The 56,323-nt window shown below is 64.6% G+C and carries 54 protein-coding genes and 1 pseudogene (1 of these 55 cut by a window edge); 34 read left to right on the forward strand and 21 right to left on the reverse strand.

Annotation, left to right across the window (positions count from 1 at the left end; genetic code table 11):
- Positions 1 to 418, forward strand: a 418-nt coding sequence (locus A2X88_02615; protein OGP35356.1) for a flavoredoxin, incomplete at its 5' end; no start/stop codon positions are given.
- Positions 419 to 837: 419 nt separating this feature from the next.
- Here the strand turns inward: A2X88_02615 and A2X88_02620 are convergent.
- Complete coding sequence (locus A2X88_02620; protein ID OGP35357.1) at positions 838 to 1,266, reverse strand: hypothetical protein; 429 nt, start codon at positions 1,264 to 1,266, stop codon at positions 838 to 840.
- Positions 1,267 to 1,517: 251 nt separating this feature from the next.
- Positions 1,518 to 2,057: a DNA-binding protein gene (locus A2X88_02625; protein OGP35403.1), complete on the reverse strand. Its 540-nt coding sequence runs from the start codon at positions 2,055 to 2,057 to the stop codon at positions 1,518 to 1,520.
- Between the two features lie 612 nt (positions 2,058 to 2,669).
- On the opposite strand from A2X88_02625, the gene A2X88_02630 reads away from it, so the two are divergent.
- Genes A2X88_02630 through A2X88_02645 form a run of 4 tightly spaced genes read left to right on the forward strand, consistent with a single transcriptional unit; the run spans position 2,670 to position 6,899 of the window.
- A complete protein-coding gene (locus A2X88_02630) occupies positions 2,670 to 3,668 on the forward strand; it encodes a hypothetical protein (GenBank protein OGP35358.1) in 999 nt (332 codons plus the stop codon).
- A gap of 48 nt (positions 3,669 to 3,716) precedes the next feature.
- Positions 3,717 to 4,049, forward strand: a complete 333-nt coding sequence (locus tag A2X88_02635; GenBank protein OGP35359.1) for a nucleotide pyrophosphohydrolase — start codon at positions 3,717 to 3,719, stop codon at positions 4,047 to 4,049.
- A gap of 3 nt (positions 4,050 to 4,052) precedes the next feature.
- Positions 4,053 to 5,936: a peptidase S24 gene (locus tag A2X88_02640; protein OGP35360.1), complete on the forward strand. Its 1,884-nt coding sequence runs from the start codon at positions 4,053 to 4,055 to the stop codon at positions 5,934 to 5,936.
- Positions 5,937 to 5,987: 51 nt separating this feature from the next.
- Positions 5,988 to 6,899 carry a restriction endonuclease gene (locus A2X88_02645; protein OGP35361.1) on the forward strand — a complete coding sequence of 304 codons (912 nt, stop codon included), beginning with the start codon at positions 5,988 to 5,990 and terminating at the stop codon, positions 6,897 to 6,899.
- 562 nt (positions 6,900 to 7,461) lie between these two features.
- Here the strand turns inward: A2X88_02645 and A2X88_02650 are convergent.
- Positions 7,462 to 7,959, reverse strand: a complete 498-nt coding sequence (locus A2X88_02650) for a hypothetical protein (GenBank protein ID OGP35362.1) — start codon at positions 7,957 to 7,959, stop codon at positions 7,462 to 7,464.
- 164 nt (positions 7,960 to 8,123) lie between these two features.
- Between A2X88_02650 and A2X88_02655 the strand changes: the two genes are divergently transcribed.
- From A2X88_02655 to A2X88_02680, 6 genes are all read left to right on the forward strand, one after another.
- Positions 8,124 to 8,573 carry a hypothetical protein gene (locus tag A2X88_02655; GenBank protein OGP35363.1) on the forward strand — a complete coding sequence of 150 codons (450 nt, stop codon included), beginning with the start codon at positions 8,124 to 8,126 and terminating at the stop codon, positions 8,571 to 8,573.
- Between the two features lie 822 nt (positions 8,574 to 9,395).
- On the forward strand, positions 9,396 to 9,713 hold the full coding sequence (locus A2X88_02660) for a transcriptional regulator (protein ID OGP35364.1): 318 nt from the start codon (positions 9,396 to 9,398) through the stop codon (positions 9,711 to 9,713).
- A 170-nt stretch (positions 9,714 to 9,883) separates the two neighbouring features.
- Entirely contained in the window at positions 9,884 to 10,171 is a 288-nt protein-coding gene (locus A2X88_02665; protein OGP35365.1) for a prevent-host-death protein, read from the forward strand.
- Positions 10,168 to 10,584, forward strand: a complete 417-nt coding sequence (locus tag A2X88_02670; protein OGP35366.1) for a putative toxin-antitoxin system toxin component, PIN family — start codon at positions 10,168 to 10,170, stop codon at positions 10,582 to 10,584. The genes A2X88_02665 and A2X88_02670 overlap by 4 nt, the downstream gene beginning before the upstream one ends.
- A gap of 98 nt (positions 10,585 to 10,682) precedes the next feature.
- Positions 10,683 to 11,309 (forward strand): hypothetical protein, encoded by a 627-nt coding sequence (locus A2X88_02675; protein ID OGP35367.1) that lies wholly within the window; start codon positions 10,683 to 10,685, stop codon positions 11,307 to 11,309.
- On the forward strand, positions 11,306 to 11,593 hold the full coding sequence (locus A2X88_02680; protein OGP35368.1) for a hypothetical protein: 288 nt from the start codon (positions 11,306 to 11,308) through the stop codon (positions 11,591 to 11,593). The genes A2X88_02675 and A2X88_02680 overlap by 4 nt, the downstream gene beginning before the upstream one ends.
- A 949-nt stretch (positions 11,594 to 12,542) precedes the next feature.
- Here the strand turns inward: A2X88_02680 and A2X88_02685 are convergent.
- The 7 genes from A2X88_02685 to A2X88_02715 all read right to left on the reverse strand — a co-directional run bounded on the left by A2X88_02685 (position 12,543) and on the right by A2X88_02715 (position 18,759).
- Entirely contained in the window at positions 12,543 to 13,286 is a 744-nt protein-coding gene (locus A2X88_02685; protein OGP35404.1) for a short-chain dehydrogenase, read from the reverse strand.
- Positions 13,287 to 13,340: 54 nt separating this feature from the next.
- Positions 13,341 to 13,763, reverse strand: coding sequence for a hypothetical protein (locus tag A2X88_02690; GenBank protein OGP35369.1), 423 nt, complete (start codon positions 13,761 to 13,763; stop codon positions 13,341 to 13,343).
- Positions 13,764 to 14,026: 263 nt separating this feature from the next.
- Positions 14,027 to 14,812, reverse strand: coding sequence for an alpha/beta hydrolase (locus tag A2X88_02695; GenBank protein ID OGP35370.1), 786 nt, complete (start codon positions 14,810 to 14,812; stop codon positions 14,027 to 14,029).
- A gap of 28 nt (positions 14,813 to 14,840) precedes the next feature.
- A complete protein-coding gene (locus A2X88_02700; GenBank protein OGP35405.1) occupies positions 14,841 to 15,578 on the reverse strand; it encodes a succinate dehydrogenase in 738 nt (245 codons plus the stop codon).
- Positions 15,579 to 15,604: 26 nt separating this feature from the next.
- Complete coding sequence (gene sdhA, locus A2X88_02705) at positions 15,605 to 17,518, reverse strand: succinate dehydrogenase flavoprotein subunit (protein OGP35371.1); 1,914 nt, start codon at positions 17,516 to 17,518, stop codon at positions 15,605 to 15,607.
- Positions 17,519 to 17,528: 10 nt separating this feature from the next.
- Complete coding sequence (locus A2X88_02710; protein ID OGP35372.1) at positions 17,529 to 18,194, reverse strand: fumarate reductase; 666 nt, start codon at positions 18,192 to 18,194, stop codon at positions 17,529 to 17,531.
- A 250-nt stretch (positions 18,195 to 18,444) separates the two neighbouring features.
- The gene (locus A2X88_02715) at positions 18,445 to 18,759 is read right to left on the reverse strand and encodes a hypothetical protein (GenBank protein OGP35373.1); all 315 of its coding nucleotides are present in this window, start codon (positions 18,757 to 18,759) and stop codon (positions 18,445 to 18,447) included.
- A gap of 523 nt (positions 18,760 to 19,282) precedes the next feature.
- On the opposite strand from A2X88_02715, the pseudogene A2X88_02720 reads away from it, so the two are divergent.
- Both A2X88_02720 and A2X88_02725 read left to right on the forward strand, forming a co-directional pair.
- Positions 19,283 to 20,656 (forward strand): annotated as a pseudogene (locus tag A2X88_02720) (formate dehydrogenase family accessory protein FdhD).
- Entirely contained in the window at positions 20,653 to 21,183 is a 531-nt protein-coding gene (locus tag A2X88_02725; GenBank protein OGP35374.1) for a molybdopterin-guanine dinucleotide biosynthesis protein B, read from the forward strand. The pseudogene A2X88_02720 and the gene A2X88_02725 overlap by 4 nt, the downstream one beginning before the upstream one ends.
- Positions 21,184 to 21,195: 12 nt before the next feature.
- On the opposite strand, the gene A2X88_02730 is transcribed toward A2X88_02725, so the two are convergent.
- The 4 genes from A2X88_02730 to A2X88_02745 are packed head-to-tail and all read right to left on the reverse strand — an operon-like array spanning position 21,196 to position 24,603.
- Positions 21,196 to 22,392: a molybdopterin molybdenumtransferase MoeA gene (locus A2X88_02730; GenBank protein ID OGP35406.1), complete on the reverse strand. Its 1,197-nt coding sequence runs from the start codon at positions 22,390 to 22,392 to the stop codon at positions 21,196 to 21,198.
- A 10-nt stretch (positions 22,393 to 22,402) separates the two neighbouring features.
- Complete coding sequence (locus tag A2X88_02735; GenBank protein ID OGP35375.1) at positions 22,403 to 23,104, reverse strand: hypothetical protein; 702 nt, start codon at positions 23,102 to 23,104, stop codon at positions 22,403 to 22,405.
- Complete coding sequence (locus A2X88_02740) at positions 23,101 to 23,793, reverse strand: ABC transporter permease (protein OGP35376.1); 693 nt, start codon at positions 23,791 to 23,793, stop codon at positions 23,101 to 23,103. Before A2X88_02740 ends, A2X88_02735 begins: the two co-directional genes overlap by 4 nt.
- Entirely contained in the window at positions 23,794 to 24,603 is an 810-nt protein-coding gene (locus A2X88_02745) for a tungsten ABC transporter substrate-binding protein (GenBank protein ID OGP35407.1), read from the reverse strand.
- A gap of 515 nt (positions 24,604 to 25,118) precedes the next feature.
- Between A2X88_02745 and A2X88_02750 the strand changes: the two genes are divergently transcribed.
- The 3 genes from A2X88_02750 to A2X88_02760 all read left to right on the forward strand — a co-directional run bounded on the left by A2X88_02750 (position 25,119) and on the right by A2X88_02760 (position 28,311).
- Entirely contained in the window at positions 25,119 to 25,844 is a 726-nt protein-coding gene (locus tag A2X88_02750) for a hypothetical protein (protein ID OGP35377.1), read from the forward strand.
- Positions 25,845 to 25,916: 72 nt separating this feature from the next.
- Positions 25,917 to 26,963: an aldo/keto reductase gene (locus A2X88_02755; GenBank protein ID OGP35378.1), complete on the forward strand. Its 1,047-nt coding sequence runs from the start codon at positions 25,917 to 25,919 to the stop codon at positions 26,961 to 26,963.
- Between the two features lie 43 nt (positions 26,964 to 27,006).
- Positions 27,007 to 28,311 (forward strand): hypothetical protein, encoded by a 1,305-nt coding sequence (locus A2X88_02760; protein OGP35379.1) that lies wholly within the window; start codon positions 27,007 to 27,009, stop codon positions 28,309 to 28,311.
- A gap of 39 nt (positions 28,312 to 28,350) precedes the next feature.
- Here the strand turns inward: A2X88_02760 and A2X88_02765 are convergent, their stop codons facing one another.
- The gene (locus A2X88_02765) at positions 28,351 to 29,319 is read right to left on the reverse strand and encodes an NADPH:quinone reductase (protein OGP35380.1); all 969 of its coding nucleotides are present in this window, start codon (positions 29,317 to 29,319) and stop codon (positions 28,351 to 28,353) included.
- Between the two features lie 253 nt (positions 29,320 to 29,572).
- Here A2X88_02765 and A2X88_02770 point away from each other — a divergent pair, with 253 nt between their 5' ends.
- Together A2X88_02770 and A2X88_02775 are read left to right on the forward strand one after the other, a co-directional pair.
- Positions 29,573 to 30,076: a rubrerythrin gene (locus tag A2X88_02770; GenBank protein OGP35381.1), complete on the forward strand. Its 504-nt coding sequence runs from the start codon at positions 29,573 to 29,575 to the stop codon at positions 30,074 to 30,076.
- Between the two features lie 35 nt (positions 30,077 to 30,111).
- Positions 30,112 to 30,525, forward strand: coding sequence for a hypothetical protein (locus A2X88_02775; GenBank protein ID OGP35382.1), 414 nt, complete (start codon positions 30,112 to 30,114; stop codon positions 30,523 to 30,525).
- Between the two features lie 3 nt (positions 30,526 to 30,528).
- Here the strand turns inward: A2X88_02775 and A2X88_02780 are convergent, their stop codons facing one another.
- A complete protein-coding gene (locus A2X88_02780; GenBank protein OGP35383.1) occupies positions 30,529 to 31,986 on the reverse strand; it encodes a hypothetical protein in 1,458 nt (485 codons plus the stop codon).
- Between the two features lie 193 nt (positions 31,987 to 32,179).
- On the opposite strand from A2X88_02780, the gene A2X88_02785 reads away from it, so the two are divergent.
- The 8 genes from A2X88_02785 to A2X88_02820 all read left to right on the forward strand — a co-directional run bounded on the left by A2X88_02785 (position 32,180) and on the right by A2X88_02820 (position 41,080).
- Positions 32,180 to 32,500 (forward strand): hypothetical protein, encoded by a 321-nt coding sequence (locus A2X88_02785; protein ID OGP35384.1) that lies wholly within the window; start codon positions 32,180 to 32,182, stop codon positions 32,498 to 32,500.
- Positions 32,497 to 33,693 carry a glycoside hydrolase gene (locus A2X88_02790; protein OGP35385.1) on the forward strand — a complete coding sequence of 399 codons (1,197 nt, stop codon included), beginning with the start codon at positions 32,497 to 32,499 and terminating at the stop codon, positions 33,691 to 33,693. Before A2X88_02785 ends, A2X88_02790 begins: the two co-directional genes overlap by 4 nt.
- Entirely contained in the window at positions 33,690 to 34,400 is a 711-nt protein-coding gene (locus A2X88_02795) for a protein-L-isoaspartate O-methyltransferase (GenBank protein ID OGP35386.1), read from the forward strand. The genes A2X88_02790 and A2X88_02795 overlap by 4 nt, the downstream gene beginning before the upstream one ends.
- Complete coding sequence (locus A2X88_02800; protein OGP35387.1) at positions 34,360 to 36,774, forward strand: hypothetical protein; 2,415 nt, start codon at positions 34,360 to 34,362, stop codon at positions 36,772 to 36,774. The genes A2X88_02795 and A2X88_02800 overlap by 41 nt, the downstream gene beginning before the upstream one ends.
- 220 nt (positions 36,775 to 36,994) lie before the next feature.
- Positions 36,995 to 38,422 (forward strand): trehalose-6-phosphate synthase, encoded by a 1,428-nt coding sequence (locus A2X88_02805; GenBank protein OGP35408.1) that lies wholly within the window; start codon positions 36,995 to 36,997, stop codon positions 38,420 to 38,422.
- Positions 38,419 to 39,195, forward strand: a complete 777-nt coding sequence (locus A2X88_02810; GenBank protein OGP35388.1) for a trehalose-phosphatase — start codon at positions 38,419 to 38,421, stop codon at positions 39,193 to 39,195. Before A2X88_02805 ends, A2X88_02810 begins: the two co-directional genes overlap by 4 nt.
- Entirely contained in the window at positions 39,186 to 39,845 is a 660-nt protein-coding gene (locus A2X88_02815) for a hypothetical protein (protein OGP35389.1), read from the forward strand. Before A2X88_02810 ends, A2X88_02815 begins: the two co-directional genes overlap by 10 nt.
- Positions 39,842 to 41,080 (forward strand): glycosyl transferase family 1, encoded by a 1,239-nt coding sequence (locus tag A2X88_02820; protein OGP35390.1) that lies wholly within the window; start codon positions 39,842 to 39,844, stop codon positions 41,078 to 41,080. Before A2X88_02815 ends, A2X88_02820 begins: the two co-directional genes overlap by 4 nt.
- A gap of 15 nt (positions 41,081 to 41,095) precedes the next feature.
- Here A2X88_02820 and A2X88_02825 read toward each other — a convergent pair whose 3' ends face one another.
- Both A2X88_02825 and A2X88_02830 read right to left on the reverse strand, forming a co-directional pair.
- Complete coding sequence (locus tag A2X88_02825) at positions 41,096 to 41,659, reverse strand: hypothetical protein (GenBank protein OGP35391.1); 564 nt, start codon at positions 41,657 to 41,659, stop codon at positions 41,096 to 41,098.
- Between the two features lie 175 nt (positions 41,660 to 41,834).
- On the reverse strand, positions 41,835 to 42,038 hold the full coding sequence (locus A2X88_02830) for a cold-shock protein (protein ID OGP35392.1): 204 nt from the start codon (positions 42,036 to 42,038) through the stop codon (positions 41,835 to 41,837).
- Between the two features lie 213 nt (positions 42,039 to 42,251).
- On the opposite strand from A2X88_02830, the gene A2X88_02835 reads away from it, so the two are divergent.
- Positions 42,252 to 43,310 (forward strand): mechanosensitive ion channel protein MscS, encoded by a 1,059-nt coding sequence (locus A2X88_02835; GenBank protein OGP35393.1) that lies wholly within the window; start codon positions 42,252 to 42,254, stop codon positions 43,308 to 43,310.
- Between the two features lie 27 nt (positions 43,311 to 43,337).
- Here the strand turns inward: A2X88_02835 and A2X88_02840 are convergent, their stop codons facing one another.
- Entirely contained in the window at positions 43,338 to 44,264 is a 927-nt protein-coding gene (locus A2X88_02840; GenBank protein ID OGP35394.1) for a thioredoxin-disulfide reductase, read from the reverse strand.
- Between the two features lie 290 nt (positions 44,265 to 44,554).
- On the opposite strand from A2X88_02840, the gene A2X88_02845 reads away from it, so the two are divergent.
- The 7 genes from A2X88_02845 to A2X88_02875 all read left to right on the forward strand — a co-directional run bounded on the left by A2X88_02845 (position 44,555) and on the right by A2X88_02875 (position 50,809).
- Entirely contained in the window at positions 44,555 to 44,926 is a 372-nt protein-coding gene (locus A2X88_02845; protein ID OGP35395.1) for a pyridoxamine 5'-phosphate oxidase, read from the forward strand.
- Between the two features lie 61 nt (positions 44,927 to 44,987).
- Complete coding sequence (locus A2X88_02850) at positions 44,988 to 46,103, forward strand: sorbosone dehydrogenase (GenBank protein OGP35396.1); 1,116 nt, start codon at positions 44,988 to 44,990, stop codon at positions 46,101 to 46,103.
- A gap of 81 nt (positions 46,104 to 46,184) precedes the next feature.
- Positions 46,185 to 47,330: a branched-chain amino acid ABC transporter substrate-binding protein gene (locus A2X88_02855; protein OGP35397.1), complete on the forward strand. Its 1,146-nt coding sequence runs from the start codon at positions 46,185 to 46,187 to the stop codon at positions 47,328 to 47,330.
- A 101-nt stretch (positions 47,331 to 47,431) separates the two neighbouring features.
- Positions 47,432 to 48,316 carry an ABC transporter permease gene (locus A2X88_02860; GenBank protein OGP35398.1) on the forward strand — a complete coding sequence of 295 codons (885 nt, stop codon included), beginning with the start codon at positions 47,432 to 47,434 and terminating at the stop codon, positions 48,314 to 48,316.
- Between the two features lie 5 nt (positions 48,317 to 48,321).
- Positions 48,322 to 49,287, forward strand: coding sequence for an ABC transporter (locus tag A2X88_02865; GenBank protein ID OGP35409.1), 966 nt, complete (start codon positions 48,322 to 48,324; stop codon positions 49,285 to 49,287).
- Positions 49,284 to 50,066 (forward strand): high-affinity branched-chain amino acid ABC transporter ATP-binding protein LivG, encoded by a 783-nt coding sequence (gene livG / locus A2X88_02870; protein ID OGP35399.1) that lies wholly within the window; start codon positions 49,284 to 49,286, stop codon positions 50,064 to 50,066. Before A2X88_02865 ends, livG begins: the two co-directional genes overlap by 4 nt.
- An 11-nt stretch (positions 50,067 to 50,077) precedes the next feature.
- Complete coding sequence (locus A2X88_02875; protein OGP35400.1) at positions 50,078 to 50,809, forward strand: ABC transporter ATP-binding protein; 732 nt, start codon at positions 50,078 to 50,080, stop codon at positions 50,807 to 50,809.
- A 37-nt stretch (positions 50,810 to 50,846) separates the two neighbouring features.
- Here the strand turns inward: A2X88_02875 and A2X88_02880 are convergent, their stop codons facing one another.
- Positions 50,847 to 55,862, reverse strand: coding sequence for a hypothetical protein (locus A2X88_02880; GenBank protein OGP35401.1), 5,016 nt, complete (start codon positions 55,860 to 55,862; stop codon positions 50,847 to 50,849).
- Between the two features lies 1 nt (position 55,863).
- Positions 55,864 to 56,323, reverse strand: partial view of a hypothetical protein gene (locus A2X88_02885; protein OGP35402.1) — the end only. The gene runs 2,258 nt beyond the window's last position; the window shows 460 of its 2,718 coding nt (coding positions 2,259–2,718); its start codon lies off the right edge, out of view — the gene reads right to left on this strand; the stop codon is at positions 55,864 to 55,866.

The raw sequence follows: 56,323 nt of genomic DNA on the forward strand, positions 1-56,323 counted from the left end.
GTATGGGAACATCGTGGGGCGGAAGGCGTTCACGATCAGCGTCCCCTCCGAGGCCCATGCCCGGGAAGCGGATTATATCGGCATCGTATCCGGGAAGAACGCCGACAAGTTCGCCGCCGCCGGGCTCACCCCCGTCCGGAGCATCCTCGTGGACGCACCGTACGTCGGGGAATTTCCCCTTGTCCTCGAGTGTCGGCTTCTCCATACGCTGGAGATCGGGCTGCACACCCAGTTCGTCGGGGAGATCCTGGACGTGAAGGCCGAGGAATCCGTGCTCGGCGAGAAGGGACTTCCCGACATCGAGAAGGTGAGGCCGATCCTCTTCGACCCGGAGATCAACACCTACCACGGGGTAGGAAAGCGTCTCGGACGTGCCTACTCGATCGGCAAAGCGATCGGGCAGGGAGGAATCGAATGATTCCCGTCGACATCCTCAGCGACACGACGAGCGAAGTGCTCAAAAGGCATTCGACGAATCGCTTGATGCAGCCCTGCCGGACCGGCGAGCCGAGCCGGTAGACGGATACTTGAGGGTTATGCGGTCATGTGCGCAAAAAGGAAAGAGGATTCCTTCCGGGACTTCGTGCTCGATCAGCTGCGCTCCCTGGAGGGCGTCACCTGCCGATCCATGTTCGGCGGGTACGGGCTCTACCTGGGGGCGGATTTCTTCGCCATCGTCTACGATGTATTACGAGGTCCCGGAAGAGATCGTCGAGGACGAGGAGCAGCTGGCCTCCTGGGCGAGGGAGGCTGCGGCGCGAAAAGGGAAGGGGCGCGCGCCGGTCAGGAAAAAGAAGTAAGCGGCCCCCCGACCGCGTGAAGTCACAATTTGTGACTTCACGCCATTTCGACGATTAATTTCTTGCCGACGGCATCAGCCAACTTCGACAGTTGTTTGAGCGTGGGATTGGCGACCTTTGGGTTTTCCCATGCCTGGTAGGACTGGTACGTGATGCGAAGGCGGCGTGCCACCTCTTTTTGGCTCAGTCCCAATTCAGTACGAATTTTTCGAATCATCAAAGCGATACATACCTGGGGACTGGGCTCGACCCAGCGAACGTTTTTCCCCTTCAGGGACTTCGCTTCGGGAATCGAAAAATTGCGTTCAAAGCGCACCGCAAGCCACCCGGAAAGAGCGTCTTTCGCCATTTTCAGAAGCTCTTCTTCCGTGTCTCCCTCGGTAACGCAACCGGGAAGACCGGGAAACTCCGCCCAGTATCCTCCTTCTTCGGCTTTGTGGATTTTGAGGGGATATGCAATTTTCATTTCAGGCCACCCAGCTTTCGGAGTGCTTCCAATGTTCCTTTCTTCAGATCTTTCTTCCCGTGTACCGGTACCGATATCGTCCTTGTTCCTTTTACGAGAATGTGATGGGAACCTTCTATCCGGTCCTCAACCCATCCGGCGGCCTTCAGTATTCTGACGAGCTCCTTGCCCGTCATACCTGAAGGATACAGGCTATAACCTGTATTGTCAATTCCCGGCCGAAATTCATACAAGTCCTTTCCGGCGAGGGTTCAGAACCCGATCCGCCGACCTGGAATCCTGGGCGGTTCCATGAGCGCCCGGATCGCGTCGAAGACCACGCGAAATTGGGCGTCATACGTTCCTTCGAGCGCGTCCACCTTTCGTGCCAGTTCCTCGTGGGATACGAGCATGCGCCGCATCCGGACAAACGCGCGCATGATGGCGATGTTGACTTGCACGGCGCGCGGGCTGTTGAGGACACCCGATAGCATGGCAACGCCTTGCTCCGTGAAGGCAAAAGGCAAATATTTCCGATACTTGCCTCGTCCGGGCCTCTCTAAGGTCACAATTTGTGACCTTAGAGAATGGGCTTCGTCCCGCGAGAGTTGGAACATAAAATCTACCGGGAATCGTTCCGCGTTCCGTCTGACAGCCTGATTAAAGACCTTTGTCGGCACCCTGTACAATCCCGCCAGGTCCGCATCCAGCATTACACGATGACCACGAATTATATGAATTCGTTGAGAAATATCCTCCGCCCGAATGGGTGGCTTTGATATCGCAATTTGCGATTTCAAATCGGCGCTCATGCCGGATTGCTCATCAATTCTCGTGCCCATTGGCTCCGGACGTCACGAAAACAATGAGGTTTTTTTGAGGTCACAATTTGCGACCTCAAGGTATCGCTTTCCTCCCCTTTCGGCCGGGTCGCTCACATCATTGATGGTCTCGGTGAATGCGAGGGTATTTCTTGAAGGCTGATGGCGATTCGCCATCAGTTGCGCTGAGAGGCCCCCGGATAGGTTACGGAGTCGACTTCTCTCGCTCCCATGCGACAGGGACTGTCGCATCCTCCCCGTATCCTGACCCAAAAGACGGGGGGGCAGCGGATGCCGCCGCGACGGAGGCCATTGGAACAGGGAAAACTCATGGCCGTGACGCTTGTGTGCCTCTCCTGCCGGGAGGAGCGGGTGATCCACGTTCCGCGCGAACGGGGCGCGAAGGGAAGGGCGTACTGGGAGTGCTTCGAGTGCCAGGGCCCCGGAGCGCGCTCCCAAAGGGGCGGATCAAAGGGCCTCGGGAAAGATTAAGGAAATGGCAAAGCGCGATCGAAGCCGGCGGATTCGGCGGATGTACCTTCCCGGGGGGATGCGATACATTCGTGGAGTCGGCAGTCAGACAAGTTTGCGCGGAGGGGCGCGATGGCCAAGACCAGGAGATCCTGGTCCGGGGGGGCGAAGCGGCGGACCAAGCCCCGCCCCATGACCAAGCCGGCCATGATGGACTGGGCGCTTCGGCTCCTGCGGCTCCTGAACGAGCGGAAGGTCCTCACCTCGCGGGTCGTGGCCGAGGAGTTCGGCGTGAACATCCGGACGGCCCAGCGGTACCTCCTGTACCTTTCCGCCCTGCCGTGCGTTATCGCGGACGAGGAAAAGCACAGCTACACGCTCACATCGGACTACGTGGTGAGCGACAAGATCCTGAACGTCTCCGAGATGTCGCTGGTGTGCGCCCTGATCGACTACGCGGTCCACATCTTCGGCCCCGAGCACTCCAAATTCCTCACGTCGCTCAAGAACCGGATCTTCCGGATGCCCGACGTCTACCGGATCGTCAAGGACGAGGCGATCGACATGGAGAAGGTGGCGGCCGTCCAGCTCGACCTGGAGCGGCACATCAAGAACCGCGAGGTGATCTCCTTCGGCTACCGCAAGTCCGGCAAGCGCTACACGGTGGAGCCGTACCGGATCCTCTACGCGGGCGGGTTCTGGTACCTTGCGGCGCGGCACGACGGGATGCTGAAGAAATTCCTGCTCGACATGATCGAGGGGGTGCGGCCCGCGGGGAGGAGCTACGCGGAAGTCCCCGATCCGATCCGCCAAGCCCTGGCCGAGGCGCAGACCGCCTGGTTCCACGACGCCCCGCCCGACCGGGTGACGGTGGAGTTCGACGCGGAGGTCGCCCACTTCTTCGAGCGGAAGCTCTTCTTCCCCCGCCAGGAGATCGTGGAGCGGAAGGGAAACGGCAACCTCGTCCTGGCCTTCGACGCCCACAACGAGATGGACCTGCGCGAGCACCTCGCGCGCTGGATGCCGTACTTCCGGGTCATCTCCCCGGACCGATATCGGGAGTATGTAGCCCATGTGGCAGGGGAGTGTGCGGGGAAGAACCGGGAGCAGGTCACCTATCCCTCGACTTGATGCGAGGGCAGTGATTCAATATGGGGGACCGGGCAGCGGAGGGGTTTCATGAAGTGCGATTTGGATAAACTTATTTCACGGATTCTTGAATTCCGGGATCGGCGCAACTGGGCCCAGTTCCACAACCCCAAAGACCTGGCCCTCGGGCTTTCCGTCGAAGCCGCCGAGCTCAACGAACAGTTCCTGTGGAAAAAACCGGAGGACGCTGATCCGAAGCGGGTTCGGGAAGAACTGGCCGACGTGCTCATATTCGCCCTGATGCTCCTCGAGAAGTACAAGCTCGACTTCGAGGAAATCGTCCTCGAAAAGCTTGCGGCTAACGAGGAAAAATATCCGGTGGACAAGGCCCGCAACCGCGCAGCGAAATATACCGACCTCTGACGAATGAGACTCTACGCCGGCACCTCGGGACAGTTCGTCGAAGACACGGTCCTGAACCAGATCGCCGGCAAGCTCAGGAATGCCTTCTTCGGTCATTACCGGTACAACCCGCCCCAGGCCGAAGTCCATTCGTGGCAGAACTCTCTCCGGGCCATGGCCGGGATACTCCAATACGGAGAACTGCTGGACCATGGAGTCATGCTCGAGTACCAGCTTCCTCTCACCTCCCGTCGTCTCGATTTCATGGTCACCGGAAAGGGGCAGAGCAACGCCGACAACGCGGTGATCGTCGAGCTCAAGCAGTGGGAGAAGTGCGGCCCTGCGGACGGGGAGAACGAGGTTGCCACATTCGTTGGGGGAACGACGCGGGAGGTCCTGCATCCGTCGGCGCAGGTAGGACGCTACCGGATGTACCTGTCGGATACCCATACGGCATTCCACGAGGGAAATGACCCTGTGTCCCTTGCGGCATGCGCCTATCTCCACAACTATCCCCATGATCCCGATGATGTTCTGTACGATACGAAGTTTGAAGGCGTGCTGAGAAGCGATCCGATTTTCACCATGGATGATGCTCCGGCACTCATGGGCTATCTGCAGGAGAGGCTTTGTTCCGGCCGGGGCATGGAGGTCCTGAAGCGGGTCGAAGAAAGCCGTTACCGGCCCAGCCGAAAGTTGATGGAGCACGTGGGGCAGGTCATCAACGGAAATTCCCGGTATGTCCTCCTGGATGAGCAGGTCGTCGCGTACGACAAAGTGCGCGCGTTGGCGAAGAAGGGGTTCCATGACAGGCGCAAGACCGCCATCATCATCAAGGGAGGCCCCGGGACCGGCAAATCGGTGATCGCCATCAAGCTCATGGCGGACCTGCTGCTGAACAGCTACAACGCCCACTATGCCACGGGGTCGAGGGCATTCACGGAGACGCTCCGGAACATCATCGGGAACCGGGGAGCCGTGCAGTTCAAGTACTTCAACAGCTATTCGGCCGCCCAGGCCGATGAGATCGATGTCCTGATCGCGGATGAGTCTCACCGCATCCGCAAGACCAGCGCCAGCCGCTTCACTGCCTCGGCAGATCGCTCCGACCTCGAGCAAATAGGGGAACTGTTGCGGGCCGCCAAAGTGTGCGTTTTCCTGATCGACGACGTCCAGGTAGTGCGGCCGAACGAAATCGGCTCCGTGGAGTATATCCGGCGGCACGCGCAGGCGATGAAATGCAGCATCTTCGAATACGAGCTCGAGGCACAGTTCCGCTGCAGCGGATCGGACGCCTTCGTGAACTGGATAGACAATACCCTAGGCATCCGGCGCACGGTCAACGTCCTGTGGGAAGGGAACGAGTCCTTCGACTTCGAGATCTTCGATTCACCCCAGGCGCTTGAGGGAGCCATCCGGGACAAAGCCGCTCAGGGTTACACGGCCCGGATGAGCGCCGGCTTCTGTTGGCAATGGTCGAAGCCCAGGCCGGACGGGACCCTGGTGGAGGACGTGGCGATCGGCGATTACCTGCGGCCCTGGAACGCAAGGCCGGAGGCATCCCGGCTGGCGAAGGGAATTCCCAAAGCATCGCTGTGGGCCCATCAGCCGGGGGGCATCGATCAGATCGGCTGTATCTACACGGCGCAAGGTTTCGAGTTCGATTTCGTGGGCGTCATATTCGGTGCGGACCTGATCTACAGGTTCGACCGGCAGGAGTGGGTCGGGGACAGACGTCAGTCGTACGATACCGTTGTGAAGAGATCCGGAGACAAATTCGTCAACCTGGTAAAAAACACCTACAGGGTCCTTCTTTCAAGGGGTATGAAGGGGTGTTACGTTCATTTCCTCGACAGGGAAACAGAGAACTTTTTCAGGAGCCGGATGGAGACGGGGAATCGTCCGTAGCAGAGAGCAGGAAGGGATCGTCATGAGCCCGCAGGCCAGGCGAGCGAGTGCATGAATGCATTCGTAGGGATCACCGACTGGGACTGGTTCGATCTGCTGCGCACCCGCCCGGAGCTCGAGGAGGTGAACTTCTGGCAACCTTCCGGCTCCCGCCAGTTCCGTGCCCTGAACCCCGGCGAGCTGTTCCTCTTCAAGCTGCACAGTCCGCGGAATTACATCGTCGGTGGAGGTCTCTTCGCGCATTCCAGTCTGTTGCCGATCAGCCTTGCGTGGGAGGCCTTCGGGATGGCAAACGGCGCCGCTGATCTCGTGCAGATGCGGTCCCGCGTCGAACGATATCGCCGTCAAGGGCAGGATCATTCCACTGATTACATCATCGGATGCATTCTCCTCGAGCAGCCGTTCTTCCTCCGTGAAGACCAGTGGGTTGGGGTGCCGCACGATTGGAGCCCGAACATCGTCCAGGGGCGCGGCTACGACCTGACGGTTGAACCCGGCCTGACGCTTTGGGCCCGGTTGCAGACTGCAAGAGGAGCCGCCTTGGAGGTGCGGGAAGAAGAAGCGAGGTACGGCAGGCCGATCTTGTCACTACCCCGTCTTGGCCAGGGATCCTTTCGCGTGATAGTGACGGATGCGTATGAGCGGCGTTGCGCGCTGACCAATGAGCGTACTCTTCCTGCTCTGGATGCCGCCCATATCAAGCCGTATTCGGACAGCGGCGGGCACCGGGTCGAAAACGGCCTGCTTCTGCGCAGAGACCTTCACGCCCTGTTCGACCGGGGCTACGTGACCGTGACGCCGGACCTTGTCGTCGAGGTCAGCCGCCGCATTCGGGAGGAGTTCGAGAACGGTCGTGACTATTACAGGCTGCACGGCGAACCAGTCCGTCCGCCCGGAAACCCGGTGCATCGCCCATCCGCGGAATACCTGAGATGGCACAACGAGTGCGTCTTTCGAGGATAGCGAGGCAAGATGCTGCTTTCTGTGGCGTTTCTTAACCTTGTGATGTGGATGAAGTGACGGCGGGAAATATCCCGAAAATAAATTTCGAAATGGAAGAGTAATGAACAATCCCAGCGCCTTGAGGGTAACCTGCGCCGTCATTGAAAGGGATGGCCACATTCTGGCCGCCCAGCGCAGCAAAACGATGAGCCTGCCGCTCAAATGGGAATTCCCCGGCGGCAAGGTTGGAGAGGGAGAGACTCCGGAAACCTGCCTTGTCAGGGAGATCCGGGAGGAGATGGGCGTCGATGTGGAAATCCTCCGGTCTCTGCCGGCCTCACCGTACAGGTATGCCGACAAGGCCATCGCGCTCCTCCCTTTGGTCTGTAGAATCGCCGGGGGATCCATCGAGCTCTTGGAACACAAGGAGATCTCCTGGGGAGATCTCTGGATCTCGACTGGGCCCCGGCGGACGTCCCGGTCCTCCGGTCTTATATACTCAGCCGGAAAGATTCCGCGCACCTGTAGTCATTCCGCACGGTATTTGACCGTCCGGCTGAGGGCGACGCAACCTGGCGGCGGATCAAACTCTTCTTACGGTTATATTCCCAGCGTGGTGGATGATTCGGAACTTTCCGTAACAACCGTTTCTGAAGAGCCCCGTGGCGACGGCCTTGATTCGAGCCGGAAAGCGGGTGATATCCTGGTTGCTCCATATCGCTTTGAAGGTTCGATTGTTGTCGGGTAGCAAGGTAACCGTCATGTCTCCCGGATAGCCGCCTCTCTCGCCGGTTTCGAAGGTCACTTCCTCTCCATTCATGATTTCATCCAGGTTTTCCGCGACGGCCTTTGTAAGGGAATCCGCGTAGGTGGATCGGGCGGTGGCGATGGGAATATCCGTTTCAGCCTCTTTCCGGTAGAAGTAGCGCGCCAGGGCGTACCTGACCCGGTCGGCGAGCAGGTCCAGGAATCGAGGATCGCCCCAATATTCCCGGCAGTTCATCCGGATCGCAAAGCGGGCCTTGCCACGGTCCAGTTCAAAGAACTTTTCCCCCGTTCTTGCCATCTTTCCGAGCGGCATGTTGACCAGGTGCCTGGCGGCCCGGTCCAGAGGGAAGTTTTGCGGGTCGGTTGCCCGCGCCAGTTCGTCCCAATCGGAGCGGCGCTCCGGGTTGGCGAGATACCAGTCGAGGAATTTCCGGGCTATGGCGGAGATGTCCCATTCAGTTCCGACTTGCGGCCAAGGTGTTGCGGGCGGAGATCGAGCGGTACCGGGAACGCAGCCAGGGGCCTGTGCTTCGCCGCGCGTCGGAATTGTTTGCGAGCGTGACGCAAGGGAGGTTCGCAGGTCTTGCCCCCGATTACGACGCCGGGGACACCCCCGTTCTCGTCGGTTTGCGGCCGGGAAGCGAGAAGGTTTCGGTGCAGGGGATGAGCGACGGCACTCAGGACCAGCTGTATCTCGCCCTACGGGGGGCCTCCCTCGAAAAATTCGGCGGGGAGGGCGAGCCGCTTCCGCTGCTCGTCGATGACGCCTTGGTGAACTTCGACGATATCCGGGCGAAGGCGGCGCTCAACATCATGGCGGAGCTGGCGAAGAGAACGCAGGTCATCTTCCTCACCCACCACAGTCATCTTGTCGAGCTCGCGAAGGACGCCGTCGACGCCGGCATCCTGCATCTCCAATCGCTCTGATCGGTGAAAGGCGAGTAGGGTCTCGACAACTCCAGCGTGCCGGACACAGTGGCCAGGGTCGCGTCAAAGCACTCGACAGACCTAAATTCTGAGAACCGCGGCATAGGCATACCAAATTCGCTTGCTGTTGTCCGTCTCCTGCAAGCGCGTTCAAGTTGTAGCAGTGCGGGACGGAGTCCAAGTGACACGCTGCGTCTGCACGGCCCCCGGCTGGCATTCACCGTGCAATATATTCATACAAGACAGGATTTCCTGAGGAAACCTGATGTTTGTGGGGATATACAGGATGGGTCTCGGACTCCTGGTGTTCGGTAAGTGGACCGGCAAAGGGTTACCCATTCTACTGTGCTCATGTGGGCACTCTGAATTATTCCTTGGAAGGCATTGACAACACATTCCCCCAGAGGCATAATCCGGAATGAGGTGGGCTGTCGAGTACACGAACGAGTTCGGGGCATGGTGGGATTCCCTGGGCGAAGGAGAACAGGAAAGCGTGGATGCGTCGGTCCGATTGTTGGAAGAGCTTGGTCCTGCGCTTCCGTATCCATACAGCTCGGATGTCAGGGGATCGCGTCACGGGAACATGCGTGAACTGCGGATACAACACGAGGGTGAACCATATCGTGTGCTTTATGCGTTCGATCCGCGCCGGGTTGCACTCCTGCTCATCGGAGGAAAGAAATTCGGGGATGACAGATGGTACAGGAAGTATGTCCCGAAAGCCGAAAAGATATATGACGAACACTTGAAGTCATTGGAAGAGGAGAGGAATAAGCCATGAAAAAAATCCGGACGCGTCCATATGGGGAACTAAGAGCAAAAATGTCTCCCGCGTCCAGGGCGAGGGCGGAGACGAGGGCCAAGGAGATGCTGGCCGAGATGCCGCTATACGAGCTGCGGCACGCACGGGAGATGTCCCAGAAGCATCTCGCGGAGATCCTCCGGATCAACCAGGCGTCCGTCTCGAAGCTCGAGCGAAGGACGGATATGTACATCAGCACTCTGCGGAATTTCATCGAGGCGATGGGAGGCCAACTGGAGATCAAGGCCGTCTTCCCGGATGGCGCGGTCCGGATCAGCCAGTTCGAGGAACTGGCTGAGAGCGCTCCAATCCCAGCGGGCCGAAGAATGTCGACCTGAGGCTGTTTTCTTTCCCCCCGGCTTTACTGTGAACTTCAACGAACGCATTCGCATGGTATGAACTGCAGGACACCCTGGGCCTCGCCCGGTTGCTGGGGATTATAGTCCATGTTGCCGTTGACATTGCGCAACGATCGTGTACATAATCGTTACACGATGGAGGACGCGATATGAAATTTCTGAGCGTGCGCGATTTGCGGGGAAAGGCCGCGAAAGTCTGGAAGGATCTGCCGGGAGAGAAGGAGATGGTCGTCACCAGCAACGGCCGGCCCATCGCCATTCTGTCATCGGTCGGTGAGTCGAACGTCGAGGAGTCGTTGGCGGCGATTCGCCAGGCCCGGGCCATCGCAGCGGTAGCGGCCATTCAGCGCCGGTCGGCGGAGCAGGGAACCGACAGATTGTCTTCCGAAGAGATCGATGCGGAGATCAGGGCGGTCCGGGAAAAGCGCCGCCGTTGAACATCGTCCTCGACACGAACGTCCTCGTGGCGGGCCTGTTGTCGCCGTTCGGTCCGTGCGGGGAGATCGTACGGATGGTTTCCTCCGGGGAATTGACCCTCTGTCTCGATGCCCGGATCGTGACCGAATACAGCGAAGTCCTGAAACGGCCGAAATTCCGGTTCGAAGAGGAAAAGGTCGATGCGTTACTGGATTTCATCGACCTCAGGGGGCGGACGGTGGCGTCTTCGCCCCTGCGGAAAGCCCTTCCCGATCCCGCCGACGAACCGTTCCTTGAGGTCGCAATCGCCGGGCGGGCGGCATGTCTTGTCACGGGGAACCGGGTCCATTTTCCCGGCAGGCTGCGCCAACGCGTGATGGTTCTCACGCCGCGGGAATTTCTGGACCGATACAGGAAGCGAACCGTCCTCTAAGGACGGACGAGAAAAATATCAGCAATGCTCTCTGTCGCGACAAGTTCGGAACCCTGTCCGCGATTGGCCGGAATACATGGATCGAGGGCAGGCATCCGGTGACACACGGCAAGAGCCGGTCGAAGCCGGCCGTGACGATGCAGGACGTCCGAACCCGTCTTGCGACAATGGACAAAGGCACGCTTGCCGACATGCTCGTCGATCAGGCGATGGAGGACGACCGATTGCGGCAGCGTCTGCTCATGAAGGCGGCGAGGAAAGGCCCAAAGGGGCTTGATGTGGCCACGTATCGTCGGGCCATCGACGAGGCGGTCGACGCAGGCGGTTTCGTGGATTACCGCGCCGTCGAAAAGGCGATCGAATCCGTCGACGACTCGGACGGCCACATGGGCGGAATCCTCGAACGTCTCCAGGAAATCCATCACGAGGCGTGCAAGAAGGCCAAACCCGAGCCGGAAGCGTTGGCAAGGAGGCTCTTCGAATGGGAATTGCGAACGGATTGGGATACCTTCCACGGCGCCGCGCAGACGTACGCGCGTATCCTTGGAGAGGAAGGGCTGGCGGTCTACCGGAAGCTCGCCGAGGCGGAATGGGCCAAGGTGCTGGCCGTGGGCCATGGAGGGCGGCTCCTGTTCGTCGTGATCGTGGTCAGAAAGGACATGATCCGAGTCATATCGGCGCGGGACATGAATCGGAAGGAAAGGAAGGTGTACGAGTCATCATGAAAAAAGTACCCAAATTTGCATCGGAGGCCGAAGAGAGGCGGTTCTGGGAATCTGCGGATTCGACGGAGTATGTGAACTGGAAGAAAGCGCAGCGGGTGGTTTTTCCAAATCTTAAACCATCTCTTAGGACCATCTCCGTGCGGCTTCCCGAATCAATGATTGAGGAACTGAAACTCCTGGCGAACAAGCGGGATGTTCCCTATCAGTCATTGCTCAAGATTTTCTTGGGTGAGCGGATCGAACAAGAGCTTCGGTTGGTTCATCCGAAACGGGCAAAGGCCTAACTAATCATTAAGGGATAGGTAACGGGTAACGGGTAGTTGACATTTGTACGTGAATGGAATATCTTGAAAGTAATTGTTTTATATAATAAATTCGAAATATCTGCCCCGGAGGCGAAGGAAGTTTCCCTGGCAGGGAGTTTCAACCACTGGAATACCCAGGCGAATCCGATGAAAAAGGATAAGAAGGGAACGTGGAAGGCGACTCTCTCCCTTGAAACGGGAAGATACGAGTACCGTTTTTTTGCCGACGGCAACCGGGAGAACGATCCATATTGTTCTTGCGGCGTCGCGAATGAATTCGGAGGCCAGAACTGCGTAAAGATTGTCGCGTAAGGGGTGATCGTGTTCCCTGCGTCTTCGGAAGAGGTTGACCCGTGATTCCGATGAAACTCGACCATCGTCACAAGACGGAGCCTGTTTTCCTGATAGGCCCCGGGATAGTGGGGGGCCTGTTGGAGGGATTCGCGGGGAGCTGCCGCTCACAGGAAGGCCTTGAATGGGCGGAGGAGCGCCTGAAGGGAGTTGGTTTCACAAAGCGTGAGGAAGGGAATTGGGTATCGTATCGGAGGGGAATGGATGGCTACCATCTGTATGCGGATCCACGCCCTGGCACCCGCATCAACATCTACGTGTACCCCGGAGAGAAAGTGGGTGTGAAGAGAATAAGACGATCCAGTTCTCCTTTCCCCTTTCTGGTGGGCATGCCCAATACATGGAAGCATGATCTTGAGGAAAAACTGGCGTCAAAGATCAGAAAATATTGTTACGAGTGAAGAGGGGTTCCTGCAGGGGATCTCCAGAAAGGTACTGACCTCCGGGCATATCCCTCCACAGTCCAGTTGGACGTCCCCGTTTCAGCGAGCAACGGAAATACGTTTTCTGCAGGGGCATTCCTCACGTTCCATGCCCGGGCGATGCCTCCCCGCCGAAGATCGGGGGCAGGTCAGGCTCAGGTCATGTGGATCCCGCCGCTTACCGGGAGATATGCCCCCGAGACAAACCGTGCCTCTTCGGAGGCCAGCAGGACGACCGCCCCCGCCACATCATCGGGGAGACCGATCCGCTTCAAGGGGGTGATCAGGGCGGCTGCGTCCTTTTCCTTTTTCGAGAGGAAGGCGGTGGCATCGGTCTCGGTAAGGCCCGGCGCCACCACGTTGACCCGGATCCCCTTGGGACCCAGCTCCAGGGCCAGCGATTTCATGAAGGCGTCCAGGCCGGACTTGGCCGTGCTGTGCGCGCAGAACCCTTCTCCCACAACCCGGGAGAGACCGCTGCTGATCCCGATGATGCATCCTTTTTTTCTCATCACCATCGCGGGGACCACGGCCTTGCAGCAGAAGAACGCGGCCTGCAACTCTCCCACGAGTTTCGCCTGGAAGTCCTTCCATGGAATTTTGAGGAAGGGGAGAACCGGGAACGAGATGGAGGCGTTCAGGACGAGGGTGTCGATCGGGCCCAGCGTTTCCGCCACCTTCCGGGACATCGCTTCCACCTGGTTCATGTTCCTCACGTCCGCCCGGACGGCGATCGCGTTCCCGCCTTCGTCCACGATCTCCGACACCACCTTGCGGGCGGCGTTCGCGCTCCGGAAGTAGTTCACCGCGACGGCCGCGCCGTGCCTGGCCAGCATCCTGGCCGTGGCCGCGCCGATTCCCCGGCTTGCACCGGTCACCAGGGCCACTTTGTCTTTCATCGGCATGACGGTTCCCTCCTCGTGGAACGAGTTCAGATGCGGTCCGGAAAGCGTTTACGGGCCGGACCGGGACTGATTCACCGCATGGATCAGCAGCTCCAGGGGCACGGCCCCTTCCAGGACGAATTTTTCCCCGACGACGAAGGTGGGGATCCCCGTCACGCCGGTCGCGGAGGCGATCTGTTTCTGCTTCTCCAGCCTCTCTTCGTACGCCGGGTCGCTCCAGGCGCGGTCCACCGTATCGGCGGGAAGGCCGGCTTCCGACGCGATCCGCCGAAGCACCTCTTCGTCCCCGAGGTTCTTCCCCTCCGAGAAATAGCCCCGGAACAGCCGTTCGTTCAGCTCCTCGAACCGGTCGGGATCGAGTTCCCTGGCTGCCTCCGCGAGCAAAAGCGCCTTGTGGGAATTTATCATAAACGTCCTTTCGGCGAAGACGATATCCTCCTCGGACCCCATCTGCGCGAGGGAGTCCATCATCCGCGCCCATCGTTCCGGTGGATATCCCAGGCTGGAGATGGGCGATCCTTGAGGAGGAGTGTCCGGATGGATCTCCGTGAAAACACGTTCGACCTTCAAGGGGACCCGGGTGCCCAGACGGGCGAGACGCCTCTCGCCCACGTAGCAGAACGGTCAGGTGTAGTCGGTGAAGACCCTGACCGGAAGTTCGCGAGATTCCCGCATTTCCGTATCCTCCGAAGGTAAAGGTCTTACGGTATGAGTTCTTTTCCGGAGGGAAGGATTCAGATCCGGGCGCGGACGAAGTCGGCCATCGCGGAGAGGGTGCGTTCGCGCTGGTCGCGGTGCGGGCTGTGGCCGCACCGATCGAGGACGAAGCGCCGGACGGGACCGCCGCATTGACGCTCGATCGCCTCGACCTGACGGAGGGTCCCGTACGGGTCGTCGAGCCCCTGGACCACGAGAACCGGGACCGTGACGGCGGGGAGGAACTCCTCGATGTTCCAGTCGAGAAAGCCGGGGTCCAGCCAGGCCCGGTTCCAGCCCCAGAAGGCGCAGTCGACGTTTTCGCCGTGGTGCCGGGCAAGCCTCTCCCGCAGGTCGCCGTGGAGGTACTCCTCCCGGGACTGCTCGATGGCGCGGACCGTTACCTCCTCGCAGAACACGTGCGGCGCCACGAGCAGCAGGGCGCGCACCCGGGGATCGGCTTCCGGCCGGGAGGCGTGGATCAGCGCGATGGAGCCCCCGTCGCTGTGCCCGACGAGCAGGGCCGTCCGGACGCCGGTCGCGTCGAGGACCGCGGGAAGACCGTAGAAACCCTCCTCGTGCATGTAGGTGAGCGGCCTCGGCAGCGGGACCGGGTCGGAACCGCCGTACCCGGCCCGGCTGTAGACGAGCGCGCCGCACCCCGTCTCGCGTGCGAGCGCTTCGGGAACGTCGCGCCATGTCGCCGCGCAGCCGATCCCGTCGTGCAGGAAGACCAGCGTCGGGGCGTCGCCGGGGCCGGGACCTTGCCAGGCGAACTCGATCCGGCGGCCGCCCGCGACGACGGTTTGGAAGGGGGCCCTCACGTCCGGGCCGGGTCTCCGGGAGCCGCGGTCAGACCAGCGCCTTCATATACTCCCGGTTCAGATGCGCGATGAACTTCACGTCGATCCCCTTCGGGCATGCGGCCTGGCACTCGTAGTGGTTCGAGCAGTTCCCGAAGCCGCAGTCCTGCATCGCATCGATCATGGCCTGGACCCGCTCCTTCGCCTCGATTCTCCCCTGGGGGAGGGCGGCCAGCTGGGCGACCTTGGCGCTGGTGAAGAGCATCGCCGAGCTGTTCGGGCAGGCCGCCACGCAGGCGCCGCAGCCGATGCACTCCGCGGCGTCCATGGAGTACTCCGCGTCGGGCTTCGGGATCGGCAGCGCGTTGGCGTCCGGAACCCCGCCGGTGTGCGCGGAGGTGTAGCCGCCCGCCTCGATGATACGGTCGAGGGCGTTGCGGTCGACCACGAGGTCCTTGACGACCGGAAACGCGCGGGCGCGCCACGGCTCGATGTAGATCGTGTCGCCGTCCTTGAACTTGCGCATGTGGAGCTGGCAGACCGTCGTTCGGTCCTGTCCCCCGTGGGGAACGCCGTTGATCACCTGGGAGCAGGTCCCGCAGATCCCCTCCCGGCAGTCGTGGTCGAAGACGATCGGCTCCTTCCCGCTCTTGATCAGATCCTCGTTCACCACGTCGAGCATCTCCAGGAAGGAGTGGTGCTCGGTGATCTCCCTGGCGGTGTAGGTCTCGAACCGCCCGGGGGTCTTCGAGCCGTTCTGCCGCCAGACGATCAGCGTAAGCGTCATCGTCTTGTGTTCGCTGTGTCCGCTCATTATTTGTAGCTCCTTACCGCAGGTTTGATCACCTGGAACTCGAGCGGCTCCTTGTGGAGCTCGGGGGTCTTCCCGTCGCCCGTATATCCCCAGGCGGCCACGTAGGTGAAGTTCGCGTCGTCGCGCTTGGCCTCCCCGTCCTCGTACTGGTGCTCCACGCGGAAATGGGCCCCGCAGGACTCGTCCCGGACCAGGGCGTCGCGGGCGAGCAGCTCGGCGAACTCGATCAGGTCGGCCGTCCGCCCGGCGTTCTCGAGCACCTGGTTCATCTCGGAGGGGGAGCCGGTCACCTTCACGTTGCTCCAGAACTGCTCCCGGATCTCCGGGACCTTCGAGAGCGTCTCCGTCAGCGACTCCTTGCTGCGGGCCATCCCGATGTTGTTCCACGTGACGTTCCCCAGCTTCCGCATGAAGTCGCCCGGGGTTTCCGTCCCGTTCACCGAAAGGAGCTTCTTCGTGTACGCCTTGACCTCATCGATCGACTTCCGGCACTCGGGGTGGTCTTCCTTCGCCTTCCCCGGCCTGGTCGAGACGAGGTAGGGGGCGATCGTGTAGGGAATGACGAAGTAGCCGTCCGCGAGCCCCTGCATCAGCGCGCTCGCCCCGAGCCGGTTCGCCCCGTGGACGGAGAAGTTCGCCTCCCCGAGGACGAAGAGCCCCGGGACGTTGCTCATCAGGTTGTAGTCGACCCACAGCCCGCCCATCGCGTAATGCGAGGCGGGGTAGATCCGCATCGGCACCTTGTAGCCGTCCTCGCCGGTGATCCGCTCGTACATCTCGAAGAGGTTCCCGTACCGCTCGCGGATCGTGTCTTCCCCGAGCCGCCCGATGGAATCCCGGAAATCGAGGTAGACGCCGAGGCCGCCGGGTCCCACCCCGCGCCCGTCGTCGCACTGCTCCTTGGCGGCGCGCGACGAGACGTCCCGCGGGGCGAGGTTGCCGAAGCTGGGGTACTTCCGCTCGAGGAAGTAGTCGCGGTCCTCCTCGGGGATGTCGTTGGCCGCTCTCTTTTCCCCCTGGTTCTTCGGCACCCAGATCCGGCCGTCGTTGCGCAGCGACTCCGACATGAGGGTCAGCTTCGACTGGTAGTCGCCCGCCTGCGGGATGCAGGTGGGGTGGATCTGCGTGAAGCAGGGGTTCGCGAAGAAGGCCCCCTTCTTGTAGGCCTTCCAGATCGCGGTGACGCTGCACCCCCGCGCGTTCGTGGAGAGATTGAACACGTTCCCGTAGCCCCCGGTGCAGAGGACCACGGCATCGCCCACGTGGCAGCGGATTTCCCCGGTGACCAGGTCCCGGATCGTGATCCCCTTCGCCTCGCCGTCCACCAGCACGAGGTCGAGCATCTCGGTGCGGGGGAACATCTTCACCGTTCCCAGCTTGATATTCCGGGAGAGGGCCGAGTAGGCGCCGAGCAGCAGCTGCTGTCCCGTCTGTCCCCGGGCGTAGAAGGTGCGGGAGACCTGCGCCCCGCCGAAGGAGCGATTGTCCAGGTACCCGGCGTAGTCCCGGGCGAAGGGGACTCCTTGCGCCACGCACTGGTCGATGATGTTGTTGCTCACCTGCGCCAGACGCCACACGTCCGCTTCACGGGAACGGAAGTCGCCCCCCTTGACGGTGTCGTAGAAGAGCCGGAAGATGCTGTCGCCGTCGTTGGGGTAGTTCTTCGCGGCGTTGATCCCGCCCTGCGCCGCGATGCTGTGGGCCCGGCGGGAGCTGTCCTGGTAGCAGAAGGCCTCCACGTTGTACCCCAGCTCCCCGAAGGAGGCGGCGGCCGAGGCGCCCGCCAGCCCGGTTCCCACCACGAGGATCTTGTACTGGCGCTTGTTCGCCGGGGTCACCAGCTTCATGTCGAAGCGGTGCTTGTCCCAGGTCTGTTCGATCGGTCCGGTCGGGCATTTTCCGTCGAGTATCACAGGGAACCCCCTATCTGCTCAGGATGCCGATGAGAATGAGAACGGGAATGGCGCTGTACCCCACGAAGAAGAGGGCGGAGAGCAGGTTCGCGAGCACCACGTATTTCGGCAGGGTCCGGTCGTTGGAAAGCCCCAGGGTCTGCAGGAAGCTGTGGATCCCGTGGCGGAGGTGGAGGAAGAGGACCACCATGGCGGCCACGTAGGCGGCCGTGATCGGTACGATCCGGAAGCTGCCGATCACCATCGAGAAGACGTCGCCCGGCCGGATCGCCACCGCCTCGGGGGAGATGTCCGGCGTGACCCGGAGGGTGAACTGGGCCAGGTGGTAGCCGAGGAAGGCCAGGAGCAGGGCACCCGTCCAGATCATCGTCTCGCTGGAAAAGGTGGCCTTGAGCTTCCGGTTCACCGCATACTTCTTCGGGTTCGCCGCCCAGTTCTCCAGCGTCAGCAGGATGCCGAAGAAGACGTGGATCGCCAGCATGGCGATCATGAAGAGGCGGAAGATCCAGACCAGCGGGCCCAGGCTGTGGAGCTTCTCCGCGTAAGTGTTCAGCGCGCTCGGGCCGATGAAGATGGAGGAGTTCCCGAGAAGGTGCACGATGACGAACAGGAGCATGAAGAACCCGGTGATCGCCATCAGCAGCTTCCTTGCTACGGTGTTCGAAAGTACCGACATGACTCCATCCCTTTCGCGGTATCGTGGATTTTTGCTGCCACTTCGAGCATGAATCCGGTTTGAGCCCGGGGAGGGCTGGCTACGAGAGGCGTTTCGATCCCTCCTGTATCCAGTATCCTGTATACCGGGTGAGAATAGGCCCGCGGATGGGAAAAGTCAATCGTCTGGATGGAGCCTTGAAAAAAAAAAGGGCATCCCGTCTTTCAAAGCGACGGGGGACGCGGCGGGCGCGGGAATCGGGGAGGACGGATCAGGATCGATCGGCGCTTGCGAGGAGGGTTTCTTCCGGGTTCCCGGAGGCGATGCTTTTCTCCGCCGGGTAGGGCGGATCGTGGTATACGCGGATCCATTGGCCGTCCCGGGGGATGAAGACCTCGGCGGCGGTGACCTTGAGCCCCTGGACTCCATGGTACTGCATCAGCCGGGCCGCCTCCTTCTTGGAGAGCCAGCTGGTGATCTCCGGGTCGTCCTGATAGTCATAGGAAACCGGGGATACGGGCTCGGCGAACAGATACCCGCCCGCGAGCAGGAAAACCATGAGCAGCAACGCAAACAGGGATCTCATCGAAACCCTCCCGTTTGAAAATAAACGGTGTTTCAATATGCTGTGGTGAGTACCCGATTTGTAATCTTTCGGGTACTATATGTTGTGTCCATCATGATGTCAAGGGGAAGAGCAATATTGATGCCCTTCCGGGCGTTTTTTAGGCCATCGTAACCAGTCGAAATGAGAATGCTTCTGAAACTCTATTGATGCGATTGGCTGTCCAGTGAAAACAGACTGGGAAAATTATTACCTATAGTGGGTAGCTAAACGGACAGGATGAGAGGTCTATCGGGTCGTGACCCTTTCCCTCGTGCTGCGCGGGATCCTTTCAGTCCTCTTCGTCATGATCATGGTCGTTCACATCCACTTGACCACGATCGGCAATCCCGGCACCCTGAAAAGCATGATCTACGGCAAGGTGAAAAAAAGATCCGGGCGGGGGAAATAGATGCCGCGTGATCCCGGGTCGGGGGGAGCCGGACCGGGATTTCCCGTTTTCCGGTTCGACGGCCGCCGGCTCGCGGCCGCCGACCATCATCCCGTATCGGAGTTCCCGGTCCACCTCACGGTGAACGGGACCGCGCTCGCCACCCTGATCGCTTCCCCGCACGATCTCGAATATCTCGTGGCGGGATTCCTCCGAATGCAGGGGATGGTCGGGCGGGCGGACGACATCGTGATGCTCGGGGTCTGCCCGGAATCCGGCGGCGCCAGCGTGAGAATCCGGGGGGAGGTCCCGGAACAGCTGCGGCCGATCCTGACCTCCGGCTGCGGGGGAGGGGTCGGCTTTCACCTGCCGGAGGCCGGGGAGGCGGGCGGCCGGGAGGAACCGCGGGAACCGGTCGGGGAACACCGGTTTTCGCCCGGCGCGATCTTCGCCATGATGGATTCTCTCGGGCGGCAGGCGGAGAGGTACAAAAGCCACGGGGGGATCCATTCCGCCGCGGCGGGGGACGGGGAGAGGATCCTGCTGGCCGCCGAGGATATCGGCCGCCACAACACGATCGACCGGATCGCCGGGGAGGCGCTCCTCAAGGGGATCGACCTCTCCGGGAAGATCCTCGTCAGCTCCGGCCGGATCTCCTCGGAGATGGCGGCCAAGGGGGCGGCCTTGCGGATCTCCGTCATCGCCTCGAGGACCTCCCCGACCGACTTGGCGATCCGGATCGCCGGGGAGGCGGGGATCACCCTCCTCGGCTACGTGCGGGGGGGACGGTTCACCGTGTACACCCATCCCTGGAGGATCGCGCTTCCTTCCGAAAGCGAGGGTCCGTTGGAGGGGGTCACGGGAGTGATCCTGGCCGGGGGGCCGTCCACCCGGATGGGGAAAAACAAGGCGCTCCTCCCCTGGCGCGGGGGAAGGCTCATCGAGGAGGTGTACGGGCGGATGTCCCGGATCTTCCGGGAGGTGATCGTGGTCACGAACAGCCCGGACCTCTACCCGTTCCTTCCCTGCCGGATGGTCCCGGATCTCTACCCCGGGATGGGGAGTCTGGCGGGGGTCCATTCGGGACTGAAGCACGCGGGAACCCCCTGGATCTTCGCCGTCGCCTGCGACATGCCCTTTCTCGAGGAACGGCTGGTGCGCCGCCTCCTCTCCTTGCGGGAGGGAGCCGACGTGGTGATCCCGGTAGGCCCGCTCGGTCCGGAGCCGCTGCACGCGGCCTACGGAGACGGAGCCCTCCGGGCGGTGGAGGAACTCCTTGCGTCCGGCGAACAGAGGGTCCTCTCGATTCACGAACGGGTGCGGGCCCGGAAGGTTTCCTGCGAGGAGGTCGGGTCGCTGGATCCGGAGGGGCGCTCCTTTCGGAACATCAACACCCCGGAGGACTACTCCCGCCTGCTCGGGGAGGAAACCGGATCCGGACCCGACGCCCTGGAGTTGGGCGGGGACCGGGGCCGGCCGGATCGATGAGCGCTTCCTCGATCGGGAAGGGGAAGGCCGTCTCCTTCGTCGCGAAGTCGGGGACGGGGAAAACGACGCTGCTCGAGAAGGTGATCGCGGAGCTGAAAGGGCGCGGATACCGGGTGGGGGTCGTCAAGCACGACGCCCACCGGTTCGAGATCGATCGTCCCGGGAAGGACAGTCACCGGCTGACCGCCGCGGGGGCGGACACCATGGTGATCGCCTCTGCGGAGAAGCTCGCCATGGTGAAGCGGCATGCGGAGTCCCCCGGCGTGGAGGAGTTGATCGGGACCTACTTCGCCGACGTGGACATCGTCCTCACGGAGGGGTTCCGGAAAAGCAGGCTCCCCAAGATCGAGGTCCACCGGAAAGGGCGCAGCGAGACCCTGCTCTGCCGCGGGGAGGAGCACGACCCGACGCTGGTGGCTGTGGCCAGCGACGCGCCGCTTTCCCTCGATGTCCCCCGGTTCGACATCGACGATCCCGCCGCCATCGCCGACTTCCTCGTGGAGACCTTCCTCACGCCCGGCGCGTGACCCCGCCGCCGGTCAGCATCGTCCGTAGAGGAAGAGGACCTCCACGCGCTCGCCGGCCTCGAAATGGGTTCGATCCACGGGCAGGATCGCGATCCCGGTTCCGCGGACCATCGTCCGGAGGATCCCCGTGTTCTGGTCTCCCGCGGAACGGACCCGGTATTCCCCGTCCGAAATCTCCGACTCCACCCGCAGGAACTGGATCCTCCCCGGTTTCTTCCGGACCGCCTCCGTGAGAACGGCCTTCACGCAGGGCTTCACCGGGGCGGGATCTCCGGCCATCTTCCGCAGGGCGGGGCGCGCGAGCATTTCGAAGGAGATCATGGCCGACACGGGGTTCCCCGGCAGCGAAAACACCGGCCTGCGGCCCTGGAGTCCGAAGGCGAACGGTCGCCCCGGACGCATCTGCACCCTCCAGAAGATCTCGCGGACCGACAGCCCCGACAACGCCTCCCGGACGAGGTCCCTGTCGCCCGCGGATACCCCCGCCGAGGTGAGGAGGGCGTCCTCCGCGAGCCCGGCCGACAGCTTTCCCCGAAGCGACGGAAGGGAATCCCTCGCGATTCCGAGCATCACGGGCTCCCCGCCTGCCTCCCGGACCGCCGACGCCAGGGAGAAGCTGTTGCTGTTTACGATCGCCCCCGGGGGGATCTCCCCGCCCGGCTCCACCAGTTCGTCGCCGGTCGCAAGGATCGCGACCCGAGGCTTCCGGTACACCGGGATGAGGACCCTCCCGAACGAGGCGAGCAGGCTGATCTCCGGGGGCCTCAGGACCGTTCCGGGCGCCAGGACCCGGTCTCCCTTCCTCACGTCCTCCCCCCGGACCCGGACGTGGGCGCCGGCCTTCACCGCCCGCTCGATCCGCACCCGCCCACCCTCCTCCAGGGCATCCTCGAACGGGACCACGGCGTCGCACTCCGCGGGAAGCGGGGCCCCGGTCATGATCCGGACGGCGGACCCCGCCTTCAGCGCGGTTTTTCCGGAAAAGCCGGCGGGGCGATAGCCCGCGATCGCAAGGGTCACCGGGCCGGTGCACTCGGAACACCGGACGGCGAACCCGTCCATCGCGGAGTTGTCCGCGGAGGGCATGTCGAAGGGGGCGAAGATCGCCTCGGAGAGGATCCGGCCGGCCGCCTCGAGCAGGGGGGCATGCTCCGCGGCGAGCGGAAAAACGCTGTCTAGAATCCTCGTCCTAGCCTCTTCGAAGGGGATGTCCATCCGCTCAGTCTCCGTCCGTTGGATTTGCCGGTTCGGGCCCCGGTTGCGGCGGGGGATCGATCCTGCCGTTGGCGATGCGAAGGAGCTCGCTTCCGGACCATGCGGGATGGGACGGCCCGTGCGTTGCCAGAATCACCGTGGTCCCCGCCCGGGGAAGCGAAGCGATGACATCCTGTAGCACATCCGCGGTTTCCCTGTCCACGTTCGCCAGCGGTTCGTCGAGCAGCAGCACTTTCGGGGAGAGCGCGAGGGCGCGCGCCATCGCGACACGCTGGGCTTCCCCCCCGGAGAGGCCCCGCGCCTTTCTCCGCTCGAACCCCGCAAGCCCCACCGTCTCCAGCGAACGTCCCGCGGACCGGCGGAGATCTTCCCCCCGGATCCCCCTCGCGGCGAGTCCGAACACGAGGTTCCCGAAGACGGTGTCGTCGAACAGGTAGGGCGACTGGTGCAGCAGGGTGACCTCCCTCCGGACGCGGAAGGCGTGCGGAGTTCCCGCAAATACCTTCTCTCCCCGGTAATAGAGCGTCCCCTCCGAGGGGGGGAGAAGAAGGGCCAGCAGCGAGAGGAGGGTGCTCTTCCCGGCGCCGTTCTGTCCCGCCAGGATGTAGGACCGGCCTTCCGCGATCGAAAGGTCCGGGATTTCCAGCGCGACGACGCCGTTGTAGCGCCGCATCACCGACTCCAGGCGGTAGAGCGGGGGGCTCATGGCCGCCTCTGCTGGAGGAGGCTCAGGAAGACGTTGACGATCAGGGCGACCGCCATGAGGACCACTCCCAGGGCCATCCCCTCGGCGAACTTCCCCTTGCTGGTCTCCAGGGCGATCGCGGTGGTCATCGTCCGGGTGTAGCCGCGGATGTTGCCGCCGAGCATCATCGCGATTCCGACCTCCGAGACCACCCGGCCGAACCCCGCGACGACGGCGGCCAGGATTCCGAAGCGGATCTCGGAGACGAACTTCAGCCAGGCCCGGACGGGGCCGGCCCCCAGGGTCATCGCCGTCGGGAGGATCCTTGCGTCGGCCCCCTTCGCGGCGACCATGGCATAGTGCGCCACGATCGGGGTGCACAGGATGGTCCCCCCGATCACGATCGCCGCCGGCGTGAAGAGAAGGCCGAGGGAGCCCAGGGGACCGCGCCGGCTGAGGAAGCCGTAGACGACCAGGCCGACCAGGACCGTCGGAAGGGCGACGAGGCTGTTCAGCAGCGTCACGGCCGGCCGCTTGAGGGGAAACTCGGAAAGCCCCACCGCCAGCCCCAGTGGGATCCCCATGAGGGAGGCGAGCAGGATCGAGCCGCCCGAGACGAGGAGGGAGGTGAGCACCGCATGCAGGATGTCGGGATCCGCCGAGAGAAGGAGCGACAGGGCCGCGTTCATCGAATCGGCGAAAAATTCCACTCAGCGCTCCGCGCCCATGGCGGGGAAGAAGAGCGGCTCCCCGGCGATCCGGTATTCGGCGATGATTCGCTGTCCTTCGGGGCCGGTCAGGAAGTCGGTGAACTTCCGGGCCAGGCCGTACCGCACGTGCGGATGCCGGGCGGGACTCACGGCGATCACCCCGTAGGGGTTGCGGAGCTGCGCGTCCCCCTGGAACAGGATCGCCAGGTCGATCCTCGTCCGGAAGGCGACGTAGGTCCCCCGGTCGGACAGGGTGTATCCCCGTTTCTGGAAGGCCATCTCGAGGACCTCGCCCATCCCCTGGCCCGCCTCCCGGTACCAGGACCCCTTCGGGACGATCCCCGCCGCGCGCCAGAGCTCCTGTTCCTTCCGGTGCGTCCCCGACTCGTCGCCCCGGGAGATGAAGAGGGCCTTCGACGCGGCAATCCGGCGCAGGGCGTCCGCCGGGCCGACCGCGCCCGACACCTTGGCCGGGTCGGCCCGGGGCCCGAGCAGGACGAAGTCGTTGTACATCACATCCTTCCTGTCGATCCCGTGCCCCTGGGCCACGAACCGGTCCTCGAGCTCCCGGGCATGGACGAACACGACGTCGACATCCCCCGCCTCCCCCAGCTTGAGGGCCTTCCCCGTGCCCACCGCGATCACGTTCACGGTGCAGCCGTTGGCCCGCTCGAACGGAGGGAGAAGCGCCGCAAGCAGTCCGGAGCTCTCCGTGGAGGTGGTGGTCGACATCCGGAGACGTTCCCCTGATTGCACAGCAGAGGAAAGGATCAGGATCGTCGCGGCGAATGCGGAGAGCGTCCTGATCAACCGATGCCGCGGGGAGGATTTTCGGACATACGAGGACGCCATCCGTCTCCGGAACCCTGCCGGGTCATCCATAAAGGAGTTCTGAAAATAGTATACCGCAACGCCTCTTCCGTCCAGACCGGAACGACCTGGTTCGGCATGGCGGGGAAACCGATCGGTTGGCGGGACGCCATGCGGTGCGCCGCGCTCGCTTCGTGTTGTAACCCCTTGGAATCCTTGAGATAAAAAAAAGGGAAATCGGCATAAAAATATTAGAAAAGCCATGAAATACAATAGGTTATCCGTGAAAAAACCCGGATTCGGGGAGGTTCGTCTGGCGTATAATGTCCCTTCAGAACCGTCCGGCGAAAGAGGGCCATGGCCGGGCGGGGAGATATCCGAGATCGTTTTCCGGAGAAACGTACGGGGTACGAAAAGGTTCGCACGGTGGTTGCATGGGACATCGGTGCGCTCTTGAAGAAGGAAAATTCCATCCGGCGTCCAGGACGGCCGGAGGTCGCATCAGGGGAACCGAGATGAAATCCAGGGACGGCTACCGCTACATCATCAAGGTGTTCGAGGCGCAGTGGGACCAGCTCCACGAGGAGACGGTGAAGCCGTTCTTCGAGCAGCTGAAGCGGGACACCGAGGACACCTATGCCCGGCGCAACGGCTACCGGCGGACCCGGCCGGGGCACGACGCGCTGTTCCGCTACGTCGTCTTCCAGAACGCGCAGGGGCTCAAGGACGCCCTGTCCCGCCAGGATCAGGGGGTCGACAGCCGGACGAAGATCGCCTACATCGCCTGCCACGGGGAGCGGGGGAAGATCAGCGCCGTACGCGACATCAGCCGGACGAGGCTGAAGAACATCATCGCGCCTCTTTCCAGCTACGACGGGCTCTTCTTCGGCGCCTGCGACTTCGTCGACAGGAAAACGGCGGAGGTATTGCTGGAAAACTCCCCCCACATCAAATGGGTCGCCGGGTATGCCCACTGGATTCCCTGGCTCGAAGGGATGATCTGCGACCTGATGTTCTTCCGCCTCCTCCTTTCCGGGAGATTCGTCCGCCCGAGGATCAACGCCCGGTGGGAGCCGGTCGGACGCCCCGAGGATGCCGCCTTCCGGCTCTACGAGGATTTCTCCCAGGCGCTGGATCTGGGGTTTTCCCTCTTCTTCCGGGGACGGGAGGGAGTCGTTTCGACCCGGGAAAGGTACCTGGAGCACCAGTCCCACCATCCGGCTCAACGGGCGGTTTCGTAGATCGCTTCCGCTTGAATCCTGCCGAAGTTTTCGGGAATCTTTAGGAAAACGAAAAGACACGGGGAGGAACCCATGCGGTACAAGCTGCTCGGCCGGAGCGGACTGCGGGTGTCGGAGATCTGCCTCGGGACGATGACGTTCGGCGAGGAGTGGGGATTCGGGGCCACCCGGGAGGAAAGCAGAAGGATCTTCGACGCGTTCGCGGACGCGGGCGGAAACTTCATCGACACCGCGAACATGTACACGAACGGCACGAGCGAGCGGTTCACGGGGGAGTTTCTCGGGCAGGACCGCGACCGGTTCGTGCTGGCCACCAAGTACACCCTCAGCATGCGGGCGGACGACCCGAACGCGAGCGGCAATCACCGGAAGAACCTGGTGCAGTCGCTCGAGGCGAGCCTTTCGCGGCTGGGGACCGACTACATCGACCTGTACTGGCTTCACGCCTGGGATTTCATGACTCCCGTGGAGGAGGTGATGCGGGCGCTCGACGACGTGGTCCGGGCCGGGAAGGTGCGGTACGTCGGGGTGTCCGACACCCCCGCATGGATCGTGTCCCGCGCGAACACCCTGGCGGAACTGCGGGGATGGACGCCGTTCATCGGGCTGCAGATCGAGTACAGCCTGATCCAGCGCACGGTCGAGCGCGACCTGATCCCGATGGCGAACGCGCTCGACATCGCGGTGACCGCGTGGGGGGCGATCGGCGGCGGCGTCCTTTCCGGGAAATACAGCGGCAAGCCGGGGAAGGTGAAGGCGACCGATTCCCGAAGGAAGGATTCCAACCTCTGGAGGATCAGCGAGAAGAACCTCGCGATCGCGCGCGACGTCGAGAAGGTCGCCCGCGAGATCGGGCGGACCCCCTCCCAGGTCGCCCTGACCTGGGTCCGGCAGCAGAAGGGGGTCATGATTCCGATCCTGGGCGTGCGGACCCTCGAGCAGACGATGGACAACCTGGGCTGCCTCGACTTCGAGCTGAAGGAGGAGCACCTGGAGCGGCTCTCCCGCATCAGCGCCGTCGAGATGGGCTTCCCCTACGACTTCCTGGCCATGGACATGGCGAAGAAGGCGGTGTACGGAGAGACCTTCCCCCGGATCGACAACCACCGGAACCGGTAGCTGCCGATCCGGAGGAGGACGCCTTCGGGAAGGAGGAGAGCGGATGATGGGGTACCAGCCGATCGAGAACTACGGGGTGATCGGCGACCTCCACACGATCGCGCTCGCCGGGATGGACGGCTCGATCGATTTCATGTGCTTTCCCCACTTCGATTCCCCGACCATCTTCGCGGGGCTCCTGGACCGGGAGCGGGGGGGGGCGTTCCGGATCGCCCCGGCGTTGAAAGGGGCGAGGCAGAAGCAGCTCTATCTTCCCGACTCGAACATCCTGCTCTCCCGGTTCCTCTCGGACGAGGGGGTGGCCGAGATCACCGACTTCATGACGATCGCGGAGGGGGAGCACTCGCACGACCTCGTCCGGCAGGTCGGGACGGTCCGCGGGGAGGTCGGATTCCGGCTGCTCTGCGATCCGAGGTTCGACTACGGACGGCGGGGGCACCGGGTCGAGAGGTTCGACGGCGGCGTTCTCTTCGTGCCGGAAGGGGAGGGGATCCCCGCGCTCCGGTTCCGGTCCCGGGTCCCGCTCGACATCGTCTCGGGTGCTGTCACGGCGGAGTTCCGCCTCGGGGCGGGGGAGGCCGCAGCCTTCATCCTGGAAGAGGCGAAGCCGGGCGTGGAATCCCCCTCCGCCGGAGAGGACTACGTCGCCCGGTCGCTGGAGAAGACCCTGGCCTACTGGCGCCGCTGGATGGCCCGGTCCACGTACCGGGGACGATGGCGGGAGATGGTGAACCGGTCGGCCCTTGCGCTCAAGCTGCTCACCTCGCATCCGGACGGGTCCATCGTGGCGGCCCCGACCTTCGGGCTCCCGGAGAAGATCGGCGGGGTGCGGAACTGGGACTACCGGTACACCTGGATCCGGGACGCTTCCTTCACCGTCTACGCGCTGATCCGCCTCGGTTACACGGAGGAGGCGGCGGCCTTCATGCGCTGGATCGAGGCGCGGTGCGGGGAGCTCCGGGAGGACGGGTCGCTCCAGGTGATGTACGGCATCGACGGACGTCACGACCTCCCCGAAACGGTCCTCTCCCATTTCGAGGGGTACCGGAAATCGGCCCCGGTGCGGATCGGGAACGCCGCGGCCACGCAGCTCCAGCTCGACATCTACGGGGAGCTGATGGACTCCGTCTACCTCTACAACAAGTACGGCGAGCCGATCTCCTACGACCTGTGGACCGACCTGGTCCGGCTGATCGAGTGGGTCTGCAGGAACTGGAGCCGGAAGGACGAGGGGATCTGGGAGGTGCGCGGGGGGCAGCAGGGAAATTACCCCCAGGCCTTCACCCACCTGGGGCTGATCAGCGCCGCCTACAACCTCGACCGCAACCTGTCGGGAGAGGGGCGGTAGCCCCTCCGCCCGCCTCCGGGCCCACGAGACCGCCCGGGTCTACGGGATCAGCAGAAGCTTTCCGGTGGTCCCGCGTCCCGCCAGGTCCGAGTGGGCCCGCGAAGCCATCTCCAGCGGATACTCTCCGCCGATCCGCACCCGGAGCTTTCCCGAAGCCGCCCATCCCAGCAGATCCCCGGCCCGCTGGAGGAGCTCCTCCCGGGTCGCGGTGTAGTGAGACAGGGAGGGACGGGTCAGGAAGAGCCCCCCCCTGGCGCTCAGGATCTGCGGATCCAGCGGAGCGACCGGACCGCTCGACTGGCCGTAGAGCACCAGCATCCCACGGGGGGAAAGGCAGTTCAGGCTCTTGTCGAAGGTGTCCCGGCCGACCGAGTCGTAGACCGCCTGAACGCCCCGGCCGCCGGTCAACCGCTTCACCTCGGCCTCGAAATCCTGCGACGTGTAGAGAATCACCTCGTCGGCCCCGAATTGCCTCGCCAGCTCCGCCTTCCCGGGGGTCGAGACGGTGCCGATCGTCCTGGCCCCCCGCCGCTTCGCCATCTGGAGAAGCAGCAGCCCGACCCCCCCCGCGGCCGCGTGGACGAGGCAGGCGTCGCCCGGCTTCAACGGGAAGGTGCTGTGCGTGAGGTAGTGCGCGGTCATTCCCTGGAGCATCGCGGCGGCCCCGATCCGGGTGTCGACCCCCGTGGGAAGCCGGACCAGCCGCCAGGAGGGAACGACCGCATATTCCGCGTAGGCGCCCAGCGATCCGGAGTATGCGACACGGTCGCCCGGCGACACTTCCCGGACCCCGGGACCGATCTGCTCGACGACGCCCGCCCCCTCGTTCCCAGGAACCATGGGCAGCGGCACCGGGTATTGTCCCAGGCGCTGGTAGATGTCGATGAAGTTCACGCCGGCCGCCTCGACCCGGACCAGCGCCTGCCCCTCTCCGGGCGAAGGCCGGGGAACCTCCTCCGGGACCATCACCTCCGGACCTCCGAACGTGTGCACGCGAATCGCTTTCAACGTATCCTCCGTGGAATATTATACTGCTGAAACACGGTCCGGCTGCTCCTCGATCTTCGGACCCCGATTGCCGGAAAGGATGTGCTCGTCGTCGAGGACATCGTCGATACCGGTTCCACCCTTCGTTTCCTGTGGGCCGTCGGGGAGGAACGGGATTATTTTTGTCACTCCGACAGGCGATCAGGTAAAGTAGGAGGCATTCCTTTATTACCCCGCGATCCACACCATCTCAGGAACCAGGGAGGAAGCGTAGATGAAGCCGAAGACGAAAAAGAACATCCAGGCGGCCTTCGCCGGCGAAAGCCAGGCCCACATGAAGTACTCGATCTTCGCGGACGCGGCGAAGCAGGAAGGGTTCAAGAACATTTGTCGGCTCTTCACCGCGATCTCCTTCGCGGAGAAGGTCCATGCCAGCAACCATTTCCGCGTCGTGTACGGCGCAGGCCCGACGACGGAGAACCTGCAGTCGGCGATCGACGGCGAGACCTACGAAGTGAAGAAGATGTACCCGGAGTTCATGGCGGCGGCGAAAAAGGACAAGGAGCCGGACGCCATCCGCTCCATCCACTTCGCCTTCGAAGCGGAAAAGACCCACGCGAAGATGTACGCCGACGCGAAGCGGTCGGCGAAAGCCGGGAAGGACATCCGGGTCTCGAGCGTCTACATCTGCTCCGTGTGCGGACACACGGTTTTCGGGAAGGCGCCGGTCAACTGCCCCGTCTGCGGCGTGAAAAGGAACCGCTTCAAGAAGTTCTAACGAGGGGCGACATCCACTTCGAAAGGGGGGACAGTATGGCGGACAGGATCCGGAAGGTCGATTACTACAAGGCGGAGATCGCGAACCGTGTCGGGGAGGGGGCGAGAGTCCTCGGTGCCCTGAAGGCGGCGAAGGTGGACCTGCTGGCCTTCACCGGATTCCCGAGCGGGCGACGCGTGCAGCTGGACTTCGTTCCGAAGAACGCGGCCCTCTTCCGGAAGGCGGCGAAGAAGGCGGGACTGAAGGTCGCCCTGAAGAAGGGGTGCTTCCTGGCGCAGGGACGGGACCGGGCCGGCGCGGTCGCCACGATCCTGGAGACGCTCGCGAAGGCGAAGGTGAGCGTCGTGGCGCTCAACGGGGTCTCCGCGGGGAACGGAAGATTCGGCGCCTTCTTCTGGGTCAAGCCCAAGGACGTGGCGAAGGCCGCGAAGGCGCTCAAGGCTTCCTGATTCTTACGGGGGGTGCTCTCCGCCCAGCGATCCGGCCGGGACCGGTCCGGGAACGGGGAGGAGGTGCGCGATCGAATTGGCGTAGTACCGGAGCAGCGGGACCTCCCCGGGGCGGACGAAGAAGAGCCCCTCCCGGTCCTCGACGAGATGGCGGAGGGTGAGCATCCGCAGCCCGACCGAGACGGAGTAGTCCTGGTCGGCCCGGGGCAGATAGATGTGGGCGCCCGCCTCCCGGAGGGCCTGCATCAGCCGGTGAACCTCGCCCTTCAGTTCGAGTTCGCCCGTCCCGGATTCCCCGCGCCGGAGAAGGACGGTCGCCACCAGGGAAACGGGCAGGACCGGGATCACCCGGCCCACCGCCTCCATCAGTTCGTGGGCCATCGCTTCCACCCGGCGGAACCGCTCCTCCCGGTCGGGGGTCCCGAAACCGGCTCCGGTCCGCCGGCAGTATTCCCGCATCGAGATCGGCGTGCCGAAGTTCACGCAGGCGTACCCGAACCGGTACCAGCGTCCGGTCAGCATCATGCCGAACTGTCGCAGGGCGAACGCCAGGGTGGTCCACGTGACGAATCCCGCGCTTTTCCGCTTCGCGCCCGGATCCAGGGAGTGGAGCTGGCTTCGATCCTCCAGCGTCCTGTCGTAGTTGATCCCCACCGGGACGAAGACGAGGTCCCTCTCCCCGTCCGGCCGGAACCCCTTGACCATGTAGGAAAGAAGGCCGAGTTTCGCTTTCCGCATCCCTCCGTCGCGGCTCAACCCCCCTTCCGGGTAGACCGCCTGCACCACCCCTCCCTCCGTCGCCATGGCGACGTACCGCTCGAGGACGACCCGGTAGAGGGGATCGGCCGAATTCCTCCGGATGAAATAGGCCCCCATCGCGCGGATGAGCGTGTGCAGCGGCCAGATCCGGGCCCACTCCCCGACCGCGTAGCTCAGGGCGGTCCGGGTCGCCGCGAGGTAGGCCACCAGGATGTAGTCCATGTTGCTCCGGTGGTTCATGACGAAGACGACCGTAGACTTCGGGTCGATCGCGGAGATCCCCGCCTCGTCCGTGAACCCGACCCGCACGCGGTAGAGGACCCGGGCGGTTCGCCGGGCCAGCCAGTACCCCACCCGGAAATAGGCGTAGGCGTTGAAGGAGGGGACGATCTCCTTCGCGAACCGCTCCACCTCGGCCATCGTCAGGTCCCGGGGGACGTTGCGGTCCCGCGCGCGCTCCCCGGCCGCTTCCAGGACCGCGGGATCGTACATCAGCCGGTCGATCAGGACCTGGCGCTTGGTCAGCGAGAAGGGGCGGATCTCGAGGTGGAGGCGCTTGCCGATCTCCTCGATCGCACGGCTCACCCGCCGCCGGAGAAACCAGCGCACGCTGGGGATCAGCATCCGTTCGAGGATCGCCCAGCCCGCCAGGAGGGCGAGAATCGCGGCAAGCCAGACGGGGAGGGTCACGTTCGCGGACATCGGACCTTCTCCATTCCCGTATTCTAAACCGACACCCGGATTTTCCGGAGCGATCCTTTGGGGAGGGGTCGCGCAGGATCCCCTGGTCATCCCCGTGCTGGCCGCACCCCCGGTTTCCATGTATCATTGGAGGAATGCCGGGGAGGGCCGTCCCCCCCCCCCGGACGCATCTCCCTTGGACCGGAGGAGGTCGTTGAACACGGGAAAGGGATCCTGGAAAGTTTCCGCCGCACTGTTATTCTCAGCCGCCTTGCTGATCCTGTCCGCGTCAGCTTCCTTCGCCTCGACCGCCGGGGAGATCTGGAACCACGAACTGTACGAGATCGACAATCACGTCATCCGGGTCAGGCAGGTGACCGTCTCCCTCGGGTTCCTGGTCGTCGGCATCCTGCTGCTCAACCAGGGGATCCGCCTGTTCCGCAAGCGCGTGCTTCCGCGCACCACCCTGAAGCCGATCGAGCTCCGGCTGCTCGGGTCTTCCGGAATCCCGGGCTTGAAGGGGGAGGACGGGTGAGGACCGACCCGCCCGGAAAGTCCTCCCTCGTCTCGCGTGCGGCCCGGGAATCGAGGAAGCTTCTCCGGGGGAACCTGACCCCGCGCGGGATCATGGCGGCGGCGAAAACCCCCTCCTCGGTCAAGAGGAACTATGCCCGGATCTTCTGCCGGGACGCCTCCATCTGCGCCCTGGGGATGGCCGGTTCCGGGGATTCGCTGCTGGAGGAGATGGCGGGCCAGGGCCTTCGGACCCTGGCGGAGCGCCAGGCGGACAACGGGCAGATGCCGAATTACGTCGACCCCGATTCCGGGGAAACCGACTTCTGGTATGTCGGCTGCATCGACGCCACCCTCTGGTGGCTGATCGCCTTGGAATATTGCGAGCGGCGCATTCCGGGCGTGGGGCTTCGCGCAGGCCTCCGCGCAAACGTCGAAAGGGCGATCGCGTGGCTGCGCTGCCAGGAGCACCCGGAGCACCTCCTCCTCCAGCAGAACGAGGCGAGCGACTGGGCCGACATCATGCCGCGGTCGGGGTATGTGCTCTACACGAACGCCCTGTGGCATCGGGTGAAGCGGCTCTATTCGCTTCCCCGGGCGGAGGAGACGCGGGAGAACGGGGACAGGCTCTTTTCCTCCGGATCCAACGGGCGGCCGTCGCCGCGGCGCCTTTGCCTCCTTTCCCGCTACATGCGCAACGGGAGGGGGAAGGAGAATCCCGGGGAGCTGTATGCGAGCTTCGTCAATTTCTCCTTCTGGGGAGGGGAAGGGGATGTGTTCGGGAACCTGCTGGCCGTCCTCTTCGGCCTTGCTTCCGGGGAACGCTCCCACCGGATCGTCTCTTCGCTTCAGGAGGAGGGGGTCGACGTTCCCTTCCCCGTTCGCGCGGTGTGCGATCCGATCCGAAGGCAGGATCCCCTCTGGCGCCCCTACATGAACCGGCACCGTCAGAACGGCGCATACCGGTACCACAACGGGGGAGCCTGGCCCTTTCTCGGGGGTTTCTGGGTCGCCGCCCTGGCCCGCACGGGAAGGGAGCGGGAGGCGCGGGAGGCGCTGGAGAGGCTGGCGCGGATGAACGAGACGAACGGCTGGGCGTTCCAGGAGTGGTTCCACGGGCGCACCGGCCTTCCCCGCGGCATGCCCGGCCAGTCGTGGAACGCCGCGATGTTCCTGCTGGCGCGGCGCTCGCTGGAGGAGGATCCCTTCCGATGATCTTCCGCCGGTCCGCCGGATGGGCGTTTCCCGTCGTGCTGCTCCTGGCGGCCGTTCCGCGCGCAGGCGCGGAAGATCCGTACCTTGCGGCGCGTCTCGCGATGGTGGAGGAGCAGATCGCAGGGGAGGGGGTCGTCGATTCCCGTGTGCTCACGGCGATGCGGGAGGTCCCCAGGCACCGGTTCGTCCCCGCGGAGTACCGCCATCTCGCCTACATCCCCCGCCCGCTTCCGATCGGGGAGGGGCAGACGATCTCCCAGCCCTACATCGTCGGGTTCATGACGGAGATCCTCCGGCTTCGGGACACGGACCGGGTGCTGGAGGTGGGGACCGGCTCCGGGTACCAGGCGGCGATCGCCGCGAAAATCGCCGCCGAGGTCTACAGCGTCGAGATCTTCGAGGTGCTGGCCGACCGTTCCCGCCGGACCCTCGACGAGCTGAAGTTTCCCAACGTGGTCACGAAGCAGGGGGACGGCTACTACGGGTGGGAAGAGAAGGCGCCCTTCGACGCGATCATCGTGACCTGCGCAGGGGGGCATGTCCCTCCGCCGCTCCTGCGGCAGCTGAAGCCGGGAGGGAGGATGATCATGCCGGTGGGCGGTCCGTTCATGACCCAGAACCTGGTGTTCCTGGAAAAGCATGCGGACGGATCGTTGTCCCAGAAGAATGTCCTCCCCGTCGCATTCGTACGGCTTCTCGGCCACTGATCCCCGGCCCTCCTCGGTCCTCCCCGCCGTCTTCCTGGTTTCGGCGGCGGCGATCGCGGACGAGATCTTCCTGATCCGCCTTCTTTCCGTCCGCTTCTGGCCCCACTTCGTACCGCTGATCCTCTCCCAGGCGATGCTCGGATTCGGCGCGTCCGGCATCGCGATCCACCTGCTCCGGGAGCCGATCGGACGGTCCCCGGGGAGGGTCTTCCCCTGGCTGGTCCTCCTCGCCGCTCCGGCGTTCGACCTCGCCTTCCGGGCGTCGCTGCTCGTCCCGTTCGACCCCTATATCCTGCTGTGGGATCCGTTCGCCTGGCTTCCCTTCGCCCTCTTCTTTCTCCTGCTCTCCGTTCCGTTTTTCCTCGTGGGGAGCGCGGTCGGCCTGCCGCTCTCCTTCCGGATCGGGAACCCGGGGGTCGTCTACGGGGCGAGCTTCGCAGGCTCTGCCGCGGGAGCCCTGATCGCGCTTCCGGCCCTTTCGCTCCTTCCCACGGAAAGCCTGCTGAAAGGGGCGACCGCGCTGGGATTCGCGGGGGCACTGTTCGTGGTGCCGCGAGCCCGCGGGGGGATATCGGTGAGCCGGGCGGCGGCCGCGGCGGCGTCGCTGGCGCTGATCCTCCTTCCTGCGCCGGACCTTCGGCTCTCCCCCTACAAGGATCTGGCCGTCGCCGGACGGCTCCCCGGCGCCCGCATGCTGGGAGTCCGGGCGGGCCCGTCGGGCGACTTCCGCGCCCTGTCCGCCCCGGGCCTGCACATCGCCCCCGGCCTTTCGTTCCGGTTCGACGGGGAGATCCCTTCCCAGGCCGCTCTCTTCGCGGACGGCGAGTTCCGGGGCGTCATCCCGCAAGGGGGCGGGGCGGATCCTCCCCGGTATCTCTCCTGGTTCCCGTCGTCTCTGCCGTACCGTCTGGCGGCCCGCCCCGAGGTCCTGCAGCTTTCGCTCCGCGGAACGGAAGGGATCCTGGAGGCCGCCGCGAACGGCGCCTCCTCATTGACGGTGGTCGAACCGGCGGGCGAGGCGGCGGCGCTCCTCGGGAATCTTCGATCCTTTTCCGGAGACCCTCCGGCCTCCCTTCGTCTTTCGATCCGGGAGGAAGGGGCCAGAAATTATCTCGCCCGGGGGGAAGGGCGGTTCGACATCGTGGAAATCCACGGGGTTTCCTCCTCGACCTTCTCTTCCGTCGGAATCCACGCGGCGGGGGAGGCCTTCCTGCTGACGAGGGAAGGGATCGGGGCTGCGCTCTCCGGGACGAAGCCGGACGGGATGCTCGCCGTCTCCGGGTGGCTGAAGAGCCCGGCCCGGGAGAGCGTCAAGATCCTGCGGACCCTACGGGAGGAGATGGAGGGGATGGGGCTGCGCCCCGTTCCGGAGCGGGTCCTGATGGTGAGGGGATGGGGTTCCTTCACGATCGTCGCGAAGAGGATCCCACTGACCCCGGCGGAGCGTGAGGCGGCGGATCGCTTCTGCGCGGAAACCGGGTTCGAGGTCGTCTGGCCGCCTGCGCGGGGGAGGAGCGAGGAGCCCGGGGAACGGGCTCTCGCCGCCGCGGTGCAGGCCGCTCTCATCGGAGGGGCGGAGAAGGAGGGCGCGTTGTTCGATCTGCGCCCGGCCACGGACGACTCCCCCTACTTCTACCGGTTTCTGCGGCTCGGGGCGATCGGGGAATTCCGAAGGTCTCTCGGGAGCCAGTGGGTCCCCTTCCTGGAGTGGGGGGTCCTCTTCCTCCTGATTTCCCTGGCGGTCTCGTCGGCGGTGGCGGCCGTGTTGCTCCTGCCGCCCGTACTGTTCGGAGGCGGGAAAGGGGGCAGGCCGCCGGTTTCCCTCGCGGGCTACTTCTCGGCGCTCGGATTCGGGTACATGCTGGTCGAGCTGACCTTCCTCAAGACCGGGATCCTGTTGCTGGGAGATCCGGTGGGGGCGGCGAGCGCCGCGATCGGCGGGTTCTCCTTCTGTTCCGGGGCGGGAAGCATGCTGTCCGGCCGGATCGGCGGGGACGAGGCGATGCGGCGGTGGATCTTTCCCGGGATCGCGATCCTTTCCGCGGGGGGATACCTCTTCCTTTCGATTGCCGCGCCGCGGATCCTTCCCCTCCCGGCGGGAGTGCGGGTGGCGTTGTTCCTCGCCGCCATGGCGCCGGCCGGATTCCTCATGGGGATCCCGTTTCCCGCGGGGCTCTCCCGGCTTTCGGCCGCCGGTTCCCGGGCGATCCCGTTCGCATGGGGGGTCAACGGGTTCTGCTCCGTCGCCGGGGCGTCGCTCGCCGCCGCGGGAGCCCTCTGGTTCGGCCTCCGGGGAACCCTGCTCGCGGGGTCGCTGCTCTACCTGCTCGCGGGGGCCCTGTTCCGCCGCCTGGGGGAGGGGCAGCAAATTTGATTTTTCCGGTAAACCTTTGTATGGTAGGCGCATAGAGTTCGACGGACATCCCCGACCGCCAACGGTTTTTCGACGTTTCGTCCGATGGGGACCGCACGGTGCCCCGCCGCCGTGTCCGGACGCCTTTTCGATCGCCCACGCCCTGGAGGGAGGAGCCCCGGTGACATCCGGTGATCTGTCGGAGATCGTGGCCCGCGTCGCCGCGGGGGCGAAGCTGATCGTGGTTTCCAACCGGGAGCCGTACCTCCACGAGCGGGTCGCGGAAGGGGTGAAGGTCATCCGGCCGGCGAGCGGGATGGCGTCGGCGCTTTCCCCCATCGTCCGGGCCGTCGGGGGGACCTGGATCGCCCACGGGGCCGGCTCCGCGGACCGCCTCGTCGTGGACGAGAAGGGCCGGGTCGCGCTGCCGGCGGAGGATCCGAAGTTCGTGCTCCGGAGGGTCTGGCTGACCCGGAAGGAGGAGCAGGGATACTACCACGGCATGTCGAACACCGCCCTCTGGCCGCTGTGCCACACCGTCTACAAGAGGCCGTTCTTTTCCCGGAGCGACTGGGAGACCTACCGGAGCGTCAACCGGAAGTTCGCCGACGTCGTCCTGGAGGAGGCCGGGAGCGACCCCGCGATCGTCTTCGTCCAGGACTATCACCTGGCGCTGCTTCCCCGCTACGTGAAGACGGGACGGCCCGACATCAAGGTGATCCATTTCTGGCACATTCCCTGGCCGAACCCGGAGTCCTTCCGGATCTTCCCCTGGGGGGAGGAACTGCTGGACGGCCTTCTGGGGAACGACCTGCTCGGCTTCCACATCCAGTACCATTGCAACAATTTCCTGGAGACGGTGGAGCGCAGCATCGAGGCGATGGTCGATCACGAGAGTTTCCGGATCTTCCGGGGGGGGCGCCCCACCTATGTGCGGCCGTTCCCCATCAGCGTGAACTACGAGCAGATCGGGCGGGACGTCCTGTCGCCGACGGTGGAGAAGCGCACCGACGGGTTCATGAAGGAGCTGGGGGACATCGACGGGGTCTTCCTCTTCGTCGGGGCCGACCGGATCGATTACACGAAGGGGATCCTGGAGAGGCTCCGCGCGTTCGACCTCATGCTTCAGCGCCATCCGGACCTCTGCGGGAAGGTGGCCCTCGTCCAGCTCGCCGCTCCCAGCCGCACCCACGTGGAGGCCTACCGGAAGCTGAACGACGCCATGGACGATCTGGTGGACGAGATCAACTGGCGCCACCAGACCGAGGAGTGGTCTCCCATCCGGTTCCTCCGGGCGCACCATGACTATTACGCCGTTCTCTCCGCCTACCGAATGGCCCATGTCGTCCTCGTAACCTCCCTCCACGACGGAATGAACCTCGTGGCGAAGGAGTTCATCTCCGCCCGGATCGACGGAGACGGGATCCTGGTGCTCTCCCAGTATACGGGCGCGGCCCGCGAACTGGGCGAGGCGACGCTCCTGGTGAACCCCTACGATCTCGACAGCATGGCGGACGCGATGGTCCGGGCCTTCCGCATGCCGGAAGAGGAGCGCCGCCTGCGGATGGAGCGGATGCGCGCCCAGGTCGAGAAGAGCAACGTGTACGACTGGGGTGGGAAGGTGTTCGAAGAGCTGGAGCGGATCCTCTTGATGAAAGCCTCCCAGTGAGGGGAGGAACCGCGCCCGGGCGGCTCTGGGTGTTCGATTTCGACGGGACCCTCTCCCCGATCGTGCCCGACCGGAACGCGGCGGGGCTCCACCCGGCCTCCCGCGGCCTGCTCCGGGACCTTTCGGCGCAGGACGGGGATCGGGTGGCTGTCCTCTCCAGCCGCGCGCTGCCCGACCTGGTACCGAGGGTTCCGGTCCCCGGGGTGTACCTGGGAGGGGGAAGCGGAGTCGAGTGGCGGTTTCCAGGAGGGCATCGGGCCGGGATGGGAAACGAGGCGGTGAGGCGTGCGGAATCGGCGCGCGCTGCGCTTCTCCCCCTGCTCGCGGAGTGTGCAAAGGTTCCGGGGGTGGAGATCGAGGACAAGTACTGGTCGGCGGCGGTCCATCATCGGAAGGTCTCCCCGGACGGTTGGGGGGTGCTGGAGCCGCTGCTGATGCGGCTTCGGTCTAACCTAAATATACATTCAACATCAGGGCCTTGTGTCGAAGAATATCAGGTTCTTCGTGAAGTAAACAAGGCGATGGGGATCCAGCGGCTTTGCCGCCTGCTCCGGTTCGACCCCACCCGGGGCGGGGTCCTGTACGCCGGAGACGACGAGAACGACGGGATCGCCATGCGCTGGGTCCTGGCCAGAAGGGGGAGGGCTTTCGCGGTCGGCGGAAGGGGTTGGGTACCCGGGGCACGGGTCGTCGCGGGACCGTCGGGTCTGGCACGGGCCGTCCGGGCCCTTGCGGAAAACGGAGGAACGGGGTGTGTCCTGGGATGGCGTTGACGCCGTTCGAGATCAAGGATTGCGCCCTCCTGGTGCGGATGAGCGGGCTTCCCCCCGCGTTCAACCTGCGGGAGCTGCGGATGCGGGTCGCCGCCTGCAGCGAATCGGTCCTCTTCCATCATTTCTGCGAGACGCCGATCCGTCCCACCTTCGACAACCCGGACTACCGGAACGACTTCGCCGTCTGGGCGAAGCTGTATCTGGGCGACCGGGTTCTCGCGGAGCGTTTGGGGATCATCGACCCCTATTCCATGGCCTCCCTCGAGGATCTGCGCGCCGCCGCTCTGGAGATCCTCGAGGACCGGCTGAGCGAAATCACCGATATCCCCTCGGTGTCCCGCGGGGACGAGTTCTATTTCCTGGAAGCGACGACGGTGACCTTCGACACGGGAGAGAGGATCGCCCATCCTCGCGACCTGGCTGCGGCGATCCGGGGGATGACGAACGGGAGCGTCTACTATCATTTCCTGGAGGCCCGGCGGCGGCAGGTCGTCGGAAAAGACGATTTTTCGGCGTGGCTCCGGGGGGACCCGGAAACCTACAGGACCTTCATCGCCGCGCTGGAGTCGATCGACTTCTACTTCTACAGCCTTCCCGAGCTGAGACGGCAGATCGTGGAAGCGCTCACCCAGGGAGGAAAGCGGAAATGAGCTCCCCCCTGTCGGAGTATGAAAAGATCGTCGGCGCCTCGGCGGTCACCCAGCTGCGGCGCCTCGGAGAGAAGCTCGGGAGGATCCGGGTCGTCCACGTGAACTCCACCCGGGAAGGCGGGGGGGTCGCCGAGATCCTGGAGTGGATGGTCCCCCTGATGCGCGACGTCGGGCTGGAGGCCTCCTGGGAGGTCATCCAGGGGACTCCCCGCTTCTACCGGATCACCAAGGCGATCCACAACGGCCTGCAGGGGCGCCCGGTGGAGCTTTCCCGGAGGGACTGGAGCGTCTACCGGGAGGTGAACGAGCAGAATGCCCGGCGTCTCCGCCCGGTCCTGGAGGAAGCCGATATCGTGGTCGTGCACGACCCCCAGCCGGCCCCGCTCCTCTCGATGTTCCCGAAGCGGAGGGGGAAGTGGATCTGGAGAGGGCATATCGACATCAGCCGGCCCCACCGCCCGGTGTGGAAGGGGCTCCATCCGATCGTGAAGGAGTACGACGCGAGCATCTTCTCGATGTGCGAATTCGCCCAGCCGCTCCCGCACCCGCAGTTCCTCGTTCCGCCGAGCATCGATCCGCTGAGCGAGAAGAATGTCGAGATCGGCGCGGAGGAACTGGACCGGGTCCGGAAGGAATTCGGGATCGACCGGAAGCAGCCGCTCCTGGTGCAGGTTTCCCGGTTCGACCGGTTCAAGGACCCCATCGGGGTGATCCAGGCCTACCGGCTGGTCCGCACGGTCTCCCCCGTACAGCTCCTGCTCGCCGGAGGAGGGGCGGCGGACGACCCGGAGGGGAAGGCGGTGCTCGAGGAGGTGAGGGAGGCGGCGGAGGGGGATCCCGGCATCCATGTCATCCTCCTTCCCGCGAACGCCCACCGGACGATCAACGCCTTCCAGCGGATCGCCGACATCATCCTGCAGAAGTCCACGAAGGAAGGGTTCGGGCTGACGGTGACCGAGGGAATGTGGAAGGGGAAGCCGGTGATCGGCGGGGACGTGGGGGGGATCCGCCTGCAGGTGTTCAACCACCATACCGGGTTTCTCGTGAACACCCCGGAGGGGGCCGCCCACCGGATCCGGTACTTCCTCCATCACCGGGAACGGATCCGGGAGATGGGGGAGGAGGCGCGGGAGTTCGTCCGGGAGAACTTCCTGCTGACCCGCCACCTGCGGGAATACCTGACCCTCTTCCTGTCGGTCCTCCGGGGCGGGACCGGGGGAGTCCTCTCGATTTAGGTGGGGAAGAACCTTCTACTTTACCGCTTCGTAGATCCGCATCGGGGGGATGTTCAGCATCTCGTAATCCACCCGAACCGACCGGAACACCGACTCCAGCGGCTCCTTGAGGTGGGTTTTCGCCTGGTAGAAGGTCTGGTAGGCGAGGAACTTCCCTCCCTCCCGCAGGGCGGCGTGCGACTTCCTCAAGATTTTCACCCTCGTCTCGTCCGGCAGGAAGGAGAAGGGGATCCCGGAGAGGATGCAGTCGGCGGCCTGCATCCCGCAGGCCGTGAGGACCTCGAGCACGTTCGAGGCGCAGTCGTTTCGAATGGCCACGCGGCGGTCCCGGAACCGCTTCCCCAGCATCCTGGAGAAGTCGGGGTTCCGCTCGATCAGGATCAGCCGGGAGTCGCTCCCCATCTTCTCCAGGAGGTGCTTCGTGAAGACCCCCGTCCCCGGCCCGTATTCCACGACGACGTCGGCCCGCCCGAAGTCGATCTTCCCGCAGACCCTCCGCACGCCGAACTCGGAGGTCGGCGTGATGGACGCGATGTACTTGTCCTTCGCGAAATGCTTCATATAGGAGAAGGTGCTCACCGTGGGATCCTTACGAAGGAATTTCCCATCCGTTTCCCCGGGACGGCCGCAGGGCCCCCCTGCACCTGGGATGGCGTGATCGCCCAGTCTGATTCGGCCCTGGCATGAAAAAACCCCGGCAACGTTCGCCGGGGTTTGTTTCCGTCATCGGAACTGCGGCCTTCGGGCTCCCGCCTCAGGCGATCTTCGTGACGTTCGAAGCCTGCGGACCTTTGGGGCCCTGGGTGATCTCAAACTGGACGCGGTCGCCCTCCGCCAGCGATTTGAAGCCTTCGCCGGAGATGGCGCTGAAGTGCACGAATACGTCAGGACCTCCCTCCTGGGAGATGAAGCCGTACCCTTTCGCGTCGTTGAACCATTTTACGCTGCCTTGAACCACTTCGTGTTACCTCCAAACTGGAAATTTGCCGCAGGAAACAGGAGCCGAACCCCCGAATGCCGCAACGCGGTACAACGTATCAGGACGCCGGGGTTGCGTCAAGGAAATAAAATGGAAAGAAAATGATTCCAGGGGCCCCCGGAAGGGCCGGTTTTCTTGATCGCCCCGATTGACTATACTGCGGATATCCGTGCGCCCGAGGGAGGATCCCAAATGCTCCACGATCTTCTGAACCAGGAATTCCTGCGGAACCGGGTGGCGGACTACGCGGTCTTCCTGGCGGTCGTCCTCGGCGGCATCCTCGCGGTCGTCGTCATCCGCCGGATCGTGCTGCACCGGCTCCGGGTCCTGGCGGAGAAGACCGAAACGACGCTGGACGACTTCGCGATCGACATCTTCCGGAAGCAGCTCGTCCCGCTCGCCTATTACGGGATCTTCTACATGGCGTCGACCACCCTCGTCCTGAGCCCCTTCCTTACGAAGGCGATCCACGTCGGAGGGATGGCCCTGCTCACCTTCCTGACGATCCAGTTCGTGATCGCCTTCTCCCGCTACGGCATCCGGACCTACGCGGAGAAGCAGGGGAGGGACGCGGAGAGGGACCACGCGGTGTCCGGTTTCCTGACGGTGATCCGGGTGGTCGCCTGGATCCTGGGGAGCGTGTTCCTTCTGGACAACCTCGGATTCAGGATCAACACCGTGGTCGCCGGCCTCGGGATCGGCGGGATCGCCGTGGCCCTGGCGGCCCAGGCGATCCTGGGCGACCTGTTCGCCTACTTCACGATCCTGTTCGACCGCCCCTTCGAGATCGGGGACTTCATCATCGCGGGGGACACCATGGGGGTCGTGGAGCGCCTCGGAATCAAGTCCACGAGGATCAGCAGCCTGAGCGGGGAGCAGATCATCCTGTCGAACAAGGATCTCACCGATTCCCGGGTCCGGAATTTCAAGCGGATGGGGCGGCGCAGGGTCCTGTTCCGGCTGGGGGTCACCTACCAGACTTCCCTGGAGCGGCTGAGGGAGATCCCGGGCCTGATCCGGGAGATCGTCGGGGAGATCGAGGACGCCGCCTTCGACCGGGCGCACTTCTCCTCCTACGGGGACTTCAGCCTGGTCATCGAGGTGGTCTACTACGTGATCGGGAACGACTACGCGAAGTACATGGATACCCAGCAGCGGATCAACTTTCGGATCCACGAGGAATTCGGCAGGCGGGGGATCGAGTTCGCCTACCCGACGCAGACCCTCTTTCTGCAGAAGACCCCGGAGTAGGGCACGTTCCCCGGGAACCCGGGCCGGCTACCGGGACTCCCGGGCCTCGAGCCACCTCTCGGCGTCGATCGCCGCGCGGCATCCGCATCCCGCGGCGGTGATCGCCTGCCGGTAGACGAAATCGTGCACGTCGCCCGCGGCGAACACCCCCTCGACGCTGGTCTTCGAGCCCTCGTGGACCCGAATGTAACCCTTCTCCATCCCGATCTGCCCCTCGAAGATCTTCGTGTTGGGCTCGTGGCCGATCGCGACGAAGAGGCCGTCGATCTTCCGGGTCGATTCCTTCCCGTCGACGGTGTTCCGGATCCGGACCGAGGTCACCTCCTTCTTCGAAGGATCGTGGATCTCCGTGACCACGCTGTTCCAGAGGAACTCGATTTTTTCGTTCTTCCTCGCCCGGTCGGACATGATCCGGGAGGCCCGCAGCTGCTCCCGCCGGTGCACGACCACCACGTTCGAAGCGAACCTCGTGAGGAAGAGCGCCTCCTCGAGCGCGGTGTCGCCGCCTCCGACCACCATGACCTCCTTCTCCCGGAAGAAGGCGCCGTCGCAGGTGGCGCAGGTGGAGACCCCGCGGCCGAGAAGCGGTTTCTCGGAGGGAAGCCCCAGCATCTTGGCCGATGCGCCGGTCGCGAGGATGAGGGCCTCCGCTTCGTAGCTTCCCTCCCCGGTTTTCACCACGAACGGCTTTCTTCCCAATACCACCGAGGTGGCGACTTCCATCCGGTATTCCGCGCCGAACCGCTGGGCCTGCCGCTTCATCATCTCCACGAGGTCCGGACCCTGCACCCCCTCGGGGAAGCCGGGGAAGTTCTCCACGCCGGTCGTGAGGGAGAGCTGGCCGCCAGGCTCGTGGCCTTCCAGCACGAGGGGAGCGAGATTGGCTCTGGCCGTGTAGATGGCCGCCGTGGATCCGGCGCAGCCCGATCCGAGGATGATGACGTTGCGCGTCATGGGGATCCCTCCGTCGTTCTTCTGGGATGGAAAAAGTGTCGCCTTCCGCAGCGGGAGTTGTCAAGCCCGCCCGCCTTGTCCCGCGCGGCGAAACCTGCGCCGGATCCGCGGCATCTCTACCTATGAAAAGGAAAAGAACGCTGAAATACGTTACGAGAGGAGGAAGCGACATGTGCAAGACTTGTGGTTGCGGGGGCAAAAAGTAGTCTGGGAACGAAGACCGAAATGAAAGGGAGAGGCTGTCCTCTCCCTTTTTCTCGCGGGGAGCGGAACCGAAAAGGAGGAGCGGAATGAAAACGATCGACCCGTTCAAGCCGGGAGGCAGGGGGGTGATGGCGACGGCGGACGCCAGCGGAGCGGTGAACACCGCGATCTACGCTTCCCCGAGGATCATCGACGAGCACACCGTCGCATGGGGGATGACCGAACGACGCACCTACCAAAACGTCCGGGAGAATCCCAACGCCTCCTACCTCTACATCGATCCCGGGGGAGGGTTCCTGGGGGTCCGGCTCAGCCTCCGCCTGAAGGAGCTGAAGGACTCCGGGCCGCTGCTGGAGGAGATCCGGGAAAATACCCGGACGGTCTCCAGTCCGTCGGCGGCGGAGGCGGTCAAGTACGTCGCCTATTTCACGATCGTCGAGAAGAGACCTCTCGTCTGACGGCCTGCCGGGCTTCCGCGTCCCGTTCGGTCCGGCGCAACCTTCGAGGGGGCGAAAGACCATGCGGCATGTTTTCCCGTCGGTCGCGGCGATTCCGATCCTGATCTGGGTTCTTGCGTTCCCTTCCGGCGCGGGCGCCATGGGCGCGAAGCCGGGCGCGATCCGTCTTCCCGCAGGATTTCACCTCGAGCTGTATTCCGGGGAGGTCCCCGGCGCGCGATCGATGGCGCTGGGCGACCGGGGGACCCTGTTCGTGGGGACCCGGAAAGAGGGAGTCGTCTATGCGGTGCGGGATGAGGACGGCGACGGGAAGGCGGAGCGGGTCGTCGTCCTTGCCCGAGGGCTCGACCTTCCCAACGGAGTGGCTTTTCGCGACGGCGCTCTGTACGTGGCCGAGAAAAGCCGCGTGCTCCGGTACGACCGGATCGAGTCCCGCCTCGAGAACCCGCCCCGCCCCGTCGTGGTCAACGACTCTTTTCCCCGGGATGCCCATCACGGGTGGAAGTTCATCCGGTTCGGGCCGGACGGGCTTCTCTATGTCCCGGTCGGCGCCCCCTGTAACGTCTGCGAGCGGGAGGATCCGCGCTATGCCTCAATCCTCCGGATGAACGCGGACGGAACCGGGCTGGAGCCGTTTGCCCGGGGGGTCCGCAACACCGTGGGGTTCGACTGGCACCCGGAAACCGGGGAGATGTGGTTCACGGACAACGGGCGGGACTGGATGGGGGACAACGTTCCGCCGGACGAACTGAACCGCGCTCCACGGCAGGGGCTCCACTTCGGCTTCCCGTACTGGCATGGAGCGAAGATTCCGGACCCGGAGTTCGGGGGGAAGATGGCGAAGGATGCGTTCGTTCCCCCCGAGATGGAACTGGGGCCCCACGTCGCCTCCCTGGGGATGCGCTATTACACGGGACGCATGTTCCCGCAACGGTACCGGAACCAGATCTTCATCGCGGAGCACGGCTCCTGGAACCGCAGCGAACCGATCGGATACCGGGTGACCGTGGCCCGCTTCGAGAACGGCAGGCCCGCCGGGTACGAACCCTTCGCGGAAGGGTGGCTCACGGAGAACGGAGCGTGGGGCCGCCCTGTCGACGTGCAGGTAATGCCGGACGGCGCCCTGCTCGTATCCGACGACAGGAAGGGGGCGATCTACCGCATCGTCTACCGATAAAAAAAAGTATGGCGGAGGGAGCCACTCGGAATAGAATTGGGTTGCGGAATCCGACATCCCCGGCAAGGAAAGGAGAAAAACGTGAGAAGGGAATGGGTGCTCCTTACAGGGTGTCTTTTTCTCCTGGGGCCGATCGCCGGCTGCAAGGCTCCTCCCGCGAAGGAAATCAAGATCGGCCTGATCACGCCGATCTCCGGAGACGTAAAAACGTACGGGGAATCGGTGAAAAACGCCTTCGAGATCGCGGTGCAGGAGGCGAACGCCTCCGGGGGGGCCGCGGGCCTTACGATCGCGACGGTGGTCGTGGACGACAAGAACGACCCCACGGAGGCGAGCAACGCGGCGAACCTGCTGATCAACCAGCACCGGGTGCGGGCGATCGTGGGGTCGGTCACCTCGAAGGCCACCATCCCGGTGTCCGACATGGCACAATCCTACAAAATTCCGACGATCACGGGGACGGCGACCAACCCGAAGGTGACGGTCGCGGACGGCAAGCGGAAGGACTACATGTTCCGCGCCTGCTACACCGATTCCTTCCAGGGAACGGTCATGGCGAAATTCGCCCGGGAGACGCTGAAGGCCGGATCGGCGGCCGTGCTCTACGACGCCTCCAACGACTACTCCCTGGGGATCGCCGAGGTCTTCCGGGACGCTTTCGGAAAAATGGGAGGCCGGATCGCGGCCTACGAGTCCTACGGGAAGGACGACGTCGACTTCTCGGCCCTCCTGACCAAGCTGAAAGCGGCGAAACCGGATGTCCTCTTTCTCCCGGACTATTACGGCAAGGTGGGGCTGATCGCCAAGCAGGCGAGGGAAAAGGGGATCCAGGCCGCCCTGATCGGACCCGACGGGTGGGATTCCCCCGAACTGGTGAAGATCGCCGGGAGCGCGATCGAGGGGGGGTACTTCTCGAACCACTACTCGCCGGAAGACACGCGGCCGGAGGTGGTTCACTGGGTGAAGAAGTACCAGGAGAAGCACAAGCAGACACCGGACGCCCTCGCGAGCCTCGCGTACGACGCGACGAACATGCTGATCGAGGCGATCCGGAAGGCCAACAGCGACGACCCCGGGAAGATCCGGGACGCCCTGGCGTCGATGCAGGGATACACGGGGGTCACGGGGACCTTCACGATGGACCGGAACGGCGACCCGGTGAAAAGCGCCGTCATCCTCCAGATCCGGGACGGCAAGCAGAAATTCCTCCAGGTCGTGAACCCCTGAGAGCGGGACGGAAGGGATCGGACAGGGGCCGGGCGGGAGCTTCCCCCCCGGCCCTTTTCGCGAGGCTTCCGTCGGGCACCCTTCCGTAAGCGGGCCGAGTCATGGAGTACTTCGCCCAGCAGCTGGTCAACGGGCTCCAGATCGGATTCGTGTACGCCCTGATCGCCCTGGGGTACACCATGGTGTACGGGATCGTCCGCCTGATCAACTTCGCGCACGGCGACGTCTTCATGGTGGGGGCGTTCATCGGGCTCTACGGGATCGGAACGTACCACCTTCCTTTCGCGGTCGTCCTGCTCCTCGCGGCGGTCGGCTGCACCCTTTTGGGTGTGCTCATCGAGCAGCTCGCCTACCGGCCCCTTCGCGACGCACCCAAGATCGCTGCGCTGATCACCGCGATCGGCGTCTCCCTGTTCCTGGAATACTTCACCAGCCTGAAGCCGCTGTTCGGCCCGAACTTCTATTCCTTCCCCCGTCCCTTCGAGGTCGTCTCCCGCGAGGTGTGGGGGATCACCGTGACGAACATCCAGGGGATCATCCTGGTCACGACCGTCCTGTGCCTCGCGCTGCTCCAGTTCGTCGTCTTCCGGACCCGGATCGGGAAGGCGATGCGGGCCGTCTCGCACGACCATGTCACCGCCGGGCTGATGGGGGTGAACGTGAACCTGGTGATCTCCTTCACCTTCGGCATCGGCGCGGCGCTCGCGGGGGTGGGAGGGATCCTCTACGGGATCGCCTACCCGCAGGTGAACACCTTCATGGGGTTCATGCCGGGGCTGAAGGCGTTCACCGCCGCGGTCCTCGGGGGGATCGGGAGCATCCCCGGGGCTTTTCTCGGTGCGCTCATCATGGGACAGGCGGAGACGCTGACCACGGCCTACCTCTCCTCGACCTACCGGGACGGAATCGCCTTCGTCATCCTGATCCTGGTCCTGCTCTGGAGACCCACCGGCATTCTCGGGGTCTCCAGGACGGAAAAGGTGTGACCGGGGTGAGAACGGGTCGGAACCTCGCTGCGCTCCTCCTCGCCTTCGCGGCCGCCGTGGGAGGGATCTCCCTGCTGGAGGGGCACGGGATCCTGAATCCGTACTGGATCCAGATCCTCCAGCTTGCCTGCATCGTGACCATCTCCGCGCAGGGGCTGAACGTCGTCTACGGGCACACGGGCCTCTTTTCGCTCGGCCATGCCGCCTTCTACGGGATCGGGGCCTACACGGCGGCCTACTTGATGAAAGGCTGGGGAGGCGATTCCCAGCTCCTGTTCGTCTGCGCGCTGCTCGCCGGAGGGGGGGCGGCGGCGACCGTCGCCTTCCTGATCGGACTGCCGACCCTCCGGCTGACTTCCGATTACCTCGGGATCGCCACGCTGGGGTTCGGCGTCATCATGAAGGTGGTCTTCGACAACATGGACGGATTCCTCCCTGCACTGGGGGGAGCCAGGGGGATGACCGGCATCGCGAAGATGACCACCGTCCCGTGGGCCCTGTTCGGGCTTCTCGTCTCCACCCTGGTCGTCCGCAACCTGGTCCACTCCAGCTACGGCCGGGCTCTCACCTCCATCCGGGAGGACGAGATCGCGGCGGAGTCGATGGGAATCGACACCTTCCGGTACAAGATGATCGGGTTCGTGACCGGGTGCGCCTTCGCCGGCGTGGCCGGGGGGCTCTACGCGCATCTGTACCGCTTTCTCCACCCGAGCAATTTCGACTTCTTCAAGTCGATCGACGTCCTGATGATCGTCGTCATCGGCGGGCTCGGGAACATGACCGGGACGGTGGCCGCCTCCTTCGGGTGGATCTTCCTCCTCGAGGGGCTTCGCTTCCTGCTCCCTCCCGAATATGTCGAGCTCCGGTGGGTCGTGATCCCGGTCCTGCTCGTCGTCACGATGCTTTTGCGGCCGCAGGGGCTGTTCGGCCGGTGGGAGTTTTTCCTCCTGCGGGCGCGGGGGGAGCGATGATCCTCGAGGTCCGGGGGCTGACAAGGCATTTCGGGGGGATCCGGGCGCTGGACGGAATCGACCTGGGGATCTCCGCGGGGGAGCTGGTCGGGCTGATCGGCCCGAACGGGTCGGGGAAGACCACCCTGTTCAACGTCGTCACCGGCATCTATCGTCCGGACCGCGGGGAGGTCCTCCTGGAAGGAGAGGATATCGCCGGCCTGCCCCCCCATCGGATCAACCATCTCGGGGTCGCGAGGACCTTCCAGAACATCCGCCTGTTCCGGAACCTCTCGGTGCTGGACAACGTCCGGGTCGCCTATCACCGGCATATCCCCTACGGCCCCCTGTCCGCCGTGTCCCGCACCGGGAAGTTCCTCCGGGGAGAACGGGAGCTGCTCGACCGGGCGCAGCAGCTTCTCTCCATCGTCGGCCTGGAGGACCGGAAGGAGGAGCTGGCCGCGGGCCTCGCCTACGGGGCCCAGCGCAGGCTCGAGATCGCGAGGGCGCTCGCCTCCGGGCCGAAGGTCCTCCTGCTGGACGAGCCGGCGGCGGGAATGAACCCGTACGAGGTGGGACGGCTGAAGGAGTTCCTCCTGGAGATCCGGGAGCGGTTCCGGCTGACCGTCCTGCTGATCGAGCACCAGATGAGCCTCGTGATGAGCCTGTGCGAGCGGATCGCCGTGATGGACTTCGGCCAGCTGATCGCCCGGGGGAGCCCCGGGGAGATCCGGAAAAACCCGGCCGTGATCGAAGCGTACCTCGGGGAATCAATACCCGCCAACGGGGCGGAAGGGTAGGAGCCGGGGCGATGCTCTCCGTCGAATCGATCGAGGTCTTCTACGGGAACATCCAGGCGCTGCGCGGGGTCTCCTTCACCGTGCGCCGGGGGGAGATCGTCTCGCTCGTCGGGGCGAACGGCGCGGGGAAGAGCACGACGCTGAAAGCGCTTGCCGGGATCCTCTCCCCCCGGTCGGGATCCATCGTCTTCGAAGGAAAGCGACTGCGCGGAGTCCCCCAGCACCGGATCGCCCGGATGGGGATCTCCCTGGTGCCGGAGGGGAGGGGGATCTTCGCGAACATGACGGTGCGCGAGAATCTCGAAATGGGGGGATACATCCGGCGCTCCGAACGGGAGATCGAAGAGGGGATCGCCTGGGTGGTGTCGCTGTTCCCGCGTCTGAAGGAACGGATCCGCCAGCCGGCGGGGACCCTTTCCGGGGGAGAGCAGCAGATGCTGGCCATCGGAAGGGCGCTGGTGGCTTCCTCGAGGCTCCTGCTGCTCGACGAGCCGTCGATGGGACTCGCGCCGCTGCTGGTCCGGGAGATCTTCCGGCTGATCGGGGAGATCCACCGGGCGGGGACGACCATCCTGCTCGTGGAGCAGAACGCCTACATGGCCCTGTCGATCGCGTCCCGGGCCTACGTGCTGGAGAACGGATCGATCGCTCTGGCGGGGGATGCCGCCGACCTCATGCGGAACCCGAAAGTGCGCTCGGCCTACCTCGGAGAGGCGCCGCAGGAGGGCTCCGGGAGGGGATGACTCTCCGGGAACGGGAGGATGCTCTCCCGTCCCCGGGTCAGGGCCGGGTCGGACCGACCGGAACCGGCTCGACTACCGGAGGGGCCTGGCCGGAGAGGATCTCCAGGACCTTCCGGAGGAACTCCTTTTCTCCCCGCTCCTCCGGTTCGGGGATCAGGCTGATTCGCACCCGTTTTCCCCCGACCAGGAAATGCTGCTCCGCGAGGGCGGTCCGGACCATCTGGCGGAGGGCGGCCCGGATCGCCTGTCCCTCTTCCGTCCGGGGGGAAGGGGCGGTCACGACGAGGCTTCCGTCTTCCTGGATCGAGCGCATCGCCTCCGTGAACGCGGACAGAATTTTCCCGAGGTGCGACAAAAACCGCTCCCTGTCCTCCGCGTCGAACCGGAGGAGGGAGGGTTCGGCGGACGACCGGCCCGCGAAGAGGACCGCCCCGGAGTGGGGCGGGCCGCCCAGGAGCGAGGGATCCAGCCAGGGCTCGAGGACCCGCGGGTCGGAGAGATCCATTTCCCGTGAAATCGGCTCGGAACCGCCTTTCCGCCGCGCTCCCCCCGGGTCGGGGGAGGTTCTCCCGATCTCGACCTTTCCCGGCTCGCCGGCCGATTCGACGATCGTCGTCACCCCGGCTCCCTCGCGCAGCAGCGCCTGCGCGCATCCGGTCGCGGCGCCGTTCCTCTGCACCGGACCGATGGAGAGCACGAGAAAGGAGGCGCCCGCCAGCGGCCCCTTCCTGGCCGCCGCGGATGGAGGGAACGAGGAAAAGGCGGGAAGGGAGGTCACCCCGAGGAAGGGGTCCTCCAGAAAGGAGGCATTCTTGGCCCCGAAAAGCACCGCGTCGGCCACCTGCTCGTTCGTGGGAGGAGCGGCCGGAACGGTGGAACGGAACCATTCCTTCGCACGGCCGTACCAGGATTCCATCTCGGAGCGGACCGCCTTCGGCATCCGGCTTTCCGCGACGGCGGAGAGGAACGCCGCCGCCGCCTTCTCCCGCCGGGACGCGGGAGAGGACCGGTCGAACGATTCGATGAACAGCTCCTCGATCTTCTTCCGCTCCGCCGCCCCCATCTCCCGGATCCGTCCGAACTGCGCGGCGAACTGGACGGCGTAGTTCCGCATCACCCAGTCCATCCGGGGTCCGGCGATCAGGCTCGGCGCGACATCCACGATCCGGATCCCGTCTGCCGCAAGTCCTTTCCGGAGGCAGAAGGAGAGCGACTTCAGCAGGATTTTCGACACCGTGTAGATGGTCCGGAAGATGTAGGGGTGGTCGGCGTAATGGGTCGACACGTTCACGATCGCGCCTCCCCCGGTCTGCTTCCGGAGGATTTCCCGAAGCAGGGAAATGGCCGTCCAGGGACCGAGAAAGTTCGCGCGCAGGACCTGCTCCCAGCTCTTCCGGTGCTCCCGCAGGACGTCCCCGATGAGGGAAAACTCCCCCCCCGCGCCGGCGTTGTTCACGAAGGCGTCGATCCGGCCGAAGCGGTTGCGGGTCTCCTCGATCAGGGCGCGGACCCTGGCGGGTCGGGAGACGTCCGCGTCGACCCAGATGGAGCGGGCGCCCAGGCGCCGGATCGCGGACAGTACCGCGTCACCCGCCTCCAGGTCCGCTTTCGCCCGGGCGGCCTCCTCTCCGGAGAGCCCGGCGGCGGTGGGGCGCCGGCTGGCAATGACGACGGTCGCCCGTTCCGCGGCGAAGCGGAGAGAGATCTCCTTGCCGAGGTTCCGGATCCCCCCGGTGACGACCACGACCTTCCCGGCCATCGAGCCCGGCGCCTCCGCCGGCTCGGCCGGAAGACGTGCGATGGCGTTCACCTCGTCGGGAAGGAGGGTGACCCCCGACACGTTCTTTCCCTCCTCGAGCAGCCAGAGGACCGATGCGGCGGTCCGTTCCGGGTCCGGCTGGCGGTTCCGGCCGTCGGTCCTTCCGGGAAGGATCAATCCGATGTTCACCGCGCTCACCCGGGAAGGGGCGGTCCCGTCGGCCTGCGCCTTCCGCATGAGGGCGCGCTCCATCGCCTCGGTGGCCACCGCCGGGCGCAGCATCGACTGGAACACCTGGACCAGGTTGCGCTCCCGGATCGAGGGAACGCCGGAGAGGTCGGGGCCGACCAGGACGATGCTCCCGTCGACGCCGCCCCGGTCCATTTTCCGCTCGGCCTGCCAGCAAAGGAGCCGGGGAACGTATCCGAACCGGTCGACCGCAGCCGTCCACTCCTCGAAGGGGATCGTGGTCAGCGGACGCTTCCAGTCCGCGCTGCCGGTGAAGTGGAGCAGCAGGTCCAGTCGCGGGAGGCCGTCGAAGAGCTCCTGGACCTCCGCGAGGTTTCCCAGCTGCGCGGGAAACACGGTCGCCATCCCCTCGCCGCCGCCGGCGTTGATCTTCATGGCCAGCGCCTCCATGTCGTCCGTGCGGCTTCCGGCCAGCACGACGTTCGCTCCGGCCCGGGCCAGCGCCTGGACGGTCGCCGAGAACAGGGTGATGTCGTACCCTTGCGGGCTGTGCAGCGTGGCCAGGGCGACCTTCCCGACCATGTCCGGGTAGCGGGAGAGAAGAGCGGGGGAGGGAATCACGCCGGGAGGCTGTTCGTAGGTGACCCCGCCCATGGGAAAGCGGTGTCCCCCTTCCGTGCGGCGGAACTCGACCCTTCCCATGTCGAGGGCGACGCGGGCGAAGTCCCGCGGGAGCACGAACTCCCGGGTCACCGTCCTGTCGAGGGTGTCCCGCTCCAGCGACTCGGGGGACACCTCCCTCCCGATCCTCGCCCTGGCCTTCGAGCCCTTGTCGAAGACGCCGGACCCCCGTTCGATCCGCTCCGTGGAGACCGCGGCCGGATTCAGGGAGAAGACGGTGATCTGTTTTTCCGCCAGCATCCAGGCGAGGTAGTCCCCCAGCGCCAGCTTCGCGGACTGGGCGGAGGTGTAGGGGAGGCGGCCGGGATAGGCGTGGAGCACGTGCCGGTGGATGCTTTCGCTGTAGAAGGTTCCCACCATGACGATGACCCCGCCGTCCTTCTGGTTCTCCATCATCCGCGCCGCCTCGAGGCTGGCGAGCCAGGATCCGGTCAGGTGGATCGCCACCGCTTCCCGGTAGAGATCGAAGTGGGATTCCCGGTAGGCCGATCCGAACTCCACCGGCCCCGACACTCCCGCGTTGTTGTAGAGGATGTCGATCCGGCCGAAGGCGCGCCCGATCTGCTCGAACATCTCGCCGACATATTTCGGATCCCCGACGTCCCCCTGCACGATGAGCGTCTGGTTCGTGAGGCCCAGGTGGCGGATCAGGTCGTCCATGTCGGTCTTCGTTTCCTCGAGCGGGGTGTGTCGCCTCCCGGTGATCACCACGTTTCCCCCGCGGACCGCCGCCTCCAGCGCGAGTGCCCGCCCCATCCCGGTGCCGCCGCCGGTGATGACCACCACCTTTCCGGCGAGCGAGGTGTCCGGGTACCGGACGTGGTTGAAGGAGTGGGTCCTCGCCACCTCCTTCCGGATGAGGTGGCTCGCCCGCGCCGGGTTCGTTTCCTCCCCGAGGGAGAGGAAGAGAAGGTAGAGGGGATCGCCCGTTCCGGCCGATTCGTAGAAGGCGGCCATCTCCGCACGGGCCTCGTCCGGCAGCGCCTGGTAGAACCGGTACCCTTCGATCGCCCCCTTCACCGCCACCGCGAACTGCCGGTCGAGCTTCAGCTTCTCGTCCGGAAAGGCTCCGTCGCGGACGAACCGGCAGGCCAGGATGGCCGGAATCCCCAGCGGAGCGGACCCCTCGGCGCTCCCCTTCAGGAGCGCCTCCACGAAGGAGCGCTCGAACACCCAGTGGACCCGGTCGTGCCCGTCGATGAACTTTGCGGAGGGCCGCTCGAGGTCGGGGAGGACATGGAGGATCCGGGCGCCCCCGGTCTCGCCGAGGGGATCGGGACCCCCTTCTGCCGGAGCGGGGAGGTCCGCCTTCTTCCGGATCTTCCGGAAGAGTTCGATCGATCCGTTCAGCAGCCCCGCCAGCTCCTTCGCCTTCCTGCCCGCCCACCCCTCGGCCTTTACGGCCCCGGATTCCAGGCGAAGCCCCTCGTAGGCCGGGTCGGCTCCCAGCGCGTAGGACCGTATCGCGACTCCCGTGAGGAGCTCCGCTTCCTTCCGGACCGATTCCGGAGCCCCGGAATCCTTCTCCACCTTGCGCAGGTAGGTCAGGGCGCGCTCGGAATCCCCCTCTTCGAGCGATCTTCGCGCAGACGCGATGCGATCGCGGGCCTCCTCCTCCCGCACCGATGCGCGCACTTCCTCCACCAGGTTCCGGTAGCGGGACCCCATGCTCCGGGCCAGATCCACCACGCGCGTCTTCCGGGCCTGGTCTGCGCCGAACCGCGCCTCGAGCTCCTCCATGCGGAATTCGTCAGGCTCGTAGGAGGTGCCGAGGATCCGGTCGAAATAGGCCTCGTCGCGGTCCCGGCCCGCCTCCTCCGCGATGAAGCGGTTCAGGTCGCTCACCTCGGTCCCGTCCGGACCCGGTGGGGAGGCGTTGTAGCCCGACTCGCAGAGAACGGCGACCATGTGGGGCAGCCCCAGGACCCATTCGAGGAGGGGATGGAGCACGGCCTGCAGGAGCAGGTGCGGCCGCGTTTCCGCCTTTGCGACAAACGCCCGGGGGAGGAAGATCCGGACCTTCGCCCCTCCCAGGGAGAGCAGCCCCTTTTTCCCCTCCCAGAGAAGCTCCCCGTCCCGCTCCACGAGGAGCACCTCGCAGGCCGGGCGGGCGTTCTCCCTGGGGAAGCCGGTATCCTCCCCAAGGTCCACGACCCGGACGCCGACCTCCCCGCTTTCCAGGGTTCGGAGGATGCGCGTCCGGATCTCTTTCGCGGCGGCCGGATCGATCTCCCGGAGGATGGGGGAAACGGGACGCTTCTTCAGGATCGACAGAATCCGGTCGAGCGTGGAGGCGGGAAGATCGGCAATCCTCCCCTCGTTACCTTTTTCCCGGATGAGGGAGGCGATCCGCCGGATCTCCTCGAAGGAGATCGAACGGTCCCCCGGGGCTTTTTTCGCGATCGGTCCGGCCGGTTCTTCCATGCTATCTCTCCCCGGCCGGCAGCAGCTCGAGGAACGAGGACTGGAGGGGGTCCTTTTTCAAAAAGCGTCCGACCCATTCCTGTCCTCCGGGAGACGCCGTCACCTTCCCGAAGATCCGGGCGTCGTTCTCGAGGCCGGAGGCGAACCCGTGCTCGTATCCGTGGCGCATCGCAAGCAGCGCCTCCCGGGCGGCCGCCATCCGCGCGGTCCGAAGATCCGCCGCACGTTCCTTGTCCGGCGCGGCGCAGGCCAGGATTTCCCGGACTTCCGGGCGGGCCAGGACCGCGGAGAGCTCCGCGGACTGTGTCCCCGCGATTCCGTCCCAGTGCTTCGGGGACCTCGCCCGTTCCCCGGAGGCGAACTCGCGGGCTCGGCGGACGGCGGTCGAAAGCGCGGTGGCGGAGGAGGAAAACTCGTCCGCCAGGCCGGCCTCGACGGCCGCGTAGCCGTCCACCGGCTCG

The sequence above is a fragment of the Deltaproteobacteria bacterium GWC2_65_14 genome (assembly GCA_001797615.1).
Taxonomy (GTDB): domain Bacteria; phylum Desulfobacterota; class Deferrimicrobia; order Deferrimicrobiales; family Deferrimicrobiaceae; genus GWC2-65-14.

What these genes read in the sequence shown, in the direction of transcription:
- A2X88_02875 (OGP35400.1), top strand. Translation starts at nt 50,078, where the DNA reads ATGCTCTCCGTCGAATCGATCGAGGTCTTCTACGGGAACATCCAGGCG.
- A2X88_02800 (OGP35387.1), top strand. Translation starts at nt 34,360, where the DNA reads ATGTCCTCCCCGTCGCATTCGTACGGCTTCTCGGCCACTGATCCCCGG.
- A2X88_02750 (OGP35377.1), top strand. Translation starts at nt 25,119, where the DNA reads ATGAAATCCAGGGACGGCTACCGCTACATCATCAAGGTGTTCGAGGCG.
- A2X88_02635 (OGP35359.1), top strand. Translation starts at nt 3,717, where the DNA reads ATGAAGTGCGATTTGGATAAACTTATTTCACGGATTCTTGAATTCCGG.
- A2X88_02715 (OGP35373.1), bottom strand. Translation starts at nt 18,759, where the DNA reads ATGAGATCCCTGTTTGCGTTGCTGCTCATGGTTTTCCTGCTCGCGGGC.
- A2X88_02845 (OGP35395.1), top strand. Translation starts at nt 44,555, where the DNA reads ATGAAAACGATCGACCCGTTCAAGCCGGGAGGCAGGGGGGTGATGGCG.
- livG (OGP35399.1), top strand. Translation starts at nt 49,284, where the DNA reads ATGATCCTCGAGGTCCGGGGGCTGACAAGGCATTTCGGGGGGATCCGG.
- A2X88_02770 (OGP35381.1), top strand. Translation starts at nt 29,573, where the DNA reads ATGAAGCCGAAGACGAAAAAGAACATCCAGGCGGCCTTCGCCGGCGAA.
- A2X88_02795 (OGP35386.1), top strand. Translation starts at nt 33,690, where the DNA reads ATGATCTTCCGCCGGTCCGCCGGATGGGCGTTTCCCGTCGTGCTGCTC.
- A2X88_02760 (OGP35379.1), top strand. Translation starts at nt 27,007, where the DNA reads ATGATGGGGTACCAGCCGATCGAGAACTACGGGGTGATCGGCGACCTC.
- A2X88_02860 (OGP35398.1), top strand. Translation starts at nt 47,432, where the DNA reads ATGGAGTACTTCGCCCAGCAGCTGGTCAACGGGCTCCAGATCGGATTC.
- A2X88_02775 (OGP35382.1), top strand. Translation starts at nt 30,112, where the DNA reads ATGGCGGACAGGATCCGGAAGGTCGATTACTACAAGGCGGAGATCGCG.
- A2X88_02665 (OGP35365.1), top strand. Translation starts at nt 9,884, where the DNA reads ATGAAATTTCTGAGCGTGCGCGATTTGCGGGGAAAGGCCGCGAAAGTC.
- A2X88_02650 (OGP35362.1), bottom strand. Translation starts at nt 7,959, where the DNA reads ATGCCGCTCGGAAAGATGGCAAGAACGGGGGAAAAGTTCTTTGAACTG.
- A2X88_02680 (OGP35368.1), top strand. Translation starts at nt 11,306, where the DNA reads ATGAAAAAAGTACCCAAATTTGCATCGGAGGCCGAAGAGAGGCGGTTC.
- A2X88_02835 (OGP35393.1), top strand. Translation starts at nt 42,252, where the DNA reads ATGCTCCACGATCTTCTGAACCAGGAATTCCTGCGGAACCGGGTGGCG.
- A2X88_02685 (OGP35404.1), bottom strand. Translation starts at nt 13,286, where the DNA reads ATGAAAGACAAAGTGGCCCTGGTGACCGGTGCAAGCCGGGGAATCGGC.
- A2X88_02640 (OGP35360.1), top strand. Translation starts at nt 4,053, where the DNA reads ATGAGACTCTACGCCGGCACCTCGGGACAGTTCGTCGAAGACACGGTC.
- A2X88_02700 (OGP35405.1), bottom strand. Translation starts at nt 15,578, where the DNA reads ATGACGCTTACGCTGATCGTCTGGCGGCAGAACGGCTCGAAGACCCCC.
- A2X88_02780 (OGP35383.1), bottom strand. Translation starts at nt 31,986, where the DNA reads ATGTCCGCGAACGTGACCCTCCCCGTCTGGCTTGCCGCGATTCTCGCC.
- A2X88_02820 (OGP35390.1), top strand. Translation starts at nt 39,842, where the DNA reads ATGAGCTCCCCCCTGTCGGAGTATGAAAAGATCGTCGGCGCCTCGGCG.
- A2X88_02755 (OGP35378.1), top strand. Translation starts at nt 25,917, where the DNA reads ATGCGGTACAAGCTGCTCGGCCGGAGCGGACTGCGGGTGTCGGAGATC.
- A2X88_02725 (OGP35374.1), top strand. Translation starts at nt 20,653, where the DNA reads ATGAGCGCTTCCTCGATCGGGAAGGGGAAGGCCGTCTCCTTCGTCGCG.
- A2X88_02710 (OGP35372.1), bottom strand. Translation starts at nt 18,194, where the DNA reads ATGTCGGTACTTTCGAACACCGTAGCAAGGAAGCTGCTGATGGCGATC.
- A2X88_02815 (OGP35389.1), top strand. Translation starts at nt 39,186, where the DNA reads ATGGCGTTGACGCCGTTCGAGATCAAGGATTGCGCCCTCCTGGTGCGG.
- A2X88_02630 (OGP35358.1), top strand. Translation starts at nt 2,670, where the DNA reads ATGGCCAAGACCAGGAGATCCTGGTCCGGGGGGGCGAAGCGGCGGACC.
- A2X88_02625 (OGP35403.1), bottom strand. Translation starts at nt 2,057, where the DNA reads ATGAGCGCCGATTTGAAATCGCAAATTGCGATATCAAAGCCACCCATT.
- A2X88_02850 (OGP35396.1), top strand. Translation starts at nt 44,988, where the DNA reads ATGCGGCATGTTTTCCCGTCGGTCGCGGCGATTCCGATCCTGATCTGG.
- A2X88_02735 (OGP35375.1), bottom strand. Translation starts at nt 23,104, where the DNA reads ATGAGCCCCCCGCTCTACCGCCTGGAGTCGGTGATGCGGCGCTACAAC.
- A2X88_02645 (OGP35361.1), top strand. Translation starts at nt 5,988, where the DNA reads ATGAATGCATTCGTAGGGATCACCGACTGGGACTGGTTCGATCTGCTG.
- A2X88_02620 (OGP35357.1), bottom strand. Translation starts at nt 1,266, where the DNA reads ATGAAAATTGCATATCCCCTCAAAATCCACAAAGCCGAAGAAGGAGGA.
- A2X88_02880 (OGP35401.1), bottom strand. Translation starts at nt 55,862, where the DNA reads ATGGAAGAACCGGCCGGACCGATCGCGAAAAAAGCCCCGGGGGACCGT.
- A2X88_02660 (OGP35364.1), top strand. Translation starts at nt 9,396, where the DNA reads ATGTCTCCCGCGTCCAGGGCGAGGGCGGAGACGAGGGCCAAGGAGATG.
- A2X88_02840 (OGP35394.1), bottom strand. Translation starts at nt 44,264, where the DNA reads ATGACGCGCAACGTCATCATCCTCGGATCGGGCTGCGCCGGATCCACG.
- A2X88_02690 (OGP35369.1), bottom strand. Translation starts at nt 13,763, where the DNA reads ATGATGGACTCCCTCGCGCAGATGGGGTCCGAGGAGGATATCGTCTTC.